Below are 57671 nucleotides of genomic sequence, written 5' to 3'. Positions count from 1 at the left end.
ACGCTCATCGGCGGCGCAGGTGCGGATGTCTTTAAGTGGCAGGCTGGCGATATCGGCAACGATGTGATCAAAGACTTCAATGCCAAAGAAGGTGACCGGATTGATTTAAGCGATCTGGTGGGCGAACTGGAGGAAGGCACTGATATCAGCCGCTATATTCGCATCACCGATAATCATGGTTCACCGACGATTGAAGTGAGCACCGCGGGGAACTTTACGGCGGATAAGGGCGGAACGGTTGCAGTGTCGATTACGTTGGAACACTATAACGGTGCATTGCCGTCGCTTGAAAGTCTGGTCAGCAAGCCAGAACCGTCTAGCTGACGAAAAGGGGGAGACTGCACGGCTCCCTTTTTTATCAAAAACTTAAAAGGTCTCCGAACATGTTTTATATCCAGCGCGACAGTGATGGCCACCTGATGAAGGTAGAAAAGAGTCCTTTTCCTGAAATGAACGGCGAACTGTCCGATGATTCGCGTGAGGCGCAGGCTTGGTTCCGCAGTCATCAGGCAGCGATGTCCAGTCTCCAGCAACTGCGGCAAAGCGATCTGGAAATGGTGCGCGTGCTGGAGGACTTAATTCAGGTTTTGATTCAGAAAGGCGTGGTCAGCATTACCGATTTCCCTCAGGCGGCACAACTGAAGTTGATCAACCGTGCGCAGGCGCGTGAAGCCCTGAATGGCGGGTTGAACAAGCTGATTGGCGACGATGAAGAGACCATGTTTTGAAGAAGAGTGAATGTTTTAAAAAATTGCTGTTTTAACGGCATGTGTTTTAAAGACTTACTGCTTTAAAGACATAGCGTTTTGAAGAAGAAATCATCCCTTAACGTCCCGTTCAGCCGTTTCCGGCTTCTCAATGTCGTAGTGAGAAGCCGGGGTCGTTAAACGCCGTTAGCCAAAATGATGTGGTATCAGACTCTGACCGCTGGCACCGGTTCACCCAGCAACCGTCCCATCGCGCCTTGTAATCCCATCTCCTGAAGCACTTTCAGCTCACCTGCAGTTTCAACACGTTCGGCGATAAGCGGCAGGGCAATACTGTTGGTGGCGCGATACAGCGCTTCGATAAACATTTGTTTATCGTCTTCCTGATCGATATTGCGGATGTAGCTGCCATCGACTTTCAGGTAAGCCAGCCCCCATTGCGACAGGTTGCCGATCATATTAAAGCGCCCGCCAAAATGCTGTAGCCCCAGCGCACAGCCATGTTCATTCAGCAGCTTGATTAAGGCTTCCAGTTGGGTGCTGTCTGGCAATTGGTTCTCATCCAGCTCCAGAATCAGTCGTCTGGCGACGTCAGGCTGATGCTTCAACGGGGCAAGCAGATCGGCAAGCAAATGAAGATTCAGGACCGTGGTGCCGGACAGGCTCAGTGCCAGATTGCCGTCGTGCTGACGAAGATAGTCCAGTACTTCGCGCAGCATAGTCTGATCCAGACGGGTATCCCAGCCAAAGCGTTGAATCCACGGCAGGAAGCGGCCTGCCGCGATGCTGTTTCCTTGTTCATCCTGAATACGGGCTAGCACCTTGTGATGCAGCACCTGACTGGGATCGTCACAGGCGACGACCGGTTGCAGGAAAAGCTGCAAGCGTTCCTGTTCCAGAATGGGATCGAGCAGGTTAAACCATCTATGGCGATCGGTTTCGACCTGTTCGGCACTGACGGACGGAATGTCGTGAGGCGCGGTGCTATCGGTATTGCTTTCGGCTCGCGTGAGCGCCTGATCGCCCTGAATAAACAGAGATTGCGCGGTGTCGCCGGGGCGGAAAGGCACCATGCCGAATTGGGCAACAGGGGAGACGTCGGTTTCGCCTGTCAGATGCAACGTTTCGATGTTGCTCGTCAGCTCGCCAATCAGCGCATAGGCTTCTTTATCGACCAACCCCGGACAGAACAGCGCAAATTCCCCGCCGCGGATGCGTGCCAGAAGGCTCTCCGCATTGGTATGCTGTTTTTGCATTTTGCGCAGGATATGCCCGACGGAGGCTAAGAGCGCATCGGTGCGCTGGCCACCCAACCGCTGGTTCATCCCCGCCAGATCCTGAACGCGAATCATAATAAGGAAGCCGGGAGCGGTTTCTTCGTCGGCCAGTTTGTCGTTGAACTGCATGTCAAACGCGCGGCGGTTATTCAATCCGGTTTGAGGATCCTGATAGGCGTCCTGACGTAAGCGCTCGCTCCGCTCTGCTTCCTCTTCAAACAGCGTTTTGAGCTTGCTAACCATCAAGTTCATCGCCTGCGCGACGCGGCGGAATTCTGGCGTATTGGGTAAATCTGGCTGGCTAAGGAACTCACGACGGGTAATTGCCAGCGACTGATCGACAATATAATCAAGCGGACGTAGCTGACGGCGCAGGAACAGCGCACCGAGGAGCACGCCCAGCGTGCCACAGCCTAGCAGCCATAGGAAAGAGGCCGTACTGCTGCGCCACAGCCGCGTCACCGCGAACATCGGATGGCTGACGACTTCGACTTTTGCCGCCTGTTCCCAACCGCGCATCACGATGGCTTCGCCCGCACCAGGTTGCAGGTTCACTAACTGAACAAACCAGCGTGGTACGTCAGGGATATCCGGTGAGGCGGTGCGCTCCAGCGTAACGTTGCCGGTTTTTAAATCCCGCACGCGGATACTGGAAAAGTAGCCACTGTCGAAAATCGAGCTGACCATCAGCTCTACCATTGCCGGGTCATCGATATTTGGCGTCAGGGAAAGCCCAAGCGCGGTAGCGGCATCCTGTGCGTGAGAGTGAAGCTGGTTATTGTACTGTTCACGCGAATTTTCCAGGCTGACGAAAAAACTCCCGCTGAAAATAATTAGCACAAACAGGCAGATGGCTATCAGTAATTGTTTGTATAGAGACATAGCCTACCCTTACTCCTCAATTGAAAACCCTTCGGCACGCATTTTGGTTAATACATCCTGCCAGCGTGAAAGTCGTTTACTGTCGCCTACGCGTTTGTTGCTGCCGCTGGCACCTGGCAGCCAGAGACCACCACCATTAAAGGCGTACACCGGAACTAAATCATTGCGCTCTGTCGCCGGTTGGATTTTGTCGGTCAGATTGTCCAACACCAGCGGAATCGAGGTTGGCGTGGGATAATAGGTCACTACCATGTGCGCTTTATTCAGGCGCAGGGCTTTTACATAGGTAATGCGTAATTTGTCCGCCGGGACGCCTAAATGGCGCAGCGTAAAATACTTGGCGAGCGCATAATCTTCGCAATCCCCGGCACCTTTACGCAGCGCTTCAATCGGGGTTGCCCAGTAATCTTCCTGATTCCAGACGACAATATCATCGCGAAACAGCATACGGTCATTGAAAAATTGGTTCACGCTGCTCAGCAGCGCCTTTTCCTCTTTATTGCGGGAATTGACCAACAGCGTCTGCCATTCATCTATTCGGCGGCGAGCATCGGGCGTTGCCGGGCCATAAAGCTGCTCGGTTCGCTGATTAATGGTAATAAAATCCCAGTCCGCACGTAGGGAACCCGCCAGCAGAAACAGCAGACAGCTAATAAAGAAAAGCGTGTAACTGGAGAGTCTGAACCCGGAGAGTCGCACTGAGGTTTCTCTGTTTACCTTGCGAGATGCATGTGGAGGGTGAATTCGATGCAGAATAGCGTACTTTCACAGCTCCCAAAAGCATATATACCCTAAATAATTCGAGTTTCAGGAAGGCGGCAAAAGAAGGAATCCCGATGAGCTTACTGAGGTAAGTGATTCGGGTGAGTGAATGCAGCCAACGCACATGCAACTTGAAGTATGACGGGTATAGTGGTGAAAATGGTTGTTTGTCATGAGCGTGTAAAGCGCTGACACAAAGCATGAGGTAGCAGAATGCGTTCAGATGTGATGGATGAAGAGAATCTTAATTTAGGGAAGCTGGTTTCTGAAACGAGAAACCCGGCGACGATGGCCTTGGATCAGCTCTCTACGCTGGAGATGATGCACGCGTTTAATCAGGAAGATCGGAAAGTGCCTGAAGCCATTGCGCAGGTTTTACCCGCGATTGCCGAGGCTGTCGATCTGGCGACGGCGTCGTTGCAAGAGGGCGGGCGGTTGATCTATCTGGGCGCGGGGACCAGCGGCCGTTTGGGCGTACTGGATGCCTCCGAGTGTCCGCCGACGTTTGGCGTGCCACACGGGCTGGTTATTGGCCTGATTGCCGGTGGGCCGGGCGCATTGCTTAAAGCGGTTGAAGGTGCAGAAGACGACCCCGCACTCGGTGAGGCGGATTTAAAAGCGCTGAATTTAACCGCAGCGGATATGGTTGTCGGTCTTGCGGCATCAGGCCGAACGCCGTATGTGATTGGCGCATTGCGCTATGCGCGTGACGTTGGCTGCCGGACTGCGGCGATCTCCTGTAACCCGCATTCACCCATCGCACAGGAAGCGCTGGTGGCGATTTCTCCGGTCGTTGGCCCGGAAGCGTTAACGGGGTCGACGCGACTGAAGTCGGGAACGGCGCAAAAACTCGTCCTGAATATGATTTCTACCGGCGCAATGGTTAAGCTGGGAAAGGTGTACCAGAATTTGATGGTCGATGTGAAGGCAACCAACGTGAAGCTGTTGGACCGGGCTTGCCGCATCGTGGTTGAAGCAACGGGTGCCGAGCGGGAAAAGGCACGGCAGGCGCTGGTGCAGGCGGATAATGAGGTTAAGCCTGCAATTCTGATGCTGCTGGCTAATATTGATGTGGCAGCGGCGCGTGAGCGCCTGAAACAGCACAACGGTTATCTGCGTGAGGCGCTGATTGGCGGATAAAATTATCTTGGTGTAAGTCGGGAGAAATGTTTTGAGTGATAAGCGAGAGCAACGCATTGTTTTTTTTGATCTGGATGGCACGTTGCATCAGCAGGACATGTTTGGCAGCTTTTTGCGTTTTTTACTTCGTCGGCTGCCGCTAAATCTCGTTCTGGTTATCCCGCTATTACCGATTATCGGGCTGGGGCTACTGATTCGCGGTCGTGCGGCCCGGTGGCCGATGAGCTGGCTACTGTGGGCAATTACGTTTGGGCGTGATGAAGACGAGCTGGTTCAGTTGGAAAAGCAGTTTGTCGGTGCGTTTCGTCATGATGTCATTCCGTTTCCGCAGGTTCAGCAGCGGCTGAAAACCTATCTTGAAGACAGTGAGGCACAGGTCTGGCTGGTGACCGGATCGCCGCAGCGGCTGGTGGAACAGGTCTATCATGATTCGCCTTTTCTGCCCGGTGTTCGCCTGATGGGAAGCCAGATTACACGCCGCTACGGCGGTTGGGTATTAACACTGCGCTGTCTGGGGCATGAAAAAGTGACGCAGATGGAGCAGCGTCTCGGCGCACCGCTCAAGCTCTACAGCGGTTACAGCGACAGCAAACAGGACAACCCGCTGCTCTATTTTTGCGAACACCGCTGGCGAGTCACCCCCGAAGGTAGCCTGCAACAGCTGGAATGATTTTTTCATTCTTTCATCTGATTTTTCATCTCTTCATGTGGGTATAATGCGCCGCCAAAATATGAATGACTGAGTGAGGAAACGTGGGCAACCTGCGTAACGATGAATACTGGATGCGTCACGCATTAATGCTGGCTCAGCGTGCTCAGGATGAAGGCGAAGTGCCGGTTGGTGCGGTGCTGGTGCTGGGTAACGAAGCCATCGGCGAAGGGTGGAACCGGCCGATTGGACATCACGATCCTACCGCGCACGCTGAGATTATGGCGCTGCGGCAGGGAGGTCAGGTGTTGCAGAATTACCGTCTGCTAGAGACGACGCTGTATGTCACGCTGGAGCCGTGCATCATGTGTGCAGGTGCGATGATACATAGCCGGATTGGCCGTCTGGTTTACGGCGCGTCAGATGAAAAAACAGGTGCGGCGGGGTCGCTGGTGGATATTCTGCGCCATCCCGGCATGAATCATCAGATCGTGATTGAATCCGGCATTCTGGCTGATGAATGTTCTGCCACGCTCAGCGCGTTCTTTCGCCTGCGTCGTGAACAGCATAAAGCCCGTCGTGCCGCAGAAAAAAGCGAGAAAAACGCCGCGCAGGAGTAGCGGGGCGTTTGTTCTTTCATACGGATCTACTCCGGTTTTTTATTCCGGTACCTTGCTGAGAGGCACGGCCGGATAGCCTTGCGCGATCTGGGTTTGCTGCTGCACTTTGGCTTCTTTTTCTATCAGATAACCTTCCAGACTCACCATATAACGCCGAATGTTTTCCACGTAGTTATAGGCTTCGTGTCCGCGCGCGTAGCCGTAGGTGGTTTGAGTGTAATAGCGCTTCTGGCTCAGCATCGGCAGGCGCATCTTCACATCGACCCAGCTGTCGGGGTTACCCTTCTGTTTTTCGGTCAATTTACGCGCATCAAGCAGATGAGCGTATCCCATGTTGTAAGACGCCAGCGCAAACCAGATTTTTTCATCTTCCGGGATGGTGTCCGGCATTTTCTGCATCATGTGCGACATATATTGCGCACCGCCGCGAATACTTTGCTCAGGGTCGACCCGATCGGTGACGTTCAGGCTTTCTGCCGTGTTGCGCGTGAGCATCATTAGCCCGCGCACGCCGGTAGGAGAGGTCGCCAGCGGGTTCCAGTGTGACTCCTGATAGGAGATGGCGGCCAGCAGCTTCCAGTCGATATCGGTGGCGTATTTTTCAAACAGCGGGCGTAGATCCGGCAGCGTTTCATCAATCGCGCTCAGGAACGTGGTGGTATCGACATAGTCAAATTCGCCAACGTGGCCGAGATATTTCTCCTCCAGACGCGCGAGCGTACCGTCTTCGACAATCTGGCTGAAGAAATCCAGCAGCGCGGCGGACAGGCTGTCATCGTGTGAACGGCGCATATACCAGGTAACTGGCTCTTCGTCGCTGAGATCGAAAGCGACGGCAAGCTGCGGATGAATCCGCTGCATCAGGCCGATAGTGACCGAATCACCCAGCGTATAGTCCAGTTTGCCGTCGGCAACCTGCTTCAGTAATTCCTGCGTGCTCTGATCGGAAGCCGACTCCCAGCTTAGTTGCGGGTATTTCTCTGCTTTTAGATCGCGCAGGGTCGCGGCGTGGGCGGAACCTGACGTCACGACGAGGCGGCCTTGCAGTTTATCCAGCGTTTTTGGGCGGGGTGAACCGAGGCGGTACACCATCTGTTGTGAAATGGAATAGTAGGTTGGGCCGGCGCGGAAGCGTTCCAGACGCTCGTGGTTGTAGATCAGCCCGGCAGCCAGCAGGTCGGCATCGTCGCCATCCAGATCGTCGAACAGCTCGTCAAGATTCTTGCGTGACGAGACCACCAGCTTGACGCCGAGGTAATCGGCGAACCGTTTTGCCAGTTCATAGTCCAGACCTGTCGGGGATCCGTTGCTCATTGCATAAGTCAGCGGTGAGTTGACCGTGCTGATACGCAACTCACCGCGTGAGAGGATCTGCCTGAGCTGTACATCCTGACTACTGCGCCAGGGAATACTAGGCCATAGCGCTAACGCCAGCAGTAACGTGATAATCCCGATGAAAAAATAATTTAATTTTAACGGCTTCAAATAGTTATCTCTCGGCGGCCGTGTGGCCAGGCTGTCTGTAACGGCAGTTTTTTTATACGTCATTTCCCAGAGTGGGGGCATTTTGCTTAACAAAGCGCCAGTGTGCAACTTTTATTGATTTGGTCACCAATTAATCATTCGTCGGGCGTGAAGTGAAATTATCGCCACGCAAACGGTTTCGTCCGAGGGAAGGATTCTCTATAATATGCGCGTTTCCCCCCTGTTGTGCCCCATGGCTGTATCGCAGCCAGTGCATCGAAGACGAGAGAACTTTAGATTATGGAAATACTGCGTGGTTCACCTGCTTTATCGGCTTTTCGTATTAATAAATTGCTGGTCCGCTGCAAAGAGCACGTTTTGCCGGTCAGTGATATCTATGCTGAATACGTACATTTCGCCGATGTCAGCGCCCCGTTGAACAACGATGAACAGGCCAAACTGACACGTTTGCTGAAGTATGGTCCTTCTCTCGCGGAGCACGAGCCTCAAGGCCATCTGTTACTGGTCACGCCGCGTCCCGGCACGATTTCGCCGTGGTCTTCCAAAGCAACGGATATCGCCCATAACTGTGGGTTAAGCAAAGTACTGCGTCTGGAGCGTGGTTTGGCTTTCTATATTCATGCGCCTACGCTGAGCGATGAACAGTGGCAGCAACTGGGGGCACTGCTGCATGACCGCATGATGGAAAGCGTATTTAGCGACCTGAAACAGGCCGAAGCGCTGTTCTCTCACCACCAACCTGCACCTTTCAAGCGTGTCGAAATTCTGCTGCAAGGCCGTCAGGCACTGGAAGAGGCGAATGTCCGTCTGGGACTGGCATTGGCAGAAGATGAAATTGACTATCTGATGGAAGCCTTCACCAAACTGGGCCGCAATCCTAACGATATCGAACTGTATATGTTCGCCCAGGCGAACTCTGAGCACTGCCGCCACAAGATTTTCAACGCGGATTGGGTGATCGACGGCGTTACTCAGCCGAAGTCACTGTTCAAAATGATCAAAAACACCTTTGAACATACCCCCGATCACGTTCTCTCTGCCTATAAAGATAACGCCGCCGTCATGGAAGGTTCCGCCGTCGGCCGTTTCTACACCGATCCCAACGGGCAATATACTTACCATCAGGAAGACGCCCATATCCTGATGAAGGTTGAAACGCATAACCACCCAACCGCCATTTCACCGTGGCCGGGCGCGGCAACGGGATCCGGTGGTGAAATCCGTGACGAAGGCGCGACAGGCCGTGGCTCCAAGCCGAAAGCGGGTCTGGTGGGTTTCTCTGTATCGAACCTGCGCATTCCTGGCTTTGTTCAGCCGTGGGAAGAAGAATTCGGCAAGCCAGAGCGTATTGTCAGCGCGCTGGATATCATGACCGAAGGCCCATTGGGCGGCGCGGCATTCAACAACGAATTCGGCCGTCCTGCACTGACGGGCTATTTCCGTACTTATGAAGAGCGTGTTGATAGCCACAATGGCACCGAGCTGCGTGGCTACCACAAACCGATCATGCTGGCGGGCGGCATTGGTAACATCCGTTCCGATCACGTCAAAAAAGGCGAAATTATCGTCGGTGCCAAACTGATTGTACTGGGCGGACCGTCCATGAATATCGGACTGGGCGGCGGTGCAGCCTCTTCTATGGCATCGGGTCAGTCTGATGCAGATCTGGATTTTGCTTCTGTACAGCGCGATAACCCAGAAATGGAGCGCCGCTGTCAGGAAGTGATCGACCGCTGCTGGCAATTGGGTGAAGCCAACCCGATCCTGTTCATTCACGATGTCGGCGCGGGCGGTCTGTCCAACGCCATGCCGGAACTGGTGAGCGACGGTGGCCGCGGCGGTCGCTTTGAACTGCGCGATATTCTGAACGACGAGCCGGGCATGAGCCCGCTGGAAGTCTGGTGTAACGAATCGCAGGAGCGCTACGTTCTGGCCGTTGCGCCAGAGCAGCTGGCACTGTTTGATGAAATTTGCCGTCGTGAACGTGCGCCTTATGCGGTGATTGGTGAGGCGACGGAAGAATTGCATCTGACGATGAACGATCGTCACTTCAACAACCAGCCTATCGATCTCCCGCTGGATGTGCTGCTGGGCAAAACGCCGAAGATGCTGCGTGACGTTGAGCGCAAGCAGGTAGAAGGCACGCCGCTACAGCGTGATGAAATCTATCTGGCAGAAGCGGTCGAGCGCGTGCTGCACTTGCCTGTTGTCGCCGAAAAAACCTTCCTGATCACCATCGGTGACCGCTCTGTTACCGGTATGGTAGCCCGCGATCAGATGGTCGGTCCGTGGCAGGTGCCAGTGGCTGACTGCGCGGTGACCACCGCCAGCCTCGATAGCTATTACGGTGAGGCAATGTCTATCGGTGAACGTGCGCCAGTCGCGTTGCGTAACTTCGCAGCCTCCGCGCGTTTGGCGGTGGGTGAGGCGCTGACGAACATTGCGGCCACGCATATTGGCCCGCTGACTCGCGTGAAGCTGTCTGCGAACTGGATGGCAGCAGCAGGGCACCCGGGCGAAGATGCCGGACTCTACGATGCGGTGAAAGCCGTGGGTGAGGAGCTGTGCCCAGCACTGGGTCTGACGATTCCGGTGGGTAAAGACTCTATGTCGATGAAAACCCGCTGGCAGGAAGAGGGCGAAGATCGCGCGGTAACCTCGCCGATGTCGCTGGTGATCTCTGCGTTTGCCCGCGTGGAAGACGTGCGTAACACGGTCACGCCACAGCTGCGTATCGGACAGGATAATGCGCTGCTGCTCATCGATTTGGGTGCAGGCAATAAAGCACTGGGTGCGACGGCGCTGGCACAGGTTTATCGCCAGTTGGGTCGTAAGACGGCAGATGTGCATAGCCCTGAGCAGTTGGCTGGCTTCTTTAATGCCATGCAGCAACTGGTCGCGGATAAAGCGCTTCTGGCCTATCACGACCGTTCAGACGGCGGCCTGCTGGTTACGCTGGCAGAGATGGCGTTTGCTGGCCATTGCGGCGTGACTGTCGATATCGCGTCTCAGGGTGAGGATACGCTGGCGACGCTGTTTAACGAAGAGCTTGGTGCAGTAATCCAGATCCCTGCGGCACGTCGTGCGGAAGTGGAAGCGGTTCTGGCACTGCATGGTCTGGCAGACTGCGTGCATTACCTCGGTCATGCTGAAGAAGGCACGCGTTTCACCATCAATCAGGGTGCAGAAGCGGTCTATCAGGAAAGCCGTTCAACGCTGCGTCGCTGGTGGGCTGAAACCAGCTGGCAGATGCAGCGCCTGCGTGATAACCCGCAGTGTGCCGATCAGGAACACATCGCCAGACAGGATGATAACGATCCTGGCCTGAACGTGTCGCTGACCTTCAATCCGCAGGAAGATATCGCCGCGCCTTACATTGCTAAAAATGTCCGCCCTAAAGTGGCAGTCCTGCGTGAGCAGGGTGTGAACTCTCACGTAGAAATGGCGGCGGCGTTCCACCGTGCGGGCTTTGATGCCATCGACATCCATATGAGTGACCTGCTGGCGAATCGCCGTAACTTGCAGGATTTCCAGGCGCTGGTTGCGTGTGGCGGCTTCTCTTATGGTGACGTGCTGGGCGCGGGTGAAGGCTGGGCTAAATCCATTCTGTTCAACTCTCGCGTACGCGATGAATTCGCTGAATTCTTCCTGCGTCCACATACGCTGGCGCTAGGCGTATGTAACGGTTGCCAGATGATGTCCAACCTGCGTGAGCTGATTCCGGGTGCCGATCTCTGGCCGCGTTTTGTCCGCAATAAATCCGATCGCTTTGAAGCGCGCTTCAGCCTGGTTGAAGTGGAGAAAAGTCCGTCGTTGTTCATGAATGACATGGCCGGATCGCGCATGCCGATTGCCGTTTCACACGGTGAAGGTCAAGTTGAAGTCCGCGACGGCGCGCATCTGGCGGCGATTGAAGAGCACGGTCTGGTGGCGCTGCGTTATATCAACCACTACGGTCAGGTAACCGAGAACTATCCGGCTAACCCGAATGGCTCACCAAACGGTATTACGGCGGTTACCAGCACCAGCGGTCGGGCAACTGTCATGATGCCGCACCCTGAGCGTGTGTTCCGTACCGTCAGTAACTCCTGGCACCCGGAAGAGTGGGGCGAGGATGGCCCGTGGATGCGTATGTTCCGCAATGCGCGTAGACAGCTGGGCTAAGTTTAGGTCAGTCAGAGAAAGGGGCTTCGGCCCCTTTTTTACGTCTGTTTTCTCCGTTTGTCGTTTTTTTGCGACGGACAGGTTTTTTACTGTCTCTAATTGGTGACATTTAACTGTTTGATTTATATGAACGGCGTGATGCCATCATAAAGCTGTCTGTTTTTAGCGACATAAATCGTCTCTTTTGCGCGTATTTTCGTTATTTGTATTTCGGGTTATATTTTTCTTGGTTAGTTTTGAAATAAAAATCACTATTAATCATGATGTTAATTTTTTTATTTTAAGGTTGGCATCATAAGTGCATATTAAGTGTAGTTGCTCATTCAACTGGTTATGATTGCGTTGCTAACTGGCAAACATTTTCGCTCATAACATCTGGAATGATGCCAAAAGAAAGGGTGCCTATCGTCCACCAGACCGATAATCGAGCGTGAAAACGAACGTTATCAAGCATCGGGCGACACGTTGAGTGAGGCACCGCCTATTCAGTTACGCGGCCAGAAGGAGTGATTCTTCTGGCCGCGTGACGTTTTAACCCCGCCACGTCTCCCCAGAGAATCCCCCTGATTGTTTTTATGGCGTGATTTTTGCCGTCCTTACATTGGTATTCATGCCACATTGCGAAGCGTTGCGCATGTCGTAAGGGAAAACGTTGAACTTTTATAAGACTCAGTTAGCATCAGAGCGGATTCGATAGGTAACGAGATGATTTCTTTGAAACGATGGCGTTTATTCCCGCGTTCTCTGCGGCAATTAGTAATTATGGCGTTCTTGCTGGTGTTGCTGCCGCTGTTGGTGCTGGCCTATCAGGCTTATCAAAGCCTGAACATGCTGAGCGAACAGGCTGCGGATATTAACCGGACAACGCTGACGGATGCCCGCCGCAGCGAGGCAATGACCAGCGTTGCGCTGGCGATGGAGCGTAGCTACCGGCAATACTGTGTATTGGACGATCAGACGCTGGCGACGCTCTATCAGAACCAGCGTAAACAGTATTTGCAAATGCTGGATTCTCACGCGCAGGTCCTGCCCGATCCCCGCTATTACCAGACGCTACGTCAACTCCTTACTCAGCTCGGCGACATACGCTGCCATAACAGCGGTCCGGAACAAACGGCATCCAGCCTGCTGGAAGGGTTCTCCCGCGCTAACGGACAGATGGTGCAGGTGACGCGTGACGTCGTTTTCTCCCGTGGGCAGCAGCTCCAGCAGGCTATTTCCGAACGCGGTCAGTTCTTTGGCTGGCAGGCGCTGCTCTTGTTTCTAGTCAGCGTGCTGCTGGTGGTCCTCTTTACACGGATGATTATCGGCCCCGTTAATGGCGTCGAGCGAATGATTAACCGCCTTGGCGAAGGGCGCTCGCTGGGCAACACCAGCACCTTCAAAGGCCCGCGTGAAATTCGAACCTTGGCGCAGCGTATTATCTGGTTGAGCGAGCGTCTGTCCTGGCTCGAATCACAGCGACATGAGTTTTTACGCCACATCTCCCACGAACTGAAAACACCGCTGGCTAGCCTGCGGGAAGGCACTGAATTGCTGGCCGATGAGGTGGTTGGTCCGCTGACTGCCGATCAGAAAGAGGTGGTTGCTATTCTTGATAGCAGCAGTCGCCACCTGCTACAGCTGATCGATCAACTGCTGGACTACAATCGCAAGCTGGCGGATACGCCGACCGAGCTGGAGCGGGTGGAAATCGAAGAAATCGTCGATATTGTCGTGGCCTCTCACAGCTTGCCTGCCCGCGCCAAAATGATTCATACCGATGTGACGCTAGCCGTTGATCACTGTTGGGCGGAGACGACGCTATTGATGCGAGTGATCGATAATCTCTATTCCAATGCGGTGCACTACGGTAAGGAATCCGGTAACATTTGGATTTATAGCCGTCAGATTGGCAATCGCGTTCAGATTGATGTCGCCAACAATGGTACGCCTATTCCCGATGCAGAGCGGAGCATGATTTTTGAGCCCTTTTATCAGGGCAGCCATCAGCGCCGTGGTGCAGTCAAAGGAAGCGGACTGGGGTTGAGCATTGCGCGTGATTGCATTCGTCGTATGCGTGGTGAGCTTAGCCTAATTACCGTGGACTATGCTGATGTGTGTTTTCGCATCGAGCTGCCCTTATTGTCCGATAACGAATAGTCCGAGAATGAATAGAGAATGAATGTAGGATTTATGAAGGGATGGCTAGCGAGTAGAAGATTTTCCCGTCTGTTGAAAGCGGTGGTCATGTCGTCACCGCTCGTTTTGGCTGCGTGTAATAGCCATGTAATCAGCGGCACGGCGTTGCTGGAGACGGAGGCGACACCGCCGAAAGAGCAGGTTGCCGATTTCCGTATCGCGCAATGCGAGCATCTGTGGCAGATAGACGATCGTGAATCCATGAACAACGCGCTTTACTGGTTGCGGGCGATGGACTGTGCCGGGCGTTTAACGCAGTTCCAGGCCCGTGAGGAAGCCGGGCAAGTTGCGGGTGATAGCTGGGATAGCATATTTAAGCAGGGCATCCTGCTGGATAATGCTGGTATTACTCAGGCTGAACGCCGTCAGGTGCTGGAACAGATCAATTTATATCGTCTGGCTTTCCCAGCGGCGCTGCGCCCGCTGATGCAAACCTGGCGTGACAGACAAACGTTGTTCTTGGCGCTGTCGGATGAGCGTCTGCGCTATAAGCGTTTGCAGGAATCCAGCGACAAGCAGCTAGATGCTCTGCGTGTACAGCAAAGTCACCTGCAATATCAGTTAGAAACAACTACGCAGAAACTGGAAAATCTGACGGATATTGAGCGCCAACTGTCGTCTCGTAAGCAGCTGTCGGGGGACATGCCGGATAACGACGGCGATCGTCGCGGGAATTCTGGTGCAAATAGCAGTAGTGCAAATAAAGACAGTTCGCGCAATTCGGCAACGAAATCCAGAAATGAGCCGGTTGACGCGGATGACACCTATACGCCGCCGATGGAATCACATACGGACAACGCGACGACGAAGAAGGAGTCAACAAGACAATGACAGCCCGAAAAACGGCGAGTTTGTTGCTCGTGGATGATGACCCCAGCCTGCTGAAACTGTTGGGCATGCGGCTGACCAGCGAAGGATTTAGCGTGATGACGGCGGAGAGTGGCCAAGAGGCGCTGCGGCTGTTAACGCGTGAGACGTTCGATCTGGTGATCAGCGATCTTCGTATGGATGAAATGGATGGCATGGCGCTGTTTGCCGAAATTCAGCGCTATCAGCCGGGGATGCCGGTGATCATTTTAACTGCTCACGGTTCCATTCCCGATGCGGTTGCGGCTACACAGCAGGGCGTATTCAGCTTCCTGACGAAGCCTGTTGACCGCGATGCGCTCTACAAAGCGATAGACGAAGCGCTAGCATTGTCCGCCCCGGCGGGTGATGAAAGCTGGCGTGAAACCATCGTGACGCGCAGCCCGATTATGCTGCGTCTGCTGGAGCAGGCCAGAATGGTCGCGCAGTCGGACGTCAGCGTGCTGATTAACGGCCAGAGCGGAACAGGGAAAGAGGTGCTGGCTCAGGCGATTCATGCGGCAAGCCCGCGTGCAAAAAAAGCCTTCATTGCCATTAACTGCGGTGCGCTGCCGGAGCCATTGCTGGAGTCGGAGCTGTTCGGCCATGCAAAAGGGGCCTTTACCGGTGCGGTTAGCAGCCGTGAAGGGCTTTTTCAGGCGGCGGAAGGCGGCACGCTGTTTTTAGATGAAATCGGCGATATGCCGCTGTCCTTACAGGTTAAGCTGCTGCGCGTTCTGCAGGAGCGAAAAGTCCGCCCGCTGGGTAGCAACCGCGATTTGGACATTGACGTGCGGATTATTTCCGCCACGCACCGTGATTTGCCGAAGGCGATGGAGAAGAACGAATTTCGCGAGGATCTCTATTATCGGCTCAATGTAGTGAATATGAAGCTGCCCGCGCTGCATGAGCGTGCTGAAGATATCCCGATGTTGGCAAACCATCTGCTGCGTGAATCCGCTAATCGCCACAAGCCTTTTGTGCGCACCTTTTCAACCGATGCGATGAAGCGCTTGATGACGGCAAGCTGGCCGGGTAACGTGCGTCAACTGGTGAATGTCATCGAACAGTGTGTGGCGCTGACCAGCGCACCGGTGATCAGCGATGCGCTGGTTGAACAAGCGCTGGAAGGTGAAAATACCGCCCTGCCAACGTTTGTTGAAGCGCGTCATCAGTTTGAGCTTAACTATTTGCGAAAACTATTACAGATCGCAAAAGGTAACGTGACGCAGGCCGCGCGAATGGCCGGGCGTAACCGAACGGAATTTTATAAACTGTTGGGCCGCCATGAGCTGGATGCCAACGATTTTAAAGACTAGCGCTGAGAGAGCCGTGCGGGTGTAGATTGTCCGCCTGAGTTCTGACATGCTGTTCACTTGCTGATGCTCGGCTTTGGCCGCAACATAGATAACACAAAGGTTCCTCCATGAAGAAAATTGATGCGATTATTAAGCCGTTCAAACTGGACGATGTGCGTGAAGCGTTAGCTGAAGTGGGCATCACAGGGATGACGGTAACAGAAGTTAAAGGTTTTGGTCGTCAGAAAGGCCACACCGAGCTGTATCGTGGCGCAGAATACATGGTCGATTTTCTGCCAAAAGTAAAAATCGAAATTGTCGTGTCAGATGACATCGTCGATACCTGCGTAGAAACCATCACGCAGACCGCGCAAACGGGTAAAATCGGCGACGGTAAAATTTTCGTCTTTGATGTGGCGCGCGTTGTCCGTATTCGCACCGGTGAAGAAGACGAAGAAGCGATTTAATCGCCTCGTCTCGCGTTGTTCTGTTTTAGAAGCCAGCCTGATGAGGGCTGGCTTCGTCACATTTCTTCTACTCTACTTCTACTTTCCTTTAGGCGCGGTAGGAACCCAACCTGCCAGCACTTTGTCTGCGGTGTATTCTGCCGCTTCCGCATCGCTTAACTGACGGCGTTGATCGTTTTTCTCAGCCCCTTTACCGCTGGATTTATACTCGAAAAAGCGTGAGTCCTGCGGATGGAACCAGATTTTCTCGCCTTGTTTATCTTTGCCTGACATTTTGTCCCAGCCATAAATATGGTCATCCATGCTGGTGTTCAGGAAGACGGTCTGGCCGATCGCGTTAGGATCGGCATAGCGCCCATCGTCAAAGGTGGTCGTTGGGTGCCAAGGGCGACCCAGGCCATAGCTGTTCGCTGGGACGTCTTGTTCTTTCGTCACCCGGCTATTGATAATGACCAAGCCATATTTTTGTTTAATGTCGGTGCTGGGCGCGGTGAGATAGCCAATCGGCTGATCTTTCACGTCGGTACGGTTACGCGCGACAATGTCGCAATCGTCAAACAGTGCAGTCCCGTTACCAAAGATGAAATCAACGGTGCCGCTGATGCGGCATTGTGAGAAGAAGCTGCGTCCCCCTTTCACATAGAGCGTGTCCTGATAGCCCGTCAGGCTGACATCATGGAACCACGCCCGATCGCTATTTTCGGCAACCAGCAGCGCAACGGCCTGCGAGTCTTTTAATTTGGTTGGGTCATCGTTAGCTTTAGCCTGATTGGCCGGATAATCAAAACCATTGTTGATGGTCAGTGAACGAGCGCTGAAATCGGGCGCATCGACTTTCACTGTGTTACTGCCATAGGTTCCCCACTTGCTGCCATCGGGTTTGAGCATCCCAGCGGCGGTGGTCGCGGAGATCACGGTGCCGTCACGGCTTTCACCCTGTAGGTGAATGTTGGGGCGCGTAATGGTCAGGCGCTCGTGGTACACGCCATTTTTCACATAGATCACAAACGGCGAGCTGTCTGCCGGGGCGCTGGCGATGGCTTCAGAAATAGTTTTGTAGGCTTTGGTGTCCTCTGCGTTGCTGGAAACCAGCGCATTGTAGTCGGCAGCCTGCGCTAGCGCCCAGGGCGAGGAAATCAACATGGCTAAGGTCAGCGTTTTGCAGAGGTGTGAGGCGTTTATCATGTCCAGAGTCCTGTAATCGGTAAGGGAAGGGTATATAACGCGCGGCGATGTAACGCCGCGCGCGGTTCGGTCTTATCGTTTTGCCTGACTAATGACTACTTGTGTTTGCTGGCCGTTTTTTCCGCCAGCGACGCTAAAGCGGGTTCCTGCCGAATAGCGTCGGCGACAATCCCTGCCACGGCGATAGCGCCTTTTTTCTGAAAATGGGTGGTATCCGGTTTGCTCAGGCTACCGGCCTGATCGCGATAGTAAGGATATTGTTTAGGATCGATCACCAGCCAGTATTGTTTCCAATGGTCGCTGTTGCCCTGGTTCGCCAACGCAATAGTGGCGGGTTCAACGTCCAGCAAAATCACCTTGTTATCAGCAGCCGTATTCCTTATGGTTTGGCTGTAATCGCCGATGAAGGCATAGCCATTTTCCGCGTTTTGCTTGGTGAAGTGACTGTGTACCGCAGGCGTGCCGTTTTTCCCGTCAGCCGTTTTTACTCGGGTGGTCGGGGTAAGCAGAACCGGTGTGAGTTTGTGCTGGCGGGCGAAAGTGATGTAGCGCTCTAGCGATGTCTGGAATGACATATCGGCTTTCCCCTGCGGTGCCTGCTTTTTCCCTGCGGCATCGTTCGGGTAAGTACAGAGGTTAGCGACATCCGCCGGGCCACGTACCGCTTTTGCACTGTTGCAATTTTGATCGTTGTGTCCCATTTGGATAAACAGGAAATCACCCTCTTTCATCAGCGGCTGCATCTGGCGGAACCAGCCTTCGTAGAAATAGTCGCGTGAGCTACGGCCTGCACGTGCGCCATTGACGACTTTTACACCACTGTCTTTACTGAACTGCTGTTCAAAAACCTGACCCCATCCCATACGCGGGAAGCGCATTTTTTCATAGGTTGCCGCGGTTGAGTCGCCGACCATGAAAATGCGGGTTTGCGCTTTCTGGATCGCGTCCAGACTTTGGCGGGCAGAACGGTAATCCAGCGGTTCATAATCGCCTTTATTATTCAGGCCGACGATGGGATGGAACGCACTGTCGGTCAGTACCGTATGGCCAGAATGGCCGGTATCGTTGTGATAATTGCGGGTATGGTTAATGACGTTGACGATTTTGGCGACCGCATCCTGCTGGGCCGCGGGGTAAGTCAGAGGGTCGAAACTCTTGGGCGCGCTGACGCCAACCTGTTTTAACGCGTCATTAAAGCCTGCATGAAAATCGGCGTAGGCTTTTTTCCATGCTGCGGCGTCCATCTTTGGTGATGCTGTGTCGTCCGTTAGCTGCTGTGGACCAATGTAGCCTGCTGCCACCGCAATATCTGAGGTAATGCGGTCAGTCAGCGGGTTGATATTGGCAATATTCTCTTTACCGTCATGCAATGACGGGGCGACAGCAGACAGGCAGATTGCACGGGAAATATTATTCAGCAGGCAGTTATTGCCGCCGGATTCGATGGCTAACAGACGTAGCGGCGGTGTGAGGCCAGAGACATCGAGGTGATATTTTCCCTGCTCATCGGTCTGTGTCTGCCGCTTCTGACCCTGCTGGTCTCTGATAATGATGGTGGCAGGCAGATGAATATCCCGTACGGTGACATTACCGGATAAGCCGGTTTTTTCACCCAGTGTTGAACCCGACAGTAAGTTAATGCTGTCCGGCGCGGCGGTCTGGTGTGCCGCGGCGGGCGTTTTAGCATGTACCAGTGTGAAAGGGGCGGAAAGTATCAGAGCTAAAGCTACACTTTCTGAAAAACGTTTTGCCATGGTCAGACATATCCCTTGTTGGTTAGTCGAAAACGGTTAATGAACCCAGGCGTTATCAAAGGAAGGTCGCTGTTTTTTATCGCTCTTGTCACGGCCTTTAGCGAGAACGTCGGGCTTTTATTGTGCACCCAAGCCGATGCCTAAACGAGGCTTCTTTGATGAAATAACTATTCATTAAAAATGAAATGTTATTTTAATAAGACCTTGTTTTTTGTGACCCACCTCTTTTTTAGCGGAGCACTACCGTATTGGCATATAGATTTGTGATCAATAAGGTGTTTTATACCCGTCATACTTCAAGCTGCTTGCGCGTTGGCCGCCCTTACTCACCCCAGTCACTTACCTGAGTAAGCTCCTGGGGATTCGCGCAGTTGCCGCCTTCACGCAACTTGAATTATTTAGGGTATGTTCTGGTGGTTTTCTGAAAGATGAAAAAAAGGCCGCAAAAGCGGCCTTTGGGTTTGATCCGTTATCAATGAGGGTTAGACAACTTTATGCGGACCAAAACATTCGTAATGTAGCTGCTCAGCGGGGATACCCATAGCCAGCAACTGCTGTGCGATAAATTGCATGAAAACCACAGGGCCGCACAGGTAATAGTGCATATCTGGCGTGGTTAATTCATCTTTTAACGAGTCCAACTGCATCAGCCCGCTGTGATGATAGTCTTCGCCCGGACGATCGGCCTGCTGCGGTTCCCGATACCAGATGTGGTGCTGGAACTGTGGCAGCGACTGTCCCGTTTTTCCGATTTCATCCGCAAAAGCATGCGCCGTGCCATTTTCTGCTGCATGCAGCCATAGCATCTTCGCCTGATGATCCTGCTGCTTGAGCGTATGCAACATGCCCAGCATCGGGGTTTGTCCCACGCCGCCAGAAATCAGGGCAACCGGCGTGGAAGCGGGGATATCAAGGAAGAAATCGCCGTGCGGAGCCGCCAGATGAATGATATCGCCTTCACGAGCGGTATCATGCAGATAGCCCGAAACGGTGCCCTGTGCTTCACGTTTCACTGCAATCCGGTAGGATTTTCCATTTGGTGCGTGAGTCAGAGAGTATTGGCGAATCTCCTGGTTGGCAAAACTGTCATGCTTGATGTAAACCGCCAGATACTGGCCCGGTTGAAAATCAGCAATAGGCTGGCCGTCGGTGGGTTCCAACGTGAAGCTGGTAATCACCGAGCTTTGCGGCTGCTTGTTCACAATACGGAAAGGTCGCACACCGCTCCAGCCGCCGTTTTGCGCTTCGGTACTGCGGTAGATATCGCCTTCGCGCTGGATGAAGACATTCGCCAGCACGCCATAGGCTTTACCCCAGGCATCCAGTACTTCTTGCCCTGGGCTAAACAGTTCATCCAGCGTTGCCAATAAGTGATTACCCACGATCTGATACTGATCGGCCTGAATGTTAAAGCTGGCATGCTTTTGGGCGATACGTTCAACCGCAGGCAGCAGTGCGGCCAGATTTTCAATATTCGTTGCATAAGCACAGATGGCATTGAACAACGCTTCACGCTGATCGCCATTGCGCTGATTGCTCATGTTAAAAATATCTTTGAGCTCAGGGTTATGCGTAAACATGCGATCGTAGAAGTGTGCGGTCAGTTTCGGGCCGGTTTCCGCCAGCAGAGGAATGGTTGACTTAACGATGGCGATAGTTTGGTTATCCAGCATGGTGACTCCTTATTTATTGGCATGACTTATAAGTTGTATTTTATATGCATCTTATTGGGTTTGTCCGCCGCTGTAAATTACCTTTTGGGTGGTAGGGGTTTTTAGGCGGAGCCAAAGGGAATAACATGAAGAAATAGCAGGTTGAGAATGAAGAAAAATCCGTTTACCACTGCGCAGCAGATATTTGCTGAAGCCTTGTGCTGCCTGTAGCTAATCGTTTGCGTAAAAACCTCTGTCAAGACCTATCTTCATTAGGGAAAAACGGTTTACACTATACGCCATTCCCCAAAAGGGTAGCCCAATTTCCAAATGGGCCATTAATTCCCAGTATATTTATGTTAGCTGAGTCAGGAGATCCGGATGTTAAAGCGTGAAATGAACATTGCCGATTATGATGCCGACCTGTGGCAAGCAATGGAGCAAGAAGTGGTGCGTCAGGAAGAGCACATCGAACTGATTGCGTCAGAAAACTACACCAGCCCACGCGTTATGCAGGCTCAAGGGTCTCAGCTGACGAACAAGTATGCTGAAGGTTATCCGGGCAAGCGTTACTACGGCGGCTGTGAGTACGTTGATATCGTTGAGCAGTTGGCGATCGATCGTGCGAAAGCGCTGTTCGGTGCAGATTATGCCAACGTGCAGCCGCACTCTGGTTCTCAGGCTAACTTTGCCGTTTACACTGCGCTGCTGCAGCCGGGCGACACCATTCTGGGTATGAACCTGGCGCACGGTGGTCACCTGACGCACGGTTCTCCGGTTAACCTGTCAGGTAAACTGTATAACGTTATTCCTTACGGCATCGACGAAAGCGGTAAGATCGACTACGACGAAATGGCTGAACTGGCGCGTACGCACAAGCCAAAAATGATCGTCGGCGGTTTCTCTGCTTACTCTGGCGTCGTTGACTGGGCGAAGATGCGCGAAATCGCTGACAGCATCGGTGCTTATCTGTTTGTTGATATGGCACACGTTGCTGGCCTGATTGCCGCGGATGTTTACCCTAACCCGGTTCCTCATGCTCATATCGTGACTACCACCACGCACAAAACGCTGGCTGGTCCACGCGGTGGCCTGATTCTGGCGAAAGGCGGCGACGAAGAGCTGTACAAGAAACTGAACTCTGCGGTATTCCCTGGCGGTCAGGGCGGCCCGTTGATGCACGTTATCGCCGGTAAAGCCGTTGCGCTGAAAGAAGCGATGGAGCCTGAATTCAAGGTTTACCAGCAGCAGGTCGCGAAAAACGCCAAAGCAATGGTTGAAGTCTTCCTGTCACGTGGTTTCAACGTGGTTTCTGGTGGAACCAGCAACCACCTGTTCCTGCTGGATCTGGTGAGCAAAAACCTGACTGGTAAAGAAGCTGATGCTGCGCTGGGCCGTGCAAACATCACCGTGAACAAAAACAGCGTGCCTAACGATCCGAAGAGCCCGTTCGTGACTTCCGGTATCCGTATCGGTACGCCAGCGGCAACCCGTCGCGGCTTTAAAGAAGCGGAAGTGCGTGAACTGGCTGGCTGGATCTGTGATGTGTTGGACAACATCAACGACGAAGCGACCATTGAACGCGTGAAACAGAAAGTTCTGGAGATCTGCGCCCGCTTCCCGGTTTACGCATAATTCGGCATTTTCTCTGACATTACTGTCGGAACACGTCCTAAACGCCAGCCTGAGTGCTGGCGTTTTTTATGGCGGCCATCCGACCGCCACCCTTCGGGCCGTCGCAAGCGACGTTGAAAAACGTTCCTCACGTTTTTTTATGGCGGCATCCCTGGCCGCCATCCTTCGAGCCGTCGCATCATGACACTATCTCCGTTCACGTTTAATGGTGAATAACGCGTTGCACCGCCGTGTGCACTCTGACACAGTAACCGGCAAAAAAGAGTAGCTAGCAAAAAAGTGCCGAAGCTAGGAGAGTTCGTCATCGAAAGGGAGAAATCATGGTTTTGCAATCGACGCGCTGGTTGGCGCTGAGCTATTTCACCTACTTTTTTTGCTATGGCGTTTTCCTGCCGTTTTGGGGCGGGTGGCTGAAAGGCGAGGGGCTGTCCGCTGAGTCGATCGGCATGCTGCTGGGCGCGGGGCTGGTGGCGCGCTTCGTCGGCAGTCTGGTCATCACGCCCAGCGTGAAAGATCCGTCCAAATTGATTACGGTATTACGTGGACTGGCGTTGCTGTCACTGGCGCTGGCTGTCGGTTTCTGGCTGGGGAATGCCTGGCTGTGGCTGATGATAGTGATGATCGGATTTAACCTGTTTTTCGCACCGCTGGTACCACTGACGGATGCATTAGCCGCGACGTGGCAGCGGCAGATTGTGATGGATTACGGCAAGGTTCGCGTCTGGGGTTCGATCGCGTTTGTTATCGCTTCTGCGGCAACGGGGGAACTGGTCGCTATCTGGGGACACCCCGCGATCCTGGCAATCCTCAGCGCGGGACTGGCCGTCATGCTCTTGGGCATGCTGCTTCGCCCTAGCGTGATGCCGCAAGCCGCAACCTCGACAGCGCAGTCGGTTAGCGTCACGCCGTGGAAACGATTGCTGACTGAACCTGCGGTATGGCGCTTCCTGCTTTGTGTGTCGCTGCTGCAAGGCGCACACGCGGCGTACTATGGTTTCAGCGTCATTTATTGGCAGGATTCGGGCTATTCCGCCTCGATTATCGGCTATCTCTGGTCGTTAGGCGTGGTCGCGGAGATTGTTATCTTTACCTTCAGCCAACGCCTGTTCCGACGCTGGAGTGCCAGACAGCTTCTGTTGCTCTCTGCCGTATGCGGCGTGGTGCGCTGGGGCTTGATGGGCGCGACAGTGGCTCTGCCATGGCTGATTGTGATACAGATATTGCACTGTGGCACCTTCACCGTTTGCCATCTGGCCGCCATGCGCTTTATCGCCGCACGCACCGGTGGTGACATCCTGCGGTTACAGGCGGTGTATTCCGCGCTGGCGATGGGCGGAAGTATCGCGGTGATGACGATGGTGTCCGGTTTCCTGTTTGAACACTTGCAGGGCGGCACGTTTTGGGTGATGGCGCTGCTGGCGGTTCCGGCCCTGTTTATTCGGCCTTCTGTCAGTCATCACTCTGTGGCCGGAAAAGCATAAGAAATGGCGTGCATTGTCAATATAACGCAGTATGGTAAAAATAATGTTACATTATAACGCTTTGAAACGATGGTGCGGACGGATAACGTTGCTGATGACAGGTCTGGCGTTCGGCCAGCCCGTTTTCGCTCACCCACACAGTTTTATTGATATGCAGACGACAGTTGAGAGCCAGAACGACAACATCACCGGTTTACGCATGCTGTGGACGATGGATCCCATCACGTCTGCCGACCTGTTGTATGATGCCGGGAAGGCCAAGAAGGACTCTGAAGTCTGGAAAAAGCTGGCGGCGGAAGTGATGGCGAATGTGTTAGGACAGCACTATTTCACCGATATTTACCGTGATGGTCAGCCCGTGAAATATGCGCCGATGCCAACCGAATATCACCTTTCCCGCAAAGGCAATCAGGCGGTACTGGAGTTTGTGCTGCCGCTGGCGCATCCACAGCCGCTGGCCGGCAAGCCTTTGCTGATTTCTACTTACGATCCTACCTACTTTGTTGATATGTCCTACCAGAACGACAAGGCCGTTACGCTGGCGCCTGCGCTGGCTTCACGTTGTAAAACTTCGCTCGTCACGCCGGAACCTAACGCTGAACTGCAATCCTATGCGCTGTCGCTGGATAAGAACGATGCGCCGGATGAAGACATGGAGCTAGGGAAACAGTTTGCACAGCGGGTGACGTTGCAATGTCAGTGAACCTCGGCTCACTGCCGCGTCAGCGCTCGTTGTTGAGTCGATTGCGCGATCTGTGGCCGCTGTGGCTGTTCTTGGCGCTGCTGGCCTCGGCGCTGCATTACATCGTGGGATACTGGCCGCAAATCGTGCTGCAAAGCGCGATCTGGCAGAAGTCGCTGCATCAGCAGATGTCGCACCTGTTGCAGATGGTGGAACAGCAGCCGCATCAGGCGGGGCTGAGTCTGATGATGTTCAGTCTGGTCTATGGCGTGCTTCATGCCGTTGGGCCGGGGCACGGTAAAGTCGTTATCATGACCTATCTGGCGACACACCCGTCGAAGCTGAAAAGCAGCCTGAAGTTGACGCTTGCCGCGTCGCTGGTTCAGGGGCTGATGGCGGTAGCGCTGGTGACCATAGTCTTAGGGATCTTGCAGTTATCCAGCCGAACGTTGCATAACAGCAGTTTCTGGATGGAAAAGGGGAGCTTTGTGCTGGTGGCGGGGCTCGGGCTGCTGCTCTGTTTCCGCGCGTTGAAACAGCTGTATATCGCCATCGTGCGGCAGCCTAAACCGGCGACGATTTTGCGCGTAACGCCTTTGCACATAACCCCTTCTCACGTCACCCAGTTTAACGTACCAACCGATGGACGTATGGTGCTTCGCCCGACGCCTGCGCTTTCCTCTTCTTCTCATCAACACGATGCCGACTGCGGCTGCGGGCACCGCCATCTCCCGAGTAATGAAGAACTTGAGCGCGATAGCAGTTGGCGCACGCGTCTGATGATTGTGCTGGCAATGGGAATGCGTCCGTGTTCCGGCGCTATTCTGGTGCTGCTTTTCTCTAAAGTGATCGGCGTGTATTGGTGGGGCGTGGCCTCTGCGCTGGTGATGGCTGCCGGAACGGCGATCACGATCTCGGCGCTGGCCGTGTTGGTTTTTTACTGCCGTCGCGTGGTTGAGCGCTTAGGTGCAAACCGAGCTTCGCCCGTGTGGCAGCGTGCGACGTTTTCTCTTCTGGCGTTTGCTGGCGGGCTGATTTTAGTTGGCTCCGGCGTCCTGCTTTACCTCAGTGCACAGCCCGCAATGATGGGCGGCATTCGGCCATTCTCCGGCTAATTTTACCTTTTATTAACGCTGCGCTAAAAACCCATTGCTTCGGGTAATCACGGCAGGATATCATTTCAATAATGATAACTATTATCATTTATAACCATAATCGCAGAAGGGAATAATAATGAAGAAATGGCTGTTTTCAGTCGTTGCTCTGTTGGGGCTGAGCGCGAGCGTTGTCGCTAGCGCTAACCCGATTGTTATTGAAGACGTTAGTGGCAGGAAAGTAGAAATCAAATCCGAAGTGAAGCGGATTATCCTCGGGGAAGGTCGACAGATTTATCTGCTGGCTGCCTTTGATACCGAGGCACCGTTCCAGCGCGTGGTTGGCTGGCGTGACGATCTGCCAAAAGCCGATTACGACGGCTATATGGCTTATGAAAAGCAATACCCGGAAATCAAAAAGCTGCCGACCTTTGGCGGAGCGAAAGACGGTACCTTCAACGTTGAGCAGGCATTGACGCTGAAACCGGATTTGGTACTGATGAATCTGGAGTCAAAAGCGGCGACGGATGAAGGCAAACTGATCGAGAAACTCAATTCGCTGGGGATTCCAGTGGTGTTTATCGATTTCCGCGAGAAGCCGTTTGAGAACGCAGAAAAAAGCATTCACATCATGGGCCAGCTGGTTGGCAAACCACAGCGTGCGGAAGAGATCATTAAATTCCGCCGTGAGCAGATTGAGCTGGTCACCGATCGGTTGAAGAACTATCAGGGCCCACGTCCGAAAGTGATGATTGACCGCGCGGGCGGTTATGACGAAGAATGCTGCATGTCATTCGGTGATGAAAATTTTGGCCGCATGGTTGAGGCTGCCGGCGGTGACAACATTGCCAAAAACATCATCCCCGGCACGTTTGGTACGCTGAACCCAGAGCAGATTATCAGCTCTCGCCCGGATGTGGTGGTGGTGACTGGAGCTAACTGGAAAAACTACAACACGGCAAATGGCTGGGTTGGCGTTGGACCGGGAGCCGATCAGAAGGAAGCGCTGCAACGCCTGCAAAAACTGATGGAACGCTCAGCATTCAAAACGCTGCCGGTAGCAACCGATGGTAACGCGCATGCAATCTGGCATCAGTTCTATGATAGCCCGTATCAGTTTGTGGCGATTCAGGTGTTAGCAAAATGGATGCACCCGGAACTTTTCAAGGATATCGATCCTGATGCAACGTTCCGTACCTTCCACGAGAAGTTCCTGCCGCTGCCATATCAGCCAGGCTATTGGGTTACGCTGCCAGCGAAGAAATAACATCGTCACACAGTAAGCCAGATAATGCAGTAAACCAGATAATAGAAAAGCACTGAACCTCATCGGTCAGTGCTTTTTTTTGTGCTTTTTTCACCGATTTTATCGCCTGACGAACAATTGAAAAATATATCTACTGTTCATCGCAACATGGCTGATGAAGGATTTTTCGCAAGCCATTCTCTTCTAATTAATTTGTTGCAGGATCAATGGATGTTTGTGACGATCGATTATCTTACTTTGATAGATTTTAACTATTGTTTTGAGATTATTAAGTGATTTTAATGATCGATGCTATCAAGCTGTCTGCTTCTGTGGCGATAATTGAACGTGGTAAAGGTATGTCTGACTTTTACGCAAAACGCCACGTAGGGAGGGACATTCGGTTTAGTCGACATACCGGAATCAGGAAAAAAATGCGGTATAAAAATTCAAAAAATGGAGCGGTTATGAATATCACGCAACGCCTGCTGTTGACGTTTTCACTAATGTCGCTGGCGCTTATCTCATTAGTTATTGTCACTTTATCATTGTTATCAGGGTTCCAATCTCGTTTTGAATATGTTCAGGATAATGCGATTCCGAGCATTAAAGATTTAAATAGTCTGGTGGATAAAAGCAACTCGCTGGTGCTTTTTTTGTATCGTCATCAGACCACGGATGACGATCGCAAGCTGCCCGCGATCGAGCAGGATATTAATAGAACCATCGATGAAATAAAGACGCTTAATGAGTATTACCTGATCAATGATGCCTCCAGCGAGGAAGACCGCCAACTGACCCATACGGCGATTGATCTGACCAAAAAATTACAGGCGTCGCTACCTGTTTTTCTTAACGCATCAAAGGCGAACCAAAACGAGATCGCGCTTGGCCTGTTGCAAGGAGCAAACGGACCTGGAGAAGCGGTACGTGAGTTACTCGCCAATTACCGTAAGCAATTCGATCTTAATGTTGAAATGGGCGACGAACTGCGTCAGATGAATAAACGGATTTATGATCAAACGTGGTTTGGTCTGTTGTCCGGTACGTTACTGATCGTGTTGCTGATCGGCTTGTTCGCGGTGAGAACTATTCTGGGCATTAGAAAAAGTTTGAATAACATGAGTCAAACGATGGAAAGCGTTAGCACCCATCTTGACCTGACGATTCAAGCTGACGATCGACGCAAGGATGAAGTGGGAAATACCGCTCGCGCCTTTAACAGCCTGATGCAGCGGGTATCCTCAGCGCTGGCTTCGGTGAGTGCTTCATCGCAGTCAGTGAGCAGCGCGGCGACGCAGATTGCGGCGGGGAATGAAGATCTGTCATCCCGCACCGAGGAACAGGCTGCTTCGCTGGAACAAACGGCGGCCAGTATGACGGAAATCAGTGAGACAGTGCGCCAGAACGCGGAGAACACGCAACAGGCGAGCCTGCTGGCGGGGAATGCCAGCAAGATATCCATCAATAGTGCGGATTCCGTCAATACGATGCTGAATACGATGGAACACATTCGCACCAGCTCAGGCAAGATCACCGAGATCATTGCGCTCATCGAAGGCATCGCGTTTCAGACCAATATCCTCGCCCTGAATGCGGCGGTAGAAGCCGCACGTGCTGGTGAGCAGGGGCGTGGTTTTGCGGTGGTGGCGGGAGAAGTGCGTACGCTGGCACAGCGATCGTCTACCGCGGCGCGCGAAATCAAGGATTTGATTGATGCCTCAAACTCGCTGGTGTCGGCGGGCGTGGATCAAGCCAGCGATGTAGGGAAAAACATGTCGGCGATGAAGGATGCGATCCAGCAAGTGACCGATCTAGTCAATGAAATCGCGGCGGCGACCGAGGAGCAAAGCCAGGGTATCAGCCAGGTGCATCAGGCGGTTAACCAGATGGATGATGTGACTCAGCAAAACGCCTCACTGGTGGAAGAGGCGTCTGCGGCGTCGCAGTCGTTGCAGGAACAGGCAAGTACGTTGAGCCAACTGGTGGGGCAGTTCATTGTGGGACAGGTTACCCCTCTGGCGCTGGCTTCCGCTTCTGCATCCGCGTTACCAGGAATATCCGCGCCACGTCTTTCTCCTGTGAGGAAAAAAGCTGCCGTTGCTTCGGATGAAGCGGACTGGCAGCGTTTCTAATCTATCGCGCCGTATGCTGCGCAGTAAGGCGGTATGCGGCTATAGGTTCGATTGACCAGCGGCGAAAACCAAGGGAGATGACGGTATGGAACCGATTGAGCACAGTGCGGAAAATCTGGGGGATTATGCGTCGCTACTGACGGAATTCGAGCATATGACCGCCTTGCTTACTCAGCTAATGAAAAGCGATTACCGCACGCTTGATCTCTATCTCAATAATTGCAGCCACCTTATTTTGCGATTTACAGCAATCTATAAACTGCTCGATAAGCCAGAGTTTGAACATTATCTGAAGCATTATGACGCGGCGCTCTACTACAACGTAAACAGCGTGGGTTTGGCATTGCGTTTGTTTGAGAACATGCTGACGAACATGCGCGATGGGCTTGCCTCTGCGCGTTTGTGCTGAATAGCGTCAACGTGAGGTATAGCGTGTACGGTGTATGGTTCTGGTGTGGTGAATCAGCGTCGTCGCGTTTGGTAAGGTGAAGGTAAGGAAGACGGTGAGGGAACTCACCGTCTATTCGTCCAGAGAAAAGCTTAGATGGTCGGTTCGCTGACCAGCCCGTCGATAATCACCTGCGGCACGCCCTGCGAACAGCGCTCGATGCGTCCGCGTACGCCATAGACCGCTGACAGGCTTTCAGGGCTAATCACCTCGGCCGGTGCGCCATTGGCAATCAAATTACCGTTTTGCAGCATCAATACGTGGTCGCCGTGACGCAGCGCGATATTGATGTCATGCACTACCACGACGGTGATGATGTTGCGCTTGCGCGTTTCCTTGCGTACCAAATCCATCACGTGGAACTGATAGTTCAGATCCAGCGCGCTGAGCGGTTCGTCCAGCAGGAGCAGCGAGGGTTGACGGATCAGCGATTGCGCTAACCCTACCAGCTGTTTCTGTCCGCCGGAGAGCTGATCGAGATAGCTCAACGCCAGATGCTCAATGCCCAACTGGCGCAGCAGGCTCATCACTTCATCCTGCTTTTCGGCGTTGTGCATGCCGCCGGACGCGCGCTGTGCGACGATAATCGATTCCAGTACGTGCAGGTGAACGCCCGCAGGCAGGGATTGCGGCAGATAAACGACTTTTTCCGCCCGCTGGGCAAAAGGCAACGCCATCAGGTTGGTGTCATCCAACCACAGTTCACCTTCGGAAGCATTCAGACCTGCCATTGCACGCAACAGCGTGGATTTACCGCTGCCGTTGGGGCCGAGCAGCACGGTAATTTTCCCGCGCGGCAGCTGTGGTACGGACAGATCGCGAATCACTTGACGCTTGGGGTAACCGGCGCGAAAGTGGGAAAGGCGTAATCCAGAAGAGGTTTGCTGGCTCATACGTTTCCTCTGTGGCGCAGGATAATACTCAGGAAGAAGGGAACACCAACCAGTGATGTGACGATCCCGACCGGGATAATGACGCCGGGGATGAGGTTTTTCGAGGCAACGGACGCCATCGACAACACCAGCGCGCCAGTTAACGCACTGGCAGGCAGATAGAAGCGGTGATCTTCGCCGAAAATCATGCGTGCGATATGCGGAGCCACCAGACCGATGAAGCCGATAGGGCCAACAAACGCGACTGAAATGGCGGACAAAATACTGATGCGCAGCAGCGTCGCCAGACGCAGGCGGCGAACGTTAATGCCAAAACTCACGGCGCGATCTTCACCCAACCGCAGCGCGGTCAGTTTCCATGAGCTCATCAGGGAAATTGGCATCACGATAGCCAACACCAGCAGCAGGATTCCCAGTTTTTCCCACGAGGCGCGGGCCAGGCTGCCCATCGTCCAGAACACCAGACCTTGCAGCGTGTCTTCGTTGGCGATGAACTGGAGCATGGAAACCAGTGCGTTGAAGGTGAACACCAGCGCGATACCGAACAGCACGACGCCGGAGGTGGCGACCTGCGTCCAGCGCGTAATGCCATCAAGCAGCAACGCTGCCAGCAGCGCGAAGATAAAGGCGTTTGCGGAGATAAACCACTGAGCCGGAATACCGGGGATGCCGATACCGAGGACGATAGCCAGCGCAGCACCGAACGCAGCTGCGGAAGAAACGCCGAGCGTAAACGGGCTGGCCAACGGGTTGTTCAGGATCGTCTGCATCTCTGCACCGGCCAGACCAAGCGCCAGCCCGACCACGATAGCCATCAGCGCGTAAGGCAGACGAATATCCCAGACGATCACGCGCGTACCCGCATCGGCGCTGGCCGGATCGGTCAGCGTCTGCCAAAGTACATCAAGCGTCAGCCCTGAAGGCCCCATCGTAAAATCCAGCAACAACGAGCCGATGATGATCAACAGCAGTATCGCCATAACACCCACACGGCGTCGAATGATGCCGCGATAGTTGTCCATAATGGTGTTGGCATCCGCGGCAGTATTGCGGATACCCGGTTCAGTGGTTGTACTCATTAAAAATTACTCACCTTGTTTCCAGGCAAAGATAAAGTCACTGTCAGGCAGCGAGGTAAAATTCTGAATGATATGGTGATACGTATCATCAGGATTCAGGCTGGTAAAGGCCTGAGGATAAATATCCTTGGCCAGATATTCCATACCGACAATGTTGTAGGGATGGTTGTAAAAATGGTGGTAAACGCCGTAGACGTGTTTTGCCTGAACCGCGGGGATCTGACTGATACCCGTGCGATTTAGCAGCGTAGCGGCCTGATTGCGCACGTCTTCTACGCTGGCACCCAAGCCTAGCGGCAGGACCTGACTGTTGCCACGCTTAGAGCCTGTCATAATGTAGACATCGGGCTTCATGCTGATGATTTTTTCCAGCGAGACAAAGCCTGATGCACCCGGCAGCAAATCTGATCCTATATTTTTCGCGCCGACCGCTTCAACCAATCCGCCCCAGCCGCTGTTGCTGTGTGTGAAGCAGCAGGAGTCTGAGTTACCGGCAATCGGTTCAACAAAGACGCTAGGTTTCGGGGTGATTGCAGCGGTTTTCTGCTGAATAGCATCGAAGTGTTGACGATAGAAATCGGTATACGCTTTGGCATTGGCTTCCCGGTTCAGAACTTTACCCAACAGGTCGACGCTGGGGGCGGTATCTTTAGCCGGATTCACTTCATAATCGACGAACAGTACCGGAATATTCAGCGCGCTGAGCTTGTCGATCACTCCGCTTTCCTTCAGGGCTGCCTTGGCACGCAGCTGGGCAATCATCAGGTCCGGCTGTTTTGACAGCACGCTTTCCAGATCGACGTTACCTTTGTCACTGAAGCCCATATCCAAAATGCCAACGGACTGAGGCCATTTTCCTTTCAGCATATCCCAGGTTGCGGTGTCCTGTTTTTTCGCCAGATTGTTCCAGGCGACCAGACGCTGAAAGGGATTATCGCGGTCAAGCAATGCCATCGTCATAATATCGCGCCCATCTTGCAGAATGATGCGCTGTGGCTCTTGTTTAATGGTAACACTTCTTCCGTCGAAATCGGTGACGGTAAGAGGGTATTGGGTGGCGTAGCTGAAAAGCGGGGTGGTGAGGAGTGCGGTCAGAAAGAGTGATCTTACTGATTTTCTTAACATGGTGGCGATCCTAATTCACAGTTTATCAATGTGATGAAGTTATCAGTGTAATGAGTTTGATAATTATTATCGTATAAGGATAAACAATGCGTATACAGGATTCATATGTAAAGAAAAATAACAACTCCGGCCCAATTTCGTTTTTATGGAGGTGGGCCGGAGTGGGTCGGAATTAGCGTTTCAGCGCGTCGCTCAATTCTTCACGGATGGTGCCCAGAATGGATTTCACCACACGTGGGTTACCTGCAACCAGATTGCCGGATGCCAGATAGTTATGGCCGCCAACGAAATCGGTCACGATCCCGCCAGCTTCACGTACCAGCAGTTCGCCACCAGCAAAATCCCACGGCTTCAGGCCGATTTCAAAGAAACCGTCAACGCGACCCGCAGCCACATAGGCCAGATCCAGTGCAGCAGAACCCGTACGGCGGAAATCCGCACAGTGGGTGAACAGCGCGCCGATGGCGTTGATATAGCTTTTGCTGTGTTGTTTTAATTTGAAAGGGAAACCTGTTGCCAGTACGGTGCCTTCCAGATCGCGGGCAGTGCTGCTGCGCAGACGGTAGCCGTTCAGCTGTGCGCCTTGACCACGGGTCGCGGTAAACAGTTCATTACGCATAGGATCGTAAACAACGGCAACTTCGGTACGGCCTTTAATGCGGACCGCGATAGAAACAGCGAAGTGAGGTAAACGTTTGATGAAGTTGGTGGTGCCATCCAGAGGATCGATAACCCATTGTACTGCCGGATCTTCGCCAACCAGCTCGCCACACTCTTCACCAATAATGGTGTGCTGTGGGTAAGACTTACGGATGACTTCAACGATCAGACGTTCTGCATCCCGATCGACGTTGGTCACAAAATCGTTGCTGCCTTTCTGGCTAGCTTCGACGGCGTCTGGCGTTTCATAGTTCTTGGCAATTAAATTACCGGCTTTACGCGCAGCGCGTATAGCGATGTTGAGCATCGGATGCATGGTATCGGTCCACTGGAATGTTAAAGAACGGAAAGCGGCGCAGAGTATAGCAGTAGAAAAGTAAAATAGCTAAGTTTGTGTTAAGGTATGCCGTTTTCCTTTTTGCACGACTTCCTTCTATCTATCGCATAACAGAGTTCATATGTTAGACAATATTCGCATTGTTCTGGTTGAAACGTCGCACACTGGCAATATGGGATCAGTGGCCAGGGCGATCAAAACCATGGGGTTAAGCAAACTGTATTTGGTCAACCCATTGGTGAAGCCTGATTCGCAGGCAATTGCGTTGGCGGCAGGCGCCAGCGATGTTATCGGCAATGCCACTATTGTGGATTCGTTCGATCAGGCGCTCGAAGGCTGTGGTCTGGTCGTTGGCACCAGCGCGCGTTCTCGAACCTTACCTTGGCCGATGCTGGAACCACGCGAGTGCGGTGTTCGTAGCGCGCAGGAAGCGGAACACGCGCCGGTCGCGCTGGTGTTTGGGCGCGAACGCGTGGGGCTGACGAATGAAGAGCTTCAGAAATGCCATTATCACGTGGCGATTCCCGCGAACCCGGAATACAGCTCGCTCAATCTGGCGATGGCGGTGCAGATCATTGCTTATGAAGTGCGCATTGCACATTTGGATCGCTTACAGGCTGGGCAGCCGGAACATGAAGAGTCGCCGTACCCGCTGGTCGACGATCTGGAGCGGTTTTACCAGCATCTTGAACAGACGCTGCTGCAAACCGGATTTATCCGACCGGCACATCAAGGGCAGGTGATGAACAAGCTGCGCCGCCTGTTTACCCGCGCCAGGCCTGAAAGTCAGGAGCTTAACATTCTGCGTGGAATACTGAGTTCGGTACAGAAAACACACGACGAATAATACTTGAGTGTTTTACTTGGTTAAATAGTTGACTAAAACACTCAGGAATGTCAGACTCGCGGTATGTTCTGCCAATACATGTTTTCATAATACATGTTTTATCTACAGGTACCACTATCATGAGACTGACATCCAAAGGCCGTTACGCCGTTACCGCCATGCTCGATGTGGCTCTGCACTCCCAGGAAGGACCCGTTCCATTGGCGGATATTTCTGAACGCCAGGGTATTTCACTGTCTTACCTGGAGCAGCTGTTTTCGCGTCTGCGCAAGAATGGGCTGGTTGCCAGCGTTCGTGGCCCAGGCGGCGGTTACCTGCTGGGTAAAAACGCGAATGAAATCGCTGTTGGTATGGTCATTTCGGCCGTCGATGAATCTGTTGATGCAACGCGTTGCCAGGGCCGCGAAGGCTGCCAGGGTGGCGATCGCTGCCTGACGCACACCCTGTGGCGCGATCTGAGTGACCGTATTACCGACTTCCTGAATAACATCACGCTGGATGAGCTGGTGAATAATAAGGAAGTGCTGGATGTGGCGGATCGTCAGGATGCTGACACGCGCCGCATCGCCAATGGACGTATCCAGGAAACGATCAACGTTAACCTGCGCGCCTGATACACCTTCAACGTGACGAGTACCCTTACTCGTCACGTTTTGCCTTTCTGATAGCCGCATAATCCTGACCACATTGCCCAATGTGGTGTTGATGTTAGTCCGACTGTCACGGCGTGTTCTGACGATAAATGGTTCCACGATAACATCGCCAGATTTTTTGCATTGGCCCGAGAGGTTGCGGGTATAAACAGCCTGTCAATAAAACAAAACGCATTGTACGTTTTGAAGTGATGTACGGAGTTTATGAGCAATGAAGTTACCTATCTATCTCGACTACTCAGCCACCACGCCGGTTGACCCGCGCGTCGCTGAGAAAATGATGCAGTGTTTGACCTTGGACGGTACGTTCGGTAACCCGGCTTCCCGTTCCCACCGTTTTGGCTGGCAAGCGGAAGAGGCGGTTGATATCGCCCGTAACCAAATTGCTGAACTGGTCGGTGCCGACCCACGTGAGATTGTCTTCACGTCAGGCGCGACCGAAGCCGATAACCTCGCGATTAAAGGTGTTGCCAACTTCTATCAGAAGAAGGGTAAGCACATCATCACCAGCAAGACCGAGCACAAAGCCGTGCTGGATACCTGCCGTCAGCTTGAACGCGAAGGCTTCGAGGTCACTTATCTGGCCCCGCAGCGTAACGGCATTATCGATCTGGCTGAACTCGAAGCGGCAATGCGTGAGGACACCATTCTGGTTTCCATCATGCACGTCAATAATGAAATCGGCGTTGTGCAGGATATTGCCGCTATCGGTGACATGTGCCGCAGCCGCGGTATCGTGTTCCATGTTGATGCCACGCAGAGCGTAGGCAAACTGCCTATCGATCTCAACCAGTTAAAAGTGGATCTGATGTCTTTCTCCGGCCATAAAATCTATGGGCCGAAAGGGATCGGGGCACTGTATGTTCGTCGTAAACCCCGTATTCGTCTCGAAGCGCAGATGCACGGCGGCGGCCATGAGCGCGGCATGCGTTCTGGCACCTTGCCTGTGCACCAGATTGTCGGCATGGGCGAAGCCTACCGCATCGCGAAAGAAGAGATGACCGCAGAAATGGATCGCCTGCGTGCGCTGCGCGATCGTCTGTGGAACGGTATTAATGATATTGAAGAAGTCTACCTGAATGGTGATATCGAGCAGGGCGTGCCCAATATCCTGAACGTCAGCTTCAACTACGTTGAAGGTGAATCGCTGATTATGGCGCTCAAGGATCTGGCGGTATCGTCCGGTTCTGCCTGTACGTCGGCCAGTCTGGAGCCCTCCTACGTGTTACGTGCGCTGGGCATGAATGATGAGCTGGCACATAGCTCGATCCGTTTCTCGCTGGGACGTTTTACCACCGAAGAAGAGATCGACTACACCATCGAGCTGGTACGTAAATCCATCGGCCGTCTGCGCGATCTTTCTCCGCTGTGGGAAATGTTCAAGCAGGGCGTGGATATCAGCAGCATCGAGTGGGCGCATCATTAATTCACCAGTTCGGGGACGACTATCATGGCTTACAGCGAAAAAGTAATTGATCACTATGAAAACCCACGCAACGTGGGTTCATTTGACAACGCCGATCCTTCTATCGGCAGCGGCATGGTCGGCGCGCCAGCGTGCGGCGATGTGATGAAGTTGCAGATAAAAGTCAACAATGAGGGTATCATCGAAGATGCCCGCTTCAAGACATACGGTTGTGGTTCTGCCATTGCCTCCAGCTCGCTGGTCACAGAGTGGGTAAAAGGCAAATCGCTGAATGAAGCTGAAGCGATTAAGAACACGCAGATTGCCGAAGAGCTTGAGCTACCGCCGGTGAAGATTCACTGCTCCATTCTGGCGGAAGACGCTATCAAGGCAGCGATTGCGGATTACAAAAGTAAGCGCGACGCGCAGTAATCTCTGTGGCTGAACTCGGCGGGGCACCGTTTCTTGCGGTGCCTGATTCCGTCGAGGTGGCGAACGATCGAGGTAACAGTATGTCGATTTCTCTGAGCGAAAGTGCGGCACAACGCGTGAACGCTTTCATCGCAAACCGGGGCAAAGGCCTTGGGCTGCGTCTTGGCGTACGGACATCCGGCTGTTCCGGTATGGCGTACGTGCTGGAGTTTGTTGATGATTTGAACGACGGTGATACGGTCTTTGAAGACAAAGGCGTGAAGGTCATCGTGGACGGCAAAAGTCTGGTCTATCTTGACGGAACCGAGTTGGATTTCGTCAAAGAAGGGCTGAACGAAGGCTTTAAGTTCAATAATCCGAACATTTCCGGCGAATGCGGTTGCGGCGAAAGTTTCAACGTCTGACCCCTCTTGGGTAGTGAGCGTGCGATCGATTAATAGCATGTGTTGCTACCCAGAACTCCCAGAGTACCACTATGGATTACTTTACGTTATTCGGGCTGCCGATTCGCTATGATGTGGATGGCGGCCTGCTTGCATCCCGTTTTCAGGACTTGCAACGTCAGTTCCATCCTGACCGTTATGCTGCCAGCCCAGAGCGCGAGCGCATGCTGGCGGTGCAGCAGGCGGCGACGATCAATAACGCCTATCAGGCGCTCAATCATCCGCTGAGACGCGCGGAGTATATGCTGTCGCTGCACGGTTTTGATGTGAACAACGAACAGCATACGATGAAGGACACAGCATTCCTGATGGAACAGCTGGAACTGCGCGAAGAGCTGGACGCGATCTCGCAGCGATCGGATGCCGATGAGGCGCTGGCGGCCTTCGCCGAGCGATTGCAGGCAACGATCGTTAAGCGCCGTTCACATATGCGTGATGAACTCGATAATGAGACGTGGACAGACGCCGCAGACACCGTGCGCAAGCTACGCTTTTTAGACAAGCTCCAGCAACAGGTTGAAGAACTCGAAGAACAATTGCTGGACAGATAACTGGTTAATCCGGCGGGTAACCCGATGGTGATTGCTATATCGGGTTTTTCGCCAGCCAATTGATGGAAGCTCAATATGGCCTTATTACAAATTAGTGAGCCTGGCCTTAGCGCCGCACCGCACCAGCGCCGTCTGGCTGTCGGTATTGATTTAGGCACCACCCATTCTCTTGTTGCCACCGTACGCAGCGGTGAAGCTCAGACGCTGGCAGATAGCGATGGGCGCGACCTGCTGCCCTCGGTTGTCCACTATCGTCACGATGGTCACAGCGTCGGCTGGGATGCACGCGACAATGCTGCCCACGATCTGGACAATACCGTCAGCTCAGTCAAACGCCTGATGGGGCGTTCTCTGGACGATATTCAGCAGCGCTACCCGCATTTACCGTATCACTTTCATGCCAGCGATAACGGCCTGCCGCTGATTCAGACCTCGGCTGGCAATCTTAATCCTGTACAGGTATCGGCGGATATTTTATCCGCGCTGGCTGCGCGTGCGGAAGCGGCGTTAGGCGGCGTGCCGGATGGCGTGGTGATTACCGTTCCTGCGTACTTCGATGACGCACAGCGTCAGGGCACCAAAGATGCGGCACGTCTTGCCGGGCTGCACGTATTGCGCCTGCTGAACGAACCGACTGCGGCCGCGATTGCTTACGGGCTGGATTCCGGTAAAGAAGGCGTGATCGCCATTTACGATCTGGGCGGTGGCACCTTTGATATTTCCATTCTGCGCCTGAGCCGCGGCGTCTTTGAGGTGCTGGCAACGGGCGGTGATTCTGCGTTGGGTGGTGATGATTTCGATCATCTGCTGGCAGAGTGGCTGCGTGAGCAGGCGGGCATTCACGATCGTGACGATCGCCAGTTGGATCATGCCTTTCGTGATGCAGCGGTGAAAGCCAAAGTTGCGCTCAGCAGCGCCGAGTCAGTGCGTGTGGATGTCGTTGGCTGGCAGGGCGATATCACCCGCGAGCAGTTTGATTCGCTGATTGCTTCGCTGGTGAAACGCACGCTGCTATCCTGCCGTCGTACGCTGAAAGACGCGGGGCTGACGCCAGAAGACGTGCTGGAAGTTGTGATGGTAGGTGGATCGACGCGCGTTCCGTTGGTGCGTGAGCAGGTGGGAACGTTTTTTGGTCGTACACCGCTGACGTCGATCGATCCAGACAAGGTCGTGGCTATCGGCGCGGCGATCCAGGCGGATATTCTGGTGGGCAACAAGCCAGACAGCGACATGCTGCTGCTGGACGTGATCCCGTTGTCGCTGGGGCTGGAGACGATGGGCGGGCTGGTGGAAAAAATCATTCCACGCAATACCACGATCCCGGTTGCTCGCGCACAGGAGTTCACAACGTTCAAAGACGGCCAGAGCGGCATGATGATCCACGTCTTGCAGGGCGAACGTGAAATGGTGGCGGATTGCCGCTCGCTTGCGCGCTTCTCACTGCGCGGTCTGCCGCCGCTGCCTGCCGGTGGGGCTCACATTCGCGTGACCTTTCAGGTTGATGCGGATGGCCTGCTGAGCGTCACGGCGATGGAGAAATCGACGGGCGTCGAGGCATCCATTCAGGTTAAACCGTCATACGGTCTGAGCGATACGGAAATTGCCACGATGATCACCGACTCGATGCTGAATGCGAAGGAAGATGTCGGCGCGCGTCGTCTGGCAGAGCAAAAAGTAGAAGCTGCACGCGTGCTGGAAAGCTTGCAAAGCGCGCTGGTGGCCGACGCCGAGTTATTGAGCAATGACGAAAAAGGCATCATTGTCGCGGCATCCGAACATCTGCATACGATGATGCAGGGAAGCGATCCCGTGGCGATTGAAGCCGCGATTAAAACAGTCGATCAACAAACCCAGGAATTCGCCGCCCGTCGCATGGATGCCTCTATCCGTCGCGCGCTGGCAGGTCATTCTGTGGATGAGGTGTAACATGCCTAAGATAGTCTTTTTACCGCATCAGGATCTGTGTCCTGAAGGGGCGGTTTTGGAAGCGGAACGCGGTGAAAGCATTTTGGAAGTCGCCCTGCGTAACGGTATTGACGTTGAGCACGCCTGCGAGAAATCCTGTGCCTGCACCACCTGCCACTGCATCGTGCGCGAAGGTTTCGACTCGCTGGCAGAAAGTACAGAAGAAGAAGACGACATGCTGGATAAGGCCTGGGGGCTGGAGCCGGAAAGTCGTCTGGGCTGTCAGGCGCGTATCGCCGGGGACGATCTGGTCGTCGAGATCCCACGCTATACGATCAACCACGCGCGCGAGCATTAATCTGCATAGGGAGCAACCGTTATGGGATTAAAATGGACAGACAGCCGGGCTATCGGCGAAGCGCTTTACGATCAGTTTCCCGATCTCGATCCGAAAACCGTACGTTTCACGGATATGCACCAGTGGATCTGCGAGCTGGATGAATTTGACGATCGGCCGGACGCTTCCAACGAAAAAATTCTGGAAGCGATCCTGCTGGTCTGGTTAGATGAAGCAGAGTAGAAACATGGCGGGGCTGCCTTTGGTGGCCCGTTTTATTTCGTGCCAAAATTCGTAACATTTGCATGTCATGATGCACCGTTTATTTATCTGCAAACCGAGTATTTATAAGCGAGAGCGTTTATAAACACGTATTGATAAGCAGAACGTCTGCAACTATGAACATCACCTGCAAACATGAAAAGTGGCAGGAATACCTATTATCGGAGAAGCACTATGACGAACAATACCATGCTGATTTCACTCTCCACTCAACCTGCTGACGCGCGCTGGGGAGAAAAAGCGACGCTGAGTGTGAATGAGCAGGGTTTCACCATTCATGTAGGGGCGTCCCTGAATGGCAAAGCGGCACTGGCCGTGATCCAACGTGCCGCCCGCAAAATCGATGGGCAGGGGATTAAACACGTTCAGTTAGCTGGTGAAGGCTGGGATCTGGCAAACAGCTGGGCATTCTGGCAAGGATATCGTGGGCCGAAAGGGCAAAGAACGGTTGAATGGGCGGAACTGAACGACGCTGACAAGAAAGAGCTGAACGATCGCCTGAAGATTGTGGACTGGGTGCGTGACACCATCAACCTGCCTGCTGAAGATCTGGGGCCAGAGCAACTGGCGACCCGTGCAATCGATCTGCTGTGTGACGTCGCCTGTGACGCCGTCAGCTACCGCATCACCAAAGGTGAAGATCTGCGTGAACAGAATTATGCCGGTCTGCACACGGTGGGTCGCGGTTCTGAACGTCAGCCGGTGTTGCTGGCGCTGGACTATAACCCGACGGGTAATGTGGACGCGCCAGTGTTCGCCTGTCTGGTAGGTAAAGGTATTACGTTTGATACCGGCGGCTACAGCCTGAAACCTAGCAGTTCCATGGATTCCATGAAATCGGACATGGGCGGTGCGGCCACTCTGACTGGCGCGCTCGCGCTGGCAGCGGCACGCGGTTTGCAACAGCGCGTGAAGCTGTATCTGTGCTGTGCGGACAACATGGTGAGCGGCAATGCATTCCGACTGGGCGACATCATTCGCTACCGCAACGGTAAAACGGTTGAGGTAATGAATACCGATGCGGAAGGGCGTCTGGTGCTGGCGGATGGCCTGATCGATGCTTCCGAGCAAAATCCACAGTGGATTATCGACTGTGCAACGCTGACGGGCGCGGCGAAAACAGCGCTGGGCAACGACTATCATGCGCTGTTCAGCTTTGATGACGAGCTGGTGGCGATATTGCAGGAAAGTGCGAAAGAAGAAAACGAGCCGTTCTGGCGTCTGCCGCTGGAAGAGTTCCACCGCAGCCATCTGCCGTCCAGCTTTGCGGATCTGAACAACATTGCCAGTGGTGCACACACCGCTGGTGCCAGCACGGCGGCGGCTTTCCTGTCGCACTTTGTGAAAAATTATCAGCAGGGCTGGCTGCACATTGACTGTTCCGCGACGTACCGTAAAGGCGCGGTAGAACAGTGGGCGACGGGCGCAACGGGACTCGGCGTGCGCACGCTGGCGAATCTCCTGCTGAGCAACGCCAAGTAGTCGGTTCAGGCCTTAAAGCGTCGGTTTTTAACGTAATCATGTTGAGGAAAGTATGGAGTTTTCGCCACGTAATAAACTGGAAGAAGTGCTGATTCTGGCTGCAACGGAGCCAGCGCATCGTCCTGAGTTTTTCAGTGAACTGATGGAAGCCACGGTGTTTGTGCTGGGCAGTACCGATGACGGGGATGAATCCGGTGAGGTGGTATTGCATGCGGGCAGTAATGTGAACATTCAGCACTGGGAAAAAGACGATGGTTCATCCGCCATTCCTTTCTTCTCTTCTCTGGAAGCATTGCAGAGCGTGATTGAGGAAGAAGCCGCTTTTCTGGCTCTGCCGACGCGTTCGCTGTTTGAAATGACGCAGGGTGTCACGCTGTTCCTCAACCCTAAGCTGCCGTATGGCAAAGAGTTTTTGCCACAGGAAATTGAACATATTCTGTCTGGTGAAGGTAACGGCTTTGTTCAGCAGCGCGTCGTTGAAGAAGAGATGCAGGTCGTACTGAGCCAGCCAGCCGAGATGCCAGCACAGATGATCGACTCCCTGACGCAGCTGTTTACCAAACATCGCCATGTAAAACGGGCGTTTTTGGCACAGATTCAGGAACCGGGCGAAGAGCAGCCGCACCTGCTGATTGGGATTGATGCCGATCAGGATGAAGAAATCATCATCCGTGAAGCGGGCAGCGTTGCCAGCGACACTTTACCGGACGAGCGTCCTGTCGATCTGTGTCTGGTGAAGGAAGGCGAATCGGGCATTAGCCATTATATGATTAAGCACACTACGCCGTTCTACGAGCGCAAGTGGGGGAGTTTCCTTAGAGAGTTTAAGGGAAGCGGTAACGCCTGATACCGGGTATAAGTTTGATGAAGGCGACAGCGGATTACGATTTTTCCGCTGTTGCCTGCAATAGCAGTAGATCAATCAGCATCACCAGATTCGATTCAAATGAGCTAATCTCACCGGCTTCCGCCGCATAGTGAACTGCATCATCGTAGAGCCGGAAGTGCAAATCGGCTAACTCGCCTAATGAATTCAACGACGCTCGAGTAAACGCGATCACCTTCATGCCAATGTTTTTGGCGATACGCGCCTTATCTAACACCTGTTCGGTTTCCCCACTGCGGGAAATCGCGATAAACACCTGATACTTCGGCGCGTTATTGAGAAAAATGCCTCGGCTGTCTCCTAACCCGGAAGAGAAGGCATCTTTCCCCAGCACCTGTAGTTTCTTCGCCAAATATTCAGCAAACAGATGGGAGAACCCCGCGCCGTACAGGAAAAAGTGGCTTTCCTGCCGCAGGATAGCGCTGAAAGCGGCTCTATCCTGATGGCTAATGTAGGCAAACGTGCGCTGATAATTGTCGACAAAATGCTGGAAAGCATCGGGAAGCGAAGCGTCATTGGGCGTAACGACAGGCGAGGGAGCCAGACGCGGATGATCCGTGAGCAGCGTTTTGCAGTGATAAATGAATTCACTGTAGCCGCTAAAGCCGATTTTCTGGCACAGCCGCATGATGGTTGCGGTGGAGACATAGGTCTTCTGCGCCAGCTCCCGCACTGTGATTTTGCCTATCAGCGATGAATGGTCGGCGATAAAAGCCAGCACGCGATATTCCGCGCGCGTCAGCACCTGACCGTGCTGCATTAAGGACGCCAGCCGATTATCCACCTGCTACCCCTGATTGACGGTAATGAAAAACCGAGCGGAACTAATCACGCTCAATTGGGACATCATCGCGGCTACCCCAATCGCTCCACGATCCGTCGTACAGCGTTACATTCGGGACATTTAACTGCGTCAGCGCCAGCACCACGACAGAAGCCGTTACGCCGGAGCCGCAGCTGGCGACGATGGGGCGAGTAAAATCTACCCCATGTTTATGCAGAATGGTTGCCAGCTCCGCATTAGGCTTCAGCGCACCGTTACTCACCAAATCGGTCCACGGTACGTTGAGGCTACCGGGAATGCGGCCGCGATGCAGACCGGGACGCGGTTCGTCGACCTCGGCGTTAAAACGGGGAGCGGGGCGGGCATCGACAATCTGTTCTGATTTATCCCGGCTGATGGAAAGCACGTCATCGCGTGAGCGAATGGCGTTTTCGTCCAGCGTAGCGTGGAATGTGGTTGGCTTCGGCGTCACATCGCCCTGTTCCAGCGGTAGATTCTGCGCTGTCCAGCCCGCCAGGCCGCCGCTCAGGATCGAAAGTGATGTCGCGCCGAAGGTGTGCAGCATCCACCACGCCCGCGGCGCGGAGAAGAGATTGCCTTCATCGTAAATCACCAGATGCTGCTGGTTATCGATCCCCAACTCGCCCATCGCACGCGCGAAGTCTTCGCGGGTTGGCATCATATGCGGCAGATCGGTACTGTGATCGGACAGGGCTTCAATATCAAAAAAAACCGCGCCAGGCAGATGACCGGCGCGGTATTCGGCATGAATATCACGGGTGCTGTTGCCCGGCGGTAGCATCCGGGCGTCGATGAGCGTGATGCTGCTGTCGTTCAGGTGGCTGGCAAGCCAGTCTGCGGAGACAAACCGCTCATGAGAAACGGGCAAATCAGAAGACGATGCTGACATAGATCCTCCACGTTGGGGCCGACGAATTCGACCCCGAATCTATCATTGATGTGCAATGATAGATTCATTGTCAGCGATTTTCCCTCATCCGACAAGTAGCGGATTATTGGGCAATACCGTCTCTATATGCTTGTTTTAATTGCGGCCAGTAATCCTGATTGGCTTCAATCATCTCGTCCAGAATGGCTTTGGCGTGCTGCATTGTCGGCACGGTTCTGTTCAGGGTAAATGCTTGCAAGGCCTTCTCATAGCTGCCTTCCAGCGTGGCTTCCACCAGCAGTTGCTCAGACGCCAACTGCTGTTCCAGCAAGGCACGATGGAACTGTGGAACATTCCCCATCCGCACCGGCTCTGGACCTTGCGCAGTAATATAAGCAGGCACTTCCACCATCGCGTCGTAAGGCAGATTGGCGATGGCACCTTTATTCTCGACGATGACCAGATGGCGCTGGCGCAGATCGAACGCCAGCGAGCAGGCGACATCAACGATGAATGAACCGTGCACGCCAACGTGGAACGCATCGGACAGAATCCCGGTTTCCTTGTAGCTGGCGGCGGCCGCAAACAGCTTCTTCTCACGCCCGTCCATCACTTCATTGGCGCGCGTGTAGTCAGGATCCTGATGCTCCACGATCTGATTCGGCATCAGGTAGTACTGCAAATACGGATTCGGCACGAACTCCGGGAAATGATCCATGACTGGTTTGATGTTGCGCCAGGTTTTCACCCACGACGGATCGGCGTGCTGCGGATCGGTATCGGCAGCATCGGCGGTCAACAGGCCGTAGCGGGCGATATGCTCGCGCAGCTCTGGCATACGATCGACGCCATCGACCAGCACGCGGGTAAACCAGCCGAAGTGATTCAGCCCGAAATAGTCCACCGTGATGTCGTGACGATCGACGCCCAGCACGGCTGCAATGTTACGCATCGCGGCAACCGGCATGTCGCAGATATTCAGCACGCGGGCGTTAGGACGCAGGCGGCGCACGCCTTCGGCAACAATTGCGGCGGGGTTGGAGTAATTGACGATCCACGCTTCTTTATGCGCATAGCGCTCAACCAGATCGATCAACTCAGCCATCGGCAGAATGGTACGCAGGCCGTAGGCCAGCCCGCCGGGACCACAGGTTTCCTGCCCGACGACGCCGTGACGTAGTGGGATTTTCTCGTCCTGTTCGCGCATTTTGTACTGGCCAACGCGCATCTGGGCAAAGACAAAGTGAGCGCCGCTAAACGCGGTCTCCGCATCGGTTGTGACGGTAAAAATGATGCTGTCACTGTGGTCGCGAATGACCTTTTCCACCACCGGCGCGATGATGTCCTGCCGCGGGCCGTCGATGTCATACAAACGAATCTCCGCCAGCGGGAAATCCGCGAGACGTACCATCAGACTCTTTACGATGCCTGGGGTATAGGTGCTGCCGCCGCCGGCAATGGTCAGAATGAATGGGGGTTTCGTCATGGTCAGTCTCCTGTTAAAGCGCGTTTTCAACTGCTTCGCGTATCGTTTTGACGTGAAGTCCGTAAACAACCTGTACGTTGTTACCCTGTCGGATAACGGCTTTCGCACCGGTGTTCTTAAGCTCTTGTTCGTCTACCAAAGCGGGGTCGATGAGCGTGACCCGCAGGCGGGTATAGCAGTTATCCACCACCTCGATATTGGGTTTGCCACCCAGCCCGGCGATGATGGTGGCACCCACAAGTTGGGCATCGCCTTTCACCGCGTCCTGCGTTTTTGCTGGATTCTCGGTCTTGGACTGATATTCGGTTTTGGAATACAGCCGGGTCTCTTCCTCATCGGATTCACGCCCTGGAGTTGGCATGTCGAAGTACAGAATCAGGAAACGGAAGACGAAGAAGTAAATCACCGACATGGTCAGCCCGACCGCGATGTACATCGGCCAGTTGGATTTCTCGGTGCCCAGCGGCAGGTTATAAAGCAGGAAATCGATGACGCCGTTGGCACCAATCGCATGCACGCCCATGATGGAGAACAGCATCATCCCGATGCCAGTCAGTACGGCGTGGACGGCAAACAGCATCGGGGCGACGAACAGGAAGGAAAATTCCAGCGGCTCGGTAACGCCCAGTAAGAAAGAGGTAAACGCGGCTGGAATCAGAATGGCTTTGGCGGCCAGCCGTTTTTCTGGCTTCGCTGTCACGTACATCGCCAGCGCAGCGGCTGTCAGACCAAACATTTTACTGATACCGCGTGCATCCCAGACTGCGGTGGAACTCAGCTGCTTGACGTCCTGACAGGCCATTTCAGCAAAATAGATGTTACGTGCGCCCTGATACAGCTTGCCGCACACTTCTGCGGTGCCGCCCAGTTCGGTGTACAGGAACGGGGTATAGACCAGATGATGCAGCCCGGTGGGGATCAGTACGCGTTCCAGAAAGCCATATATCGCGATGCCAACAGGGCCCGCACCTTTGATAGCGAAGGCCAGCCAGGTGATGCCGTGCTGAGCAAACGGCCACAGGGCGCTCATCGCAAAGCCCAGCGCAATCGCCAGCGGAATAACCAGAATGGCGACAAAGCAGTGGCCGGAATAGATCGCCATCACGCCGTTAAACTGTTTACTGGAATAGCGGTTATACAGATAGCCTGCGAATCCGCCGATCAGGATACCGGCAAAAACGCCCATTTCCAGCACCTGAACGCCCAGCACCATGCCTTGCCCGGCGGGGCGCATTTCTGCGGCTGGTACGAGTTTGCCCTGTAATTGCAGCGTGATGTTCATGGCATTAATGAAGATGATAAACATCACCAGACCAATTAGCGCAGCGTAGCCTTTATCGCGTTTCGCCAGCCCGATCGGGATCCCGACGGCGAACACCAGCGCCAAATTAGCCAGAATCGCCACGGCAGATTTGGAAACCAGTTGACCAAAATCCTGAATCAAGGGGTGATTAAGTAAAGGGACGTAGCCCGCTAAATTGCCGTTACCGAACACATTCCCAAATGCGATGAATAACCCGACAATCGGGAGTATCAGCACCGGCCCATACAGGGACTTGCCGAAATTTTGCAATGCATTGACCGCTCTTTTCATTATCAGCCCTCTTACTGGCCATTATGGTAGGTACAGCAGCAAAGTTAGCAGTGAATGACAAAGGGATTCCAGTTATCTTATTGTTTTAAAAACAAATAACCTATAACGTTACAAGTAACCTTCAGAACTGTGATCGCCGATGATTTGTTACATTCAGCACTGGGGCGGTGGGAAACAAAAACGCACGATGCGCAATCGTTAATGAAGAGAAAATGAGAGGTAATATTTTTTTAATAAAATGTTATTTCCTTGGTAGGCAACAAAGGTCTCTGCACCTATAATTTGCGCCACTTTCACTAGCCGGGTATACAATTCTTATAATCCGGCTGTAATCTGACAGTTTAGTTAATGAGGTCAATATGACGATAGAACGTACCTTCTCCATCGTAAAACCTAACGCGGTTGCTAAAAATGCCATCGGTGCGATTTACGCACGCTTTGAAAGCGCGGGTTTTACCATTGTTGCGGCTAAAATGCTGCGTCTGAGCCGTGAGCAAGCGGAAGGGTTTTACGCTGAGCATAAAGGCAAGCCGTTCTTTGATGGCCTGGTTGAATTCATGATGTCTGGCCCGATCATGGTGCAGGTGCTGGAAAGTGAAAACGCCGTCCAACGTAACCGTGACATCATGGGTGCCACTAACCCAGCAAACGCATTGGCGGGAACGCTGCGTGCGGATTACGCGGACAGCTTCACGGCGAACGCGGTACACGGTTCTGACTCTGTCGAATCCGCTCAGCGTGAAATCGCTTATTTCTTCAGCGATGATGAGATCTGCGCGCGCGCGTAATCTTGCGCGTGATAAACAGGTTAGCGCGTGTGATGTTGCTTCTTTTTCGTTGCGTGAGTGTGCAGTGTCGAAGTAATGACACAGAAAAAAAGCGGTGATGGTAGCTTACCTGTTTTAAACTTTGTACAATGCTGCGCCCCGGATGAGCCTGCACTTATCCGGGGCGTTTCTTTGGTCATAACCATCGAATTCAACCTTCTTTTTAGCGCCATAACGTGTAATAACGAGGCCAGGATTGACAATGTCTAAGCAAATCGCGTCTGAAACCGTCGTGTCTGAAATGACGGCATCTCACACTACCGCATCTACAACTACCGTATCCGAGCAAACCGTGTCCGAATTATCTCCGGCGTCTGTTGATGCCTCTCAATCCGTCAAAGCCAGTGCGGAAAAAATCAATCTGTTGGATCTTAACCGCCAGCAAATGCGTGACCTCTTCATGTCGATGGGAGAGAAACCGTTCCGCGCCGATCAGGTCATGAAGTGGATTTATCACTACTGCTGTGATGACTTCAACCAGATGACGGATATTAACAAAGTCTTCCGCAGCAAATTGCAGGAGATCGCTGAAATTCGCGCCCCTGAAGTGGTGGACGAACAGCGCTCTTCCGACGGCACGATTAAGTGGGCGATTCTGGTGGGCGGTCAGCGTGTAGAAACCGTTTATATTCCAGAAGAAGATCGCGCCACGCTGTGTGTGTCGTCTCAGGTAGGCTGTGCGCTGGAGTGCAAATTCTGTTCAACGGCGCAGCAGGGCTTTAACCGTAACCTGCGCGTATCGGAAATCATCGGTCAGGTGTGGCGTGCGGCGAAGATTATCGGTGCCTTTAAAGTTACCGGCCAGCGTCCAATTACCAACGTCGTGATGATGGGCATGGGCGAACCGTTGCTGAACCTGACTAACGTCGTGCCGGCGATGGAAATCATGCTGGATGATTTCGGCTTTGGTTTATCCAAGCGCCGTGTGACGCTGTCCACGTCAGGCGTGGTGCCTGCGTTGGATAAACTGGGCGATATGATCGATGTTGCGCTGGCGATTTCTCTGCATGCGCCGACCGACGACATCCGCAACGAAATCATGCCGATCAACAAAAAGTACAACATCGAGACATTCCTGAGCGCAGTGCGCCGCTATCTGGAGAAATCCAATGCGAATCAGGGACGTGTTACCGTTGAGTATGTGATGCTGGATCATATCAATGACGGCACCGAGCACGCGCATCAACTGGCTGAATGCCTGAAAGATACGCCATGCAAGATCAACCTGATTCCGTGGAACCCGTTCCCGGGCGCGCCGTATGGCCGCAGCTCAAACAGCCGTGTTGACCGTTTCTCCAAGGTACTGATGGAGTATGGCTTCACGACGATCGTACGTAAAACCCGTGGGGATGATATTGATGCTGCTTGCGGTCAGCTGGCGGGTGAAGTCGTAGACAGAACCAAACGTACGCTGAAGAAGAAAATGGCCGGTGAACCTATCGCGGTGAAAGCGGTCTGATAACAAATGGGCGCGGGTTAACGTGAAGCGCTAACCCGACGCCGTCCGCTGAAGTAATTTGCAGGGCAAAAGTGAGCAAATTGCGAGGCGCGCCGCGTTGTTGTCAGGTCTGACTGCCACTCTGTTCATATTCAGGTAACCTCGCTGGTCAGGATGTCTGGCAAAGACGACAAGGCGAGGGAGCAGGGATGGCAAAGCCACTATCACAGAGACTTTCTTTATGGCACGGAATGTCTTTATCACAGGGAACGCGTTGGCTGAGTGGCCTGTTCGCGGTGCTGTTGCTGGTGGGGTGTGGTAAATCATCTCAGGAGACGACAAATCCAGCGGTCGCCCAAACCCGCTTGCAGCTAGGGTTGACCTATCTGGCGCACAATAATTTGGATTCGGCTCGGCAGAATCTTGAGAAGGCGGTTGCGATTGCTCCGCAGGATTATCGAACACAATTGGGGATGGCGCTTTACGAGCAGCGGATAGGTGAAAATCGTCTGGCTGAACAGCGTTATCAACAGGTGTTGAACATGGCGCCGGAAAATGGCAGCGTCATGAATAATTACGGTGCGTTTCTGTGTAGTTTAGGGCAGTATGTAGCGGCTCAGCGACAGTTTAGTGCGGCTGCACAACTTCCTGATTACAGTCAGGTTGCTGATGCGTTGGAAAATGCGGGATACTGCTTTTTCAATGCCGGACAGGCTGAAGACGCGCGCAAGTTATTACGTCGGGCGCTGAAGTATGACCCGACGAAAGGCAGTGCCTTGCTGGCGGAAGCAAACAAACAGTTTGCTGCCGGAAAAAATGAGCAAGCGCGGCTGCTGCTTGATGTTTATCAGCATATTCTTCCGGCCAGTGCCGAAAGCTTATGGTTACAGATTCGTTTCGCCGCGTTAGCGGGCCATGATGGCGATAAAGAACGTTATGGCAACGTGCTGGCGCGAAGTTTTCCACAATCTAAACAGTACCAGCATTTCTTAGCTAATGAATACTGAAGCCACCCAAGATACAACAGAAGCAAAACTACCTGGCGAACGTCTGCGTGAAGCGCGTGAACGCCTTGGGCTCACTCAGCAAACTATTGCTGAGCGTTTGTGCCTTAAAATCACCACCGTTCGCGATATTGAAGACGGTACGACGCCTGCCGATTTAGCGCCGACTTTTCTGCGCGGCTATATCCGTTCTTATGCCAAGCTGGTTCATTTACCCGAAGATGAACTGCTTCCCTCCGTGGATAAACAGGCCATACCTAAAACGATCTCTGTTTCGCCGATGCAGAGTTTTTCGCTGAAAAAAAGCCGCAAAAAGCGTGATGGCTGGTTGATGACAATCACCTGGCTGGTCGTGCTGGTTGTTCTGGGGCTAACGGGCGCATGGTGGTGGCAAAACCATCAGGCTCAGCAGGCGGAAATCAACAGCATGGTCGATCACGCCAGTTCGATGCAGGCACAAACGGAAGGGCAGTCCGTTCCGCTAATGGACAACAGTGCACCGCAGGAAACGGCAACGCCGGATTCTGCTACGGCACCGGCTTCTACACCAGTCGACCTGTCTGCCACTGGATCGGAGACACCGTCAACGCCTTCTTCTGCTTCTACACCGTCTGCTGCACCGTCCAGCCAATCTCCTTCACATGGGAACGCCGCACAGCCACAGGCTGCGGGTAATGTTCTGTTGGGGGCTGGAGCTGTAGCTCCCGCTGCGGGTACGGTAGCGGAAACCAATCCAGCTCCTGCTGCTCATGCATTAGTGATGACGTTCACGGCCGATTGCTGGCTGGAAGTCACCGATGCCAGCGGTAAAAAACTGTTCAGCGGTATGCAGCGCAATGGTGGCACACTGAATCTGGATGGTCAGTCACCCTATAAACTGAAAATTGGTGCACCTGCTGCGGTACAGATTCAATTTCAAGGCAAGCCGGTTGATTTAAGCCGCTTTGTGCGCAGCAATCAGGTTGCACGCCTGACGCTGACCGCAGAATAACGTGTTGTTCAGGTAAGACTGCAATGTTGGAGATGAAGTAATGCATAACGCTGCACCCATAACCCGTCGAAAATCAACACGAATTTACGTCGGCAAGGTGCCTGTTGGTGATGGTGCGCCGATTGCGGTGCAATCCATGACCAACACCCGAACCACCGACGTTGAAGCAACCGTCAACCAAATCAGAGCGCTGGAACGTGTTGGCGTCGATATCGTCCGCGTTTCCGTGCCAACCATGGACGCGGCGGAAGCTTTTAAGCTGATTAAACAGCAGGTGAATGTCCCGCTCGTCGCCGACATCCACTTTGACTACCGTATCGCGCTGAAAGTGGCGGAGTATGGCGTCGACTGTCTGCGCATCAACCCCGGCAATATTGGCAACGAAGAGCGTATTCGCTCGGTTGTCGACTGCGCGCGTTACAACAATATCCCGATCCGCATTGGCGTTAACGGCGGTTCGCTGGAAAAAGATTTGCAGGAAAAATACGGTGAGCCAACGCCGGAAGCGCTGCTGGAATCAGCGATGCGCCATGTCGATATTCTCGACCGCCTGAACTTCGATCAGTTTAAAGTCAGCGTTAAAGCCTCGGATGTTTTTCTGGCCGTGCAATCCTATCGCCTGCTGGCAGCGCGTATCGATCAGCCGCTGCACCTTGGTATCACCGAAGCGGGTGGTGCGCGTAGCGGCGCGGTGAAATCGGCTATCGGCCTCGGTCTGCTGCTGTCTGAAGGCATTGGCGACACGCTGCGTATCTCGCTGGCGGCCGATCCGGTTGAAGAAGTGAAAGTCGGCTTCGATATCCTGAAGTCACTGCGCATTCGTTCACGCGGAATCAACTTTATTGCTTGCCCGACTTGCTCTCGTCAGGAATTTGACGTGATCGGTACGGTGAACGCGCTGGAACAACGACTGGAAGACCTCATCACGCCGATGGATGTCTCGATTATCGGTTGCGTGGTAAATGGTCCCGGCGAAGCGCTGGTATCCACCATTGGCGTCACGGGTGGACACAACAAGAGCGGCTTCTATGAAGACGGCGTGCGGCAGAGAGAGCGCTTCGATAACGAACAGATGATCGATCAGTTAGAAGCCAAGATCCGCGCGAAAGCCTCCATGATGGACGAAAATCAGCGCATTACCGTCAATCTGGTAGATAAGTAACTTTGACGGCGTGACGGTCTGCCGTCACCCGCCTAATTCACGATTCCTGAACCCGATGGGGAGGCCCCGCATTGAAGATGCGACGACAATCCCTCTATAATCGGGTTTATTTTTTGAAAAACGCATAGAGAACTGACGTGGCAAAAAATATTCAAGCCATCCGTGGCATGAACGATTACCTGCCAGCCGAAACGGCATTGTGGCAGCGTATTGAAAACAGCCTGAAACAGGTACTCAGCGGCTACGGCTATAATGAAATTCGTTTGCCGATTGTCGAGCAAACGCCGCTGTTTAAGCGCGCTATCGGTGAAGTGACCGATGTCGTCGAAAAAGAGATGTATACCTTTGACGATCGCAATGGCGATAGCCTGACGCTGCGCCCGGAAGGGACGGCAGGCTGCGTCCGCGCCGGTATTGAGCACGGTATTCTCTATAATCAGGAACAGCGGCTGTGGTATGTCGGCCCGATGTTCCGCTACGAGCGTCCGCAGAAAGGGCGCTATCGCCAGTTCCATCAGTTGGGCTGTGAAGTGTTTGGTCTGCAAGGGCCGGATATTGATGCCGAACTGATTCTGATGACGGCCCGCTGGTGGCGTGTGCTGGGCATCGCCGACCACGTGAAGCTGGAACTGAACTCGATTGGTTCGTTAGACGCGCGCGCCCGCTATCGCGAAGCGCTGGTGGCGTTCCTCGAACAGCATAAAGATCAGCTGGATGAAGACTGCCTGCGTCGGATGTACACCAACCCGCTGCGTGTTCTGGATACGAAGAATCCGCAGATTCAGGAACTGCTGAACGGCGCACCAGTGCTGACGGACTACCTGGATGACGAATCACGTGCACACTTTGAGGCACTGGGTGAACTTTTAACGCAGTCCGGCATCCCATATACCGTTAATCCGCGTCTGGTTCGTGGTTTGGATTACTATAACCGCACCGTATTTGAGTGGGTGACGACCAGTCTGGGCGCGCAGGGCACGGTCTGTGCCGGTGGGCGTTATGATGGTATGGTGGAACAGCTGGGCGGGCACGCGACGCCAGCGGTTGGTTTTGCTATGGGTCTGGAGCGTCTGGTGCTGCTGGTGCAGTCTGTGAACCCGGATTTCAAAGTACAGTCAGGCGTAGATGTTTATCTGATTTCTTCCGGTGCGGGAACGCAGGTTGCGGCAATGCAACTGGCGGAGAAATTACGTGACGCGCTGCCGCAGTTGAAACTGATGACCAACTACGGCGGTGGCAACTTTAAGAAGCAATTTGCTCGCGCTGATAAATGGGGCGCACGCGTCGCATTGGTATTAGGCGAAAATGAAGTGGCGGCCGGTCAGGTTGTGGTTAAAAACCTGAGCAATGGCGAGCAGGATACATTGGCACAGGCCGACGTCGCATCGCGGCTGGCAACGTTACTGGATTGAGGAGAGAGACACCGTGGAAGTCTATACCACAGAGAATGAACAGGTTGATGCACTACGTCGTTTCCTCGCGGAGAACGGAAAGGCGTTAGTTGTCGGTGTTGTGCTGGGTGTTGGCGCACTGGTTGGCTGGCGTTTTTGGCAAAGCCACCAAAATGACAGCGTAATGGCGGCATCTTCATCTTATCAGCAGGTGACGGAGCAATTGGCCGAAGGTAAAGCCGACGCGATTACGGCAACCGAGAAATTCACGGCTGAGAATAAAAATACCTATGGCGCGCTGGCTTCTCTGGAACTGGCTCGTCATTACGTTGATCAGAAAGATTTTGCTAAAGCAGCGCAGCAGCTGGTACAGGCGCAGTCGCAGACTAAAGATGCCGACCTGCTGGCCGTGGTGAATCTGCGTCTGGCGCGGGTTCAGCTACAGGAAAACAAAGCGGATGACGCGCTGAAAACGTTGGATGCCATCAAGCTGGAAGGCTGGGCATCACAGGCTGCGGAAGTGCGTGGTGATATTCTGGTGAGCAAAGGCGATAATCAGGCTGCGCGTGATGCTTACAACAAAGGGTTGTCTTCCAATCCATCGCAGGCACAGCAAGCGTTACTGCGGATGAAACTGAATAACCTGTCCAGCTAAGAGGAATTCCATGCAATTGCGTAAAACACTTTTGGTAGGACTGGTTTCTGTTGCCCTGCTGAGCGGATGTTCGCTGTTTAACAGCGAAGAAGATGTTGTCACTATGTCTCCACTGCCGCAGGTGGAAAACCAGTTCACGCCAACCAAGGTGTGGAACAGCTCGGTTGGGAGTGGTATTGGTGAGTTTTATTCCAATCTTCACCCCGCATGGCAGGATAATCGCGTTTTTGCGGCCGATCGTCGTGGCACCGTGAAAGCGATGGATCTGAGTGATGGCAAAGAGATTTGGCGCGCAGATCTGTCAGAGAAGACCAATTTCTTCTCCCGCAATAATCCAGCGCTGCTGTCCGGTGGCGTAACGGTTTCTGGTAACCATGTCTATGTCGGCAGCGAAAGGGCACAGGTCTATGCGCTGAATGCGGAAGATGGTACGCCAGTATGGCAGACCAAAGTGGCTGGCGAAGCGCTGTCTCGCCCTGTCGTCAGCGACGGCGTGGTGCTGATTCACACCAGCAACGGTATGCTGCAAGCATTGAATGAAGCCGATGGCGCAATCAAGTGGAGCGTCAACCTGGATATGCCGACGCTGTCTCTGCGCGGTGAATCTGCACCGACAACCGCATTTGGTGCGGCGATTGTGGGTGGTGATAACGGTCGTGTGAACGCCGTGATGATCAATCAGGGTCAGCTCATTTGGCAGCAGCGTATTTCACAACCGAGTGGCGCAACCGAAATCGATCGTCTGAACGATGTCGACACCACGCCAGTAGTTGCGGGCGAAGTGGTTTATGCGCTGGGTTATAATGGCAACATGACCGCGCTGGATCTGCGTTCTGGTCAGGTTCTGTGGAAGCGTGAACTGGGTTCAGTGCATGATTTCATCATTGACGGCGACCGCATCTATCTGGTCGATCAGGACGATCGCGTTGTTGCATTGAATACCAACGGCGGTGTGAGCCTGTGGCGTCAAAGCGATCTGCTGCACCGTAACTTAACGGCTCCGGCGCTGTATAATGGTTATCTGGTTGTCGGTGATACCGAAGGGTATCTGCACTGGCTGAATACGGCAGATGGTCGCTTCGTGGCGCAGCAAAAAGTGGATAGCTCGGGCTTCCTGAGCAAGCCTGTGGTTGCCAGCGATAAGCTGCTGATTCAGGCGAAAAACGGTGATGTCTACGCGTTCACTCGCTAAGTAACCCGTATCAATTTGGAGCACAGCGTTTTAGGTGTGCTCGTATAACGGCTCCTGACATTATCAGGGGCCGTTTCGTCTTTTTATCGTCAGCGAGTATTTCGCTGTAACGTATTGAAATATAAGTAATGAGGTTGTAACAATGATACCTGTCGTCGCGCTGGTCGGGCGCCCGAATGTGGGGAAATCCACGCTATTTAACCGCTTAACGCGCACTCGTGATGCATTAGTGGCGGATTTCCCTGGGCTGACTCGTGACCGCAAGTATGGTCGTGCAGAAGTGGAAGGGCATGAATTTATTATCGTCGATACCGGTGGTATCGATGGCACCGAAGACGGCGTGGAAACGCGCATGGCGGGCCAATCGCTGGTCGCGATTGAAGAAGCGGATATCGTGCTGTTCATGGTGGATGCACGCGCGGGGTTGATGCCTGCGGATGAAGGCATTGCCAAGCATTTGCGCAGCCGCGAAAAGACAACCGTGCTGGTCGCTAACAAAACCGATGGCCTTGACCCAGATATGGTCACGGCGGATTTCTACTCGCTCGGAATGGGCGAAGTGTACGCGATCGCGGCGTCTCATGGCCGTGGCGTAACGTCGCTGCTGGAAACGGTTCTGCTGCCGTTTGTGCAGGATGAAATAGAAGAGCCGGTCGAGCTAACCGAAGAAGAAGAGAACGCGGCTTACTGGGCAGCGTTAGAAGCGGAAGAGCAGGCCAGCGAAGAAGAAGCAGAAGACGATTTCAATCCTGAAGATTTGCCGATCAAACTGGCGATTGTCGGGCGTCCGAACGTGGGTAAATCCACGCTGACGAACCGTATTCTGGGTGAAGAGCGTGTGGTGGTGTTCGACATGCCCGGCACGACGCGTGACAGTATCTACATCCCTATGGTGCGCGACGAACGTGAATACGTTCTGATTGATACCGCCGGGGTGCGTAAGCGCGGCAAAGTAACGGAAACGGTAGAAAAATTCTCTGTCATCAAGACATTGCAGGCGATTGAAGATGCCAACGTAGTCCTGCTGGTTATTGATGCGCGCGAAGGCATTTCCGATCAAGATCTCTCGCTGTTGGGCTTTATCCTCAATAGTGGGCGCTCACTGGTGATCGTGGTGAACAAGTGGGATGGCCTGTCGCAGGAAGTACGTG

General features: G+C 53.5%; 51 protein-coding genes (2 of these 51 running past the window's edge). 37 read left to right on the top strand and 14 right to left on the bottom strand.

The window, feature by feature from the left end; all coding sequences use genetic code 11:
- Both NXT09_RS12200 and NXT09_RS12195 read left to right on the top strand, forming a co-directional pair.
- Positions 1 to 324: part of an Ig-like domain-containing protein coding region (locus tag NXT09_RS12200; protein ID WP_268579830.1), annotated on the top strand (this coding region is incomplete at its 5' end). Its footprint begins 5058 nt before the window's first position; the window shows 324 of its 5382 annotated nt.
- A 59-nt stretch (positions 325 to 383) separates the two neighbouring features.
- Positions 384 to 728 carry a hypothetical protein gene (locus NXT09_RS12195; protein ID WP_014916239.1) on the top strand — a complete coding sequence of 115 codons (345 nt, stop codon included), beginning with the start codon at positions 384 to 386 and terminating at the stop codon, positions 726 to 728.
- Between the two features lie 185 nt (positions 729 to 913).
- Here the strand turns inward: NXT09_RS12195 and lapD are convergent, their stop codons facing one another.
- Complete coding sequence (lapD, locus tag NXT09_RS12190; RefSeq protein ID WP_268579829.1) at positions 914 to 2866, bottom strand: cyclic di-GMP receptor LapD; 1953 nt, start codon at positions 2864 to 2866, stop codon at positions 914 to 916.
- A 9-nt stretch (positions 2867 to 2875) separates the two neighbouring features.
- Positions 2876 to 3565: a cysteine protease LapG gene (gene lapG / locus NXT09_RS12185; RefSeq protein ID WP_205550220.1), complete on the bottom strand. Its 690-nt coding sequence runs from the start codon at positions 3563 to 3565 to the stop codon at positions 2876 to 2878.
- 276 nt (positions 3566 to 3841) lie between these two features.
- Here lapG and murQ point away from each other — a divergent pair, with 276 nt between their 5' ends.
- From murQ to tadA, 3 genes are all read left to right on the top strand, one after another.
- Positions 3842 to 4768, top strand: coding sequence for an N-acetylmuramic acid 6-phosphate etherase (murQ, locus tag NXT09_RS12180; RefSeq protein ID WP_268579828.1), 927 nt, complete (start codon positions 3842 to 3844; stop codon positions 4766 to 4768).
- 31 nt (positions 4769 to 4799) lie between these two features.
- A complete protein-coding gene (yfhb, locus tag NXT09_RS12175) occupies positions 4800 to 5438 on the top strand; it encodes a phosphatidylglycerophosphatase C (protein WP_010301173.1) in 639 nt (212 codons plus the stop codon).
- A gap of 83 nt (positions 5439 to 5521) precedes the next feature.
- Positions 5522 to 6037, top strand: coding sequence for a tRNA adenosine(34) deaminase TadA (gene tadA / locus NXT09_RS12170; RefSeq protein ID WP_268579827.1), 516 nt, complete (start codon positions 5522 to 5524; stop codon positions 6035 to 6037).
- Positions 6038 to 6076: 39 nt separating this feature from the next.
- On the opposite strand, the gene mltF is transcribed toward tadA, so the two are convergent.
- Entirely contained in the window at positions 6077 to 7585 is a 1509-nt protein-coding gene (mltF, locus tag NXT09_RS12165; protein WP_205550213.1) for a membrane-bound lytic murein transglycosylase MltF, read from the bottom strand.
- 216 nt (positions 7586 to 7801) lie between these two features.
- Between mltF and purL the strand changes: the two genes are divergently transcribed.
- The 5 genes from purL (at position 7802) to glnB (ending at position 16478) form a co-directional block, all read left to right on the top strand.
- Positions 7802 to 11686 (top strand): phosphoribosylformylglycinamidine synthase, encoded by a 3885-nt coding sequence (gene purL / locus NXT09_RS12160; protein ID WP_268579826.1) that lies wholly within the window; start codon positions 7802 to 7804, stop codon positions 11684 to 11686.
- Between the two features lie 705 nt (positions 11687 to 12391).
- Positions 12392 to 13828 carry a sensor histidine kinase gene (locus NXT09_RS12155; protein WP_268579825.1) on the top strand — a complete coding sequence of 479 codons (1437 nt, stop codon included), beginning with the start codon at positions 12392 to 12394 and terminating at the stop codon, positions 13826 to 13828.
- Between the two features lie 18 nt (positions 13829 to 13846).
- Entirely contained in the window at positions 13847 to 14698 is an 852-nt protein-coding gene (gene qseG, locus NXT09_RS12150) for a two-component system QseEF-associated lipoprotein QseG (protein WP_268579824.1), read from the top strand.
- Positions 14695 to 16032 (top strand): two-component system response regulator GlrR, encoded by a 1338-nt coding sequence (gene glrR, locus NXT09_RS12145; RefSeq protein ID WP_010280116.1) that lies wholly within the window; start codon positions 14695 to 14697, stop codon positions 16030 to 16032. Before qseG ends, glrR begins: the two co-directional genes overlap by 4 nt.
- A 107-nt stretch (positions 16033 to 16139) precedes the next feature.
- Positions 16140 to 16478 (top strand): nitrogen regulatory protein P-II, encoded by a 339-nt coding sequence (gene glnB, locus NXT09_RS12140; RefSeq protein WP_005970202.1) that lies wholly within the window; start codon positions 16140 to 16142, stop codon positions 16476 to 16478.
- 78 nt (positions 16479 to 16556) lie between these two features.
- On the opposite strand, the gene pemA is transcribed toward glnB, so the two are convergent.
- From pemA to hmpA, 3 genes are all read right to left on the bottom strand, one after another.
- Positions 16557 to 17663, bottom strand: coding sequence for a pectinesterase PemA (gene pemA, locus NXT09_RS12135; protein ID WP_306417493.1), 1107 nt, complete (start codon positions 17661 to 17663; stop codon positions 16557 to 16559).
- Positions 17664 to 17758: 95 nt separating this feature from the next.
- Complete coding sequence (gene paeY / locus NXT09_RS12130) at positions 17759 to 19417, bottom strand: pectin acetylesterase PaeY (protein ID WP_268579823.1); 1659 nt, start codon at positions 19415 to 19417, stop codon at positions 17759 to 17761.
- Between the two features lie 482 nt (positions 19418 to 19899).
- Positions 19900 to 21090, bottom strand: a complete 1191-nt coding sequence (hmpA, locus tag NXT09_RS12125; RefSeq protein ID WP_268579822.1) for an NO-inducible flavohemoprotein — start codon at positions 21088 to 21090, stop codon at positions 19900 to 19902.
- 360 nt (positions 21091 to 21450) lie between these two features.
- On the opposite strand from hmpA, the gene glyA reads away from it, so the two are divergent.
- The 7 genes from glyA (at position 21451) to NXT09_RS12090 (ending at position 29751) form a co-directional block, all read left to right on the top strand.
- Positions 21451 to 22704 carry a serine hydroxymethyltransferase gene (glyA, locus tag NXT09_RS12120; protein ID WP_014916229.1) on the top strand — a complete coding sequence of 418 codons (1254 nt, stop codon included), beginning with the start codon at positions 21451 to 21453 and terminating at the stop codon, positions 22702 to 22704.
- A gap of 320 nt (positions 22705 to 23024) precedes the next feature.
- Positions 23025 to 24185: a 3-phenylpropionate MFS transporter gene (locus NXT09_RS12115; protein ID WP_268579821.1), complete on the top strand. Its 1161-nt coding sequence runs from the start codon at positions 23025 to 23027 to the stop codon at positions 24183 to 24185.
- A 43-nt stretch (positions 24186 to 24228) separates the two neighbouring features.
- A complete protein-coding gene (locus NXT09_RS12110; RefSeq protein WP_205550198.1) occupies positions 24229 to 24888 on the top strand; it encodes a DUF1007 family protein in 660 nt (219 codons plus the stop codon).
- Positions 24879 to 25982 carry a nickel/cobalt transporter gene (locus tag NXT09_RS12105; protein WP_268579820.1) on the top strand — a complete coding sequence of 368 codons (1104 nt, stop codon included), beginning with the start codon at positions 24879 to 24881 and terminating at the stop codon, positions 25980 to 25982. The genes NXT09_RS12110 and NXT09_RS12105 overlap by 10 nt, the downstream gene beginning before the upstream one ends.
- A gap of 118 nt (positions 25983 to 26100) precedes the next feature.
- Positions 26101 to 27228, top strand: coding sequence for an ABC transporter substrate-binding protein (locus NXT09_RS12100; RefSeq protein WP_268579819.1), 1128 nt, complete (start codon positions 26101 to 26103; stop codon positions 27226 to 27228).
- Between the two features lie 446 nt (positions 27229 to 27674).
- Positions 27675 to 29342, top strand: a complete 1668-nt coding sequence (locus NXT09_RS12095) for a methyl-accepting chemotaxis protein (RefSeq protein ID WP_268579818.1) — start codon at positions 27675 to 27677, stop codon at positions 29340 to 29342.
- An 85-nt stretch (positions 29343 to 29427) separates the two neighbouring features.
- Positions 29428 to 29751: a hypothetical protein gene (locus tag NXT09_RS12090; protein WP_180773758.1), complete on the top strand. Its 324-nt coding sequence runs from the start codon at positions 29428 to 29430 to the stop codon at positions 29749 to 29751.
- 131 nt (positions 29752 to 29882) lie between these two features.
- Here the strand turns inward: NXT09_RS12090 and NXT09_RS12085 are convergent, their stop codons facing one another.
- The 4 genes from NXT09_RS12085 to suhB all read right to left on the bottom strand — a co-directional run bounded on the left by NXT09_RS12085 (position 29883) and on the right by suhB (position 33863).
- A complete protein-coding gene (locus NXT09_RS12085; RefSeq protein WP_205550190.1) occupies positions 29883 to 30683 on the bottom strand; it encodes an ABC transporter ATP-binding protein in 801 nt (266 codons plus the stop codon).
- Positions 30680 to 31663, bottom strand: coding sequence for a FecCD family ABC transporter permease (locus tag NXT09_RS12080; RefSeq protein ID WP_370586400.1), 984 nt, complete (start codon positions 31661 to 31663; stop codon positions 30680 to 30682). The genes NXT09_RS12085 and NXT09_RS12080 overlap by 4 nt, the downstream gene beginning before the upstream one ends.
- Before the next feature lie 105 nt (positions 31664 to 31768).
- Positions 31769 to 32887 carry an ABC transporter substrate-binding protein gene (locus tag NXT09_RS12075; protein ID WP_205550188.1) on the bottom strand — a complete coding sequence of 373 codons (1119 nt, stop codon included), beginning with the start codon at positions 32885 to 32887 and terminating at the stop codon, positions 31769 to 31771.
- A gap of 172 nt (positions 32888 to 33059) precedes the next feature.
- A complete protein-coding gene (gene suhB / locus NXT09_RS12070) occupies positions 33060 to 33863 on the bottom strand; it encodes an inositol-1-monophosphatase (protein WP_014916219.1) in 804 nt (267 codons plus the stop codon).
- 142 nt (positions 33864 to 34005) lie between these two features.
- Here suhB and trmJ point away from each other — a divergent pair, with 142 nt between their 5' ends.
- The 11 genes from trmJ (at position 34006) to sseB (ending at position 43068) form a co-directional block, all read left to right on the top strand.
- Positions 34006 to 34731 carry a tRNA (cytosine(32)/uridine(32)-2'-O)-methyltransferase TrmJ gene (gene trmJ / locus NXT09_RS12065; RefSeq protein WP_268579817.1) on the top strand — a complete coding sequence of 242 codons (726 nt, stop codon included), beginning with the start codon at positions 34006 to 34008 and terminating at the stop codon, positions 34729 to 34731.
- A 119-nt stretch (positions 34732 to 34850) separates the two neighbouring features.
- The gene (iscR, locus tag NXT09_RS12060; protein WP_151241606.1) at positions 34851 to 35345 is read left to right on the top strand and encodes a Fe-S cluster assembly transcriptional regulator IscR; all 495 of its coding nucleotides are present in this window, start codon (positions 34851 to 34853) and stop codon (positions 35343 to 35345) included.
- A 250-nt stretch (positions 35346 to 35595) separates the two neighbouring features.
- On the top strand, positions 35596 to 36810 hold the full coding sequence (locus NXT09_RS12055; protein WP_039284484.1) for an IscS subfamily cysteine desulfurase: 1215 nt from the start codon (positions 35596 to 35598) through the stop codon (positions 36808 to 36810).
- Positions 36811 to 36834: 24 nt separating this feature from the next.
- Positions 36835 to 37221: a Fe-S cluster assembly scaffold IscU gene (gene iscU, locus NXT09_RS12050; RefSeq protein WP_005970177.1), complete on the top strand. Its 387-nt coding sequence runs from the start codon at positions 36835 to 36837 to the stop codon at positions 37219 to 37221.
- 80 nt (positions 37222 to 37301) lie between these two features.
- Entirely contained in the window at positions 37302 to 37625 is a 324-nt protein-coding gene (gene iscA, locus NXT09_RS12045; RefSeq protein ID WP_014916217.1) for an iron-sulfur cluster assembly protein IscA, read from the top strand.
- Positions 37626 to 37696: 71 nt separating this feature from the next.
- Entirely contained in the window at positions 37697 to 38215 is a 519-nt protein-coding gene (gene hscB, locus NXT09_RS12040; protein WP_268579816.1) for a co-chaperone HscB, read from the top strand.
- 75 nt (positions 38216 to 38290) lie between these two features.
- Positions 38291 to 40141, top strand: a complete 1851-nt coding sequence (gene hscA, locus NXT09_RS12035; protein WP_268579815.1) for a Fe-S protein assembly chaperone HscA — start codon at positions 38291 to 38293, stop codon at positions 40139 to 40141.
- A 1-nt stretch (position 40142) separates the two neighbouring features.
- On the top strand, positions 40143 to 40478 hold the full coding sequence (gene fdx, locus NXT09_RS12030) for an ISC system 2Fe-2S type ferredoxin (protein ID WP_005970171.1): 336 nt from the start codon (positions 40143 to 40145) through the stop codon (positions 40476 to 40478).
- A 21-nt stretch (positions 40479 to 40499) separates the two neighbouring features.
- A complete protein-coding gene (gene iscX, locus NXT09_RS12025; protein WP_010280073.1) occupies positions 40500 to 40700 on the top strand; it encodes a Fe-S cluster assembly protein IscX in 201 nt (66 codons plus the stop codon).
- A 213-nt stretch (positions 40701 to 40913) separates the two neighbouring features.
- Entirely contained in the window at positions 40914 to 42221 is a 1308-nt protein-coding gene (pepB, locus tag NXT09_RS12020) for an aminopeptidase PepB (RefSeq protein WP_268579814.1), read from the top strand.
- A 52-nt stretch (positions 42222 to 42273) separates the two neighbouring features.
- Positions 42274 to 43068 carry an enhanced serine sensitivity protein SseB gene (gene sseB / locus NXT09_RS12015; RefSeq protein WP_039557765.1) on the top strand — a complete coding sequence of 265 codons (795 nt, stop codon included), beginning with the start codon at positions 42274 to 42276 and terminating at the stop codon, positions 43066 to 43068.
- 34 nt (positions 43069 to 43102) lie between these two features.
- Here sseB and NXT09_RS12010 read toward each other — a convergent pair whose 3' ends face one another.
- The 4 genes from NXT09_RS12010 to NXT09_RS11995 all read right to left on the bottom strand — a co-directional run bounded on the left by NXT09_RS12010 (position 43103) and on the right by NXT09_RS11995 (position 47860).
- Positions 43103 to 43891: a MurR/RpiR family transcriptional regulator gene (locus NXT09_RS12010; protein ID WP_040032393.1), complete on the bottom strand. Its 789-nt coding sequence runs from the start codon at positions 43889 to 43891 to the stop codon at positions 43103 to 43105.
- Positions 43892 to 43931: 40 nt separating this feature from the next.
- Complete coding sequence (sseA, locus tag NXT09_RS12005) at positions 43932 to 44801, bottom strand: 3-mercaptopyruvate sulfurtransferase (RefSeq protein WP_268579813.1); 870 nt, start codon at positions 44799 to 44801, stop codon at positions 43932 to 43934.
- A gap of 103 nt (positions 44802 to 44904) precedes the next feature.
- Complete coding sequence (locus NXT09_RS12000; protein WP_268579812.1) at positions 44905 to 46266, bottom strand: 6-phospho-alpha-glucosidase; 1362 nt, start codon at positions 46264 to 46266, stop codon at positions 44905 to 44907.
- A 13-nt stretch (positions 46267 to 46279) separates the two neighbouring features.
- Positions 46280 to 47860 carry a PTS transporter subunit EIIC gene (locus NXT09_RS11995; RefSeq protein ID WP_268579811.1) on the bottom strand — a complete coding sequence of 527 codons (1581 nt, stop codon included), beginning with the start codon at positions 47858 to 47860 and terminating at the stop codon, positions 46280 to 46282.
- A 359-nt stretch (positions 47861 to 48219) separates the two neighbouring features.
- Here NXT09_RS11995 and ndk point away from each other — a divergent pair, with 359 nt between their 5' ends.
- The 9 genes from ndk to der form a co-directional block, all read left to right on the top strand.
- The gene (gene ndk / locus NXT09_RS11990) at positions 48220 to 48648 is read left to right on the top strand and encodes a nucleoside-diphosphate kinase (RefSeq protein WP_205550173.1); all 429 of its coding nucleotides are present in this window, start codon (positions 48220 to 48222) and stop codon (positions 48646 to 48648) included.
- Positions 48649 to 48928: 280 nt separating this feature from the next.
- Positions 48929 to 50146 carry a dual-specificity RNA methyltransferase RlmN gene (gene rlmN / locus NXT09_RS11985; RefSeq protein ID WP_268579838.1) on the top strand — a complete coding sequence of 406 codons (1218 nt, stop codon included), beginning with the start codon at positions 48929 to 48931 and terminating at the stop codon, positions 50144 to 50146.
- A gap of 230 nt (positions 50147 to 50376) precedes the next feature.
- On the top strand, positions 50377 to 51132 hold the full coding sequence (pilW, locus tag NXT09_RS11980) for a type IV pilus biogenesis/stability protein PilW (RefSeq protein ID WP_268579810.1): 756 nt from the start codon (positions 50377 to 50379) through the stop codon (positions 51130 to 51132).
- A complete protein-coding gene (rodZ, locus tag NXT09_RS11975) occupies positions 51122 to 52120 on the top strand; it encodes a cytoskeleton protein RodZ (protein ID WP_268579809.1) in 999 nt (332 codons plus the stop codon). Before pilW ends, rodZ begins: the two co-directional genes overlap by 11 nt.
- 40 nt (positions 52121 to 52160) lie before the next feature.
- Positions 52161 to 53282 carry a flavodoxin-dependent (E)-4-hydroxy-3-methylbut-2-enyl-diphosphate synthase gene (gene ispG / locus NXT09_RS11970; RefSeq protein ID WP_010280052.1) on the top strand — a complete coding sequence of 374 codons (1122 nt, stop codon included), beginning with the start codon at positions 52161 to 52163 and terminating at the stop codon, positions 53280 to 53282.
- A 137-nt stretch (positions 53283 to 53419) separates the two neighbouring features.
- The gene (gene hisS, locus NXT09_RS11965) at positions 53420 to 54694 is read left to right on the top strand and encodes a histidine--tRNA ligase (RefSeq protein WP_268579808.1); all 1275 of its coding nucleotides are present in this window, start codon (positions 53420 to 53422) and stop codon (positions 54692 to 54694) included.
- A 13-nt stretch (positions 54695 to 54707) separates the two neighbouring features.
- Positions 54708 to 55328 (top strand): YfgM family protein, encoded by a 621-nt coding sequence (locus NXT09_RS11960; protein ID WP_010280046.1) that lies wholly within the window; start codon positions 54708 to 54710, stop codon positions 55326 to 55328.
- Positions 55329 to 55338: 10 nt separating this feature from the next.
- Positions 55339 to 56520 (top strand): outer membrane protein assembly factor BamB, encoded by a 1182-nt coding sequence (bamB, locus tag NXT09_RS11955; RefSeq protein WP_010280044.1) that lies wholly within the window; start codon positions 55339 to 55341, stop codon positions 56518 to 56520.
- A gap of 142 nt (positions 56521 to 56662) precedes the next feature.
- Positions 56663 to 57671, top strand: the 5' portion of a protein-coding gene (gene der, locus NXT09_RS11950; RefSeq protein ID WP_014916204.1) for a ribosome biogenesis GTPase Der. 479 nt of this gene lie beyond the right edge of the window; only the first 1009 of its 1488 coding nucleotides appear in the window; the start codon lies at positions 56663 to 56665; its stop codon lies off the right edge, out of view.

The sequence above is a fragment of the Pectobacterium jejuense genome (genome assembly GCF_026800125.1).
Taxonomy (GTDB): Bacteria; Pseudomonadota; Gammaproteobacteria; order Enterobacterales; family Enterobacteriaceae; genus Pectobacterium; species Pectobacterium jejuense.
This window is presented reverse-complemented; position numbering and strand designations above follow the sequence as displayed.

Bases quoted from the DNA above. Each gene is read 5' to 3' on its own strand.
- NXT09_RS12195 (WP_014916239.1), top strand. From the start codon at position 384: ATGTTTTATATCCAGCGCGACAGTGATGGCCACCTGATGAAGGTAGAA.
- lapD (WP_268579829.1), bottom strand. From the start codon at position 2,866: ATGTCTCTATACAAACAATTACTGATAGCCATCTGCCTGTTTGTGCTA.
- murQ (WP_268579828.1), top strand. From the start codon at position 3,842: ATGCGTTCAGATGTGATGGATGAAGAGAATCTTAATTTAGGGAAGCTG.
- mltF (WP_205550213.1), bottom strand. From the start codon at position 7,585: ATGACGTATAAAAAAACTGCCGTTACAGACAGCCTGGCCACACGGCCG.
- purL (WP_268579826.1), top strand. From the start codon at position 7,802: ATGGAAATACTGCGTGGTTCACCTGCTTTATCGGCTTTTCGTATTAAT.
- NXT09_RS12155 (WP_268579825.1), top strand. From the start codon at position 12,392: ATGATTTCTTTGAAACGATGGCGTTTATTCCCGCGTTCTCTGCGGCAA.
- qseG (WP_268579824.1), top strand. From the start codon at position 13,847: ATGAATGTAGGATTTATGAAGGGATGGCTAGCGAGTAGAAGATTTTCC.
- glrR (WP_010280116.1), top strand. From the start codon at position 14,695: ATGACAGCCCGAAAAACGGCGAGTTTGTTGCTCGTGGATGATGACCCC.
- glnB (WP_005970202.1), top strand. From the start codon at position 16,140: ATGAAGAAAATTGATGCGATTATTAAGCCGTTCAAACTGGACGATGTG.
- pemA (WP_306417493.1), bottom strand. From the start codon at position 17,663: ATGATAAACGCCTCACACCTCTGCAAAACGCTGACCTTAGCCATGTTG.
- paeY (WP_268579823.1), bottom strand. From the start codon at position 19,417: ATGGCAAAACGTTTTTCAGAAAGTGTAGCTTTAGCTCTGATACTTTCC.
- hmpA (WP_268579822.1), bottom strand. From the start codon at position 21,090: ATGCTGGATAACCAAACTATCGCCATCGTTAAGTCAACCATTCCTCTG.
- glyA (WP_014916229.1), top strand. From the start codon at position 21,451: ATGTTAAAGCGTGAAATGAACATTGCCGATTATGATGCCGACCTGTGG.
- NXT09_RS12115 (WP_268579821.1), top strand. From the start codon at position 23,025: ATGGTTTTGCAATCGACGCGCTGGTTGGCGCTGAGCTATTTCACCTAC.
- NXT09_RS12110 (WP_205550198.1), top strand. From the start codon at position 24,229: ATGTTACATTATAACGCTTTGAAACGATGGTGCGGACGGATAACGTTG.
- NXT09_RS12105 (WP_268579820.1), top strand. From the start codon at position 24,879: ATGTCAGTGAACCTCGGCTCACTGCCGCGTCAGCGCTCGTTGTTGAGT.
- NXT09_RS12100 (WP_268579819.1), top strand. From the start codon at position 26,101: ATGAAGAAATGGCTGTTTTCAGTCGTTGCTCTGTTGGGGCTGAGCGCG.
- NXT09_RS12095 (WP_268579818.1), top strand. From the start codon at position 27,675: ATGAATATCACGCAACGCCTGCTGTTGACGTTTTCACTAATGTCGCTG.
- NXT09_RS12090 (WP_180773758.1), top strand. From the start codon at position 29,428: ATGGAACCGATTGAGCACAGTGCGGAAAATCTGGGGGATTATGCGTCG.
- NXT09_RS12085 (WP_205550190.1), bottom strand. From the start codon at position 30,683: ATGAGCCAGCAAACCTCTTCTGGATTACGCCTTTCCCACTTTCGCGCC.
- NXT09_RS12080 (WP_370586400.1), bottom strand. From the start codon at position 31,663: ATGGCGATACTGCTGTTGATCATCATCGGCTCGTTGTTGCTGGATTTT.
- NXT09_RS12075 (WP_205550188.1), bottom strand. From the start codon at position 32,887: ATGTTAAGAAAATCAGTAAGATCACTCTTTCTGACCGCACTCCTCACC.
- suhB (WP_014916219.1), bottom strand. From the start codon at position 33,863: ATGCATCCGATGCTCAACATCGCTATACGCGCTGCGCGTAAAGCCGGT.
- trmJ (WP_268579817.1), top strand. From the start codon at position 34,006: ATGTTAGACAATATTCGCATTGTTCTGGTTGAAACGTCGCACACTGGC.
- iscR (WP_151241606.1), top strand. From the start codon at position 34,851: ATGAGACTGACATCCAAAGGCCGTTACGCCGTTACCGCCATGCTCGAT.
- NXT09_RS12055 (WP_039284484.1), top strand. From the start codon at position 35,596: ATGAAGTTACCTATCTATCTCGACTACTCAGCCACCACGCCGGTTGAC.
- iscU (WP_005970177.1), top strand. From the start codon at position 36,835: ATGGCTTACAGCGAAAAAGTAATTGATCACTATGAAAACCCACGCAAC.
- iscA (WP_014916217.1), top strand. From the start codon at position 37,302: ATGTCGATTTCTCTGAGCGAAAGTGCGGCACAACGCGTGAACGCTTTC.
- hscB (WP_268579816.1), top strand. From the start codon at position 37,697: ATGGATTACTTTACGTTATTCGGGCTGCCGATTCGCTATGATGTGGAT.
- hscA (WP_268579815.1), top strand. From the start codon at position 38,291: ATGGCCTTATTACAAATTAGTGAGCCTGGCCTTAGCGCCGCACCGCAC.
- fdx (WP_005970171.1), top strand. From the start codon at position 40,143: ATGCCTAAGATAGTCTTTTTACCGCATCAGGATCTGTGTCCTGAAGGG.
- iscX (WP_010280073.1), top strand. From the start codon at position 40,500: ATGGGATTAAAATGGACAGACAGCCGGGCTATCGGCGAAGCGCTTTAC.
- pepB (WP_268579814.1), top strand. From the start codon at position 40,914: ATGACGAACAATACCATGCTGATTTCACTCTCCACTCAACCTGCTGAC.
- sseB (WP_039557765.1), top strand. From the start codon at position 42,274: ATGGAGTTTTCGCCACGTAATAAACTGGAAGAAGTGCTGATTCTGGCT.
- sseA (WP_268579813.1), bottom strand. From the start codon at position 44,801: ATGTCAGCATCGTCTTCTGATTTGCCCGTTTCTCATGAGCGGTTTGTC.
- NXT09_RS12000 (WP_268579812.1), bottom strand. From the start codon at position 46,266: ATGACGAAACCCCCATTCATTCTGACCATTGCCGGCGGCGGCAGCACC.
- NXT09_RS11995 (WP_268579811.1), bottom strand. From the start codon at position 47,860: ATGAAAAGAGCGGTCAATGCATTGCAAAATTTCGGCAAGTCCCTGTAT.
- ndk (WP_205550173.1), top strand. From the start codon at position 48,220: ATGACGATAGAACGTACCTTCTCCATCGTAAAACCTAACGCGGTTGCT.
- rlmN (WP_268579838.1), top strand. From the start codon at position 48,929: ATGACGGCATCTCACACTACCGCATCTACAACTACCGTATCCGAGCAA.
- pilW (WP_268579810.1), top strand. From the start codon at position 50,377: ATGTCTTTATCACAGGGAACGCGTTGGCTGAGTGGCCTGTTCGCGGTG.
- rodZ (WP_268579809.1), top strand. From the start codon at position 51,122: ATGAATACTGAAGCCACCCAAGATACAACAGAAGCAAAACTACCTGGC.
- ispG (WP_010280052.1), top strand. From the start codon at position 52,161: ATGCATAACGCTGCACCCATAACCCGTCGAAAATCAACACGAATTTAC.
- bamB (WP_010280044.1), top strand. From the start codon at position 55,339: ATGCAATTGCGTAAAACACTTTTGGTAGGACTGGTTTCTGTTGCCCTG.